This is a genomic window from Micromonospora sp. NPDC047074 (assembly GCF_040643815.1).
Taxonomy (GTDB): Bacteria; Actinomycetota; Actinomycetes; order Mycobacteriales; family Micromonosporaceae; genus Micromonospora.
The window spans coordinates 1-57,671 of record NZ_JBEYVB010000027.1 but is presented as its reverse complement, the minus strand read 5'-3'; the positions used below and the strand labels follow the sequence as shown (position 1 = coordinate 57,671).

The 57,671-nt window shown below is 72.1% G+C and carries 47 protein-coding genes and 1 tRNA gene (1 of these 48 running past the window's edge); 33 read left to right on the top strand and 15 right to left on the bottom strand.

Annotation, left to right across the window (positions count from 1 at the left end; all coding sequences use genetic code 11):
- Nucleotides 1–2,169, bottom strand: the 5' portion of a protein-coding gene (locus ABZ809_RS24880) for an amino acid adenylation domain-containing protein (protein ID WP_357564996.1). It extends 918 nt beyond the left edge of the window; only the first 2,169 of its 3,087 coding nucleotides appear in the window; the start codon lies at nucleotides 2,167–2,169; its stop codon lies off the left edge, out of view.
- Between the two features lie 1,078 nt (nucleotides 2,170–3,247).
- The gene (locus ABZ809_RS24875; protein WP_357564994.1) at nucleotides 3,248–3,814 is read right to left on the bottom strand and encodes a TetR family transcriptional regulator; all 567 of its coding nucleotides are present in this window, start codon (nucleotides 3,812–3,814) and stop codon (nucleotides 3,248–3,250) included.
- A 73-nt stretch (nucleotides 3,815–3,887) separates the two neighbouring features.
- On the opposite strand from ABZ809_RS24875, the gene ABZ809_RS24870 reads away from it, so the two are divergent.
- On the top strand, nucleotides 3,888–4,481 hold the full coding sequence (locus ABZ809_RS24870) for a dihydrofolate reductase family protein (protein ID WP_357564993.1): 594 nt from the start codon (nucleotides 3,888–3,890) through the stop codon (nucleotides 4,479–4,481).
- Nucleotides 4,482–4,740: 259 nt separating this feature from the next.
- Nucleotides 4,741–5,121: a VOC family protein gene (locus ABZ809_RS24865; protein WP_357565032.1), complete on the top strand. Its 381-nt coding sequence runs from the start codon at nucleotides 4,741–4,743 to the stop codon at nucleotides 5,119–5,121.
- Nucleotides 5,122–5,212: 91 nt separating this feature from the next.
- Here ABZ809_RS24865 and ABZ809_RS24860 read toward each other — a convergent pair whose 3' ends face one another.
- Nucleotides 5,213–5,866: an HNH endonuclease family protein gene (locus tag ABZ809_RS24860; protein WP_357564992.1), complete on the bottom strand. Its 654-nt coding sequence runs from the start codon at nucleotides 5,864–5,866 to the stop codon at nucleotides 5,213–5,215.
- Nucleotides 5,867–6,323: 457 nt separating this feature from the next.
- Nucleotides 6,324–8,012 carry a phospholipid carrier-dependent glycosyltransferase gene (locus tag ABZ809_RS24855; protein WP_357564991.1) on the bottom strand — a complete coding sequence of 563 codons (1,689 nt, stop codon included), beginning with the start codon at nucleotides 8,010–8,012 and terminating at the stop codon, nucleotides 6,324–6,326.
- A gap of 85 nt (nucleotides 8,013–8,097) precedes the next feature.
- On the opposite strand from ABZ809_RS24855, the gene rsmI reads away from it, so the two are divergent.
- A complete protein-coding gene (gene rsmI, locus ABZ809_RS24850; protein WP_357564990.1) occupies nucleotides 8,098–8,946 on the top strand; it encodes a 16S rRNA (cytidine(1402)-2'-O)-methyltransferase in 849 nt (282 codons plus the stop codon).
- A 53-nt stretch (nucleotides 8,947–8,999) separates the two neighbouring features.
- On the opposite strand, the gene ABZ809_RS24845 is transcribed toward rsmI, so the two are convergent.
- A complete protein-coding gene (locus tag ABZ809_RS24845) occupies nucleotides 9,000–9,962 on the bottom strand; it encodes a hypothetical protein (protein ID WP_357564989.1) in 963 nt (320 codons plus the stop codon).
- 159 nt (nucleotides 9,963–10,121) lie between these two features.
- Between ABZ809_RS24845 and metG the strand changes: the two genes are divergently transcribed.
- The gene (gene metG, locus ABZ809_RS24840; protein ID WP_357564988.1) at nucleotides 10,122–11,924 is read left to right on the top strand and encodes a methionine--tRNA ligase; all 1,803 of its coding nucleotides are present in this window, start codon (nucleotides 10,122–10,124) and stop codon (nucleotides 11,922–11,924) included.
- A 59-nt stretch (nucleotides 11,925–11,983) separates the two neighbouring features.
- Here metG and ABZ809_RS24835 read toward each other — a convergent pair whose 3' ends face one another.
- The 3 genes from ABZ809_RS24835 to ABZ809_RS24825 all read right to left on the bottom strand — a co-directional run bounded on the left by ABZ809_RS24835 (nucleotide 11,984) and on the right by ABZ809_RS24825 (nucleotide 17,224).
- Nucleotides 11,984–12,835, bottom strand: coding sequence for an alpha/beta hydrolase (locus tag ABZ809_RS24835; protein ID WP_357564987.1), 852 nt, complete (start codon nucleotides 12,833–12,835; stop codon nucleotides 11,984–11,986).
- 111 nt (nucleotides 12,836–12,946) lie between these two features.
- A complete protein-coding gene (locus tag ABZ809_RS24830) occupies nucleotides 12,947–15,853 on the bottom strand; it encodes a hypothetical protein (RefSeq protein WP_357564986.1) in 2,907 nt (968 codons plus the stop codon).
- A gap of 138 nt (nucleotides 15,854–15,991) precedes the next feature.
- Nucleotides 15,992–17,224, bottom strand: a complete 1,233-nt coding sequence (locus ABZ809_RS24825) for a hypothetical protein (RefSeq protein WP_357564985.1) — start codon at nucleotides 17,222–17,224, stop codon at nucleotides 15,992–15,994.
- 82 nt (nucleotides 17,225–17,306) lie between these two features.
- On the opposite strand from ABZ809_RS24825, the gene ABZ809_RS24820 reads away from it, so the two are divergent.
- From ABZ809_RS24820 to ABZ809_RS24795, 6 genes are all read left to right on the top strand, one after another.
- Entirely contained in the window at nucleotides 17,307–18,230 is a 924-nt protein-coding gene (locus ABZ809_RS24820) for a TatD family hydrolase (RefSeq protein WP_357564984.1), read from the top strand.
- An 81-nt stretch (nucleotides 18,231–18,311) separates the two neighbouring features.
- Nucleotides 18,312–19,181, top strand: a complete 870-nt coding sequence (gene rsmA / locus ABZ809_RS24815; protein WP_357564983.1) for a 16S rRNA (adenine(1518)-N(6)/adenine(1519)-N(6))-dimethyltransferase RsmA — start codon at nucleotides 18,312–18,314, stop codon at nucleotides 19,179–19,181.
- A gap of 81 nt (nucleotides 19,182–19,262) precedes the next feature.
- A complete protein-coding gene (locus ABZ809_RS24810; RefSeq protein ID WP_357564982.1) occupies nucleotides 19,263–20,219 on the top strand; it encodes a 4-(cytidine 5'-diphospho)-2-C-methyl-D-erythritol kinase in 957 nt (318 codons plus the stop codon).
- A 287-nt stretch (nucleotides 20,220–20,506) separates the two neighbouring features.
- The gene (locus tag ABZ809_RS24805) at nucleotides 20,507–22,312 is read left to right on the top strand and encodes an ABC-F family ATP-binding cassette domain-containing protein (protein ID WP_357564981.1); all 1,806 of its coding nucleotides are present in this window, start codon (nucleotides 20,507–20,509) and stop codon (nucleotides 22,310–22,312) included.
- 112 nt (nucleotides 22,313–22,424) lie between these two features.
- The gene (locus ABZ809_RS24800) at nucleotides 22,425–22,880 is read left to right on the top strand and encodes a DUF4383 domain-containing protein (protein WP_357564980.1); all 456 of its coding nucleotides are present in this window, start codon (nucleotides 22,425–22,427) and stop codon (nucleotides 22,878–22,880) included.
- Nucleotides 22,881–23,105: 225 nt separating this feature from the next.
- A complete protein-coding gene (locus ABZ809_RS24795; RefSeq protein ID WP_357564979.1) occupies nucleotides 23,106–23,582 on the top strand; it encodes a DUF4383 domain-containing protein in 477 nt (158 codons plus the stop codon).
- Between the two features lie 36 nt (nucleotides 23,583–23,618).
- Here the strand turns inward: ABZ809_RS24795 and ABZ809_RS24790 are convergent, their stop codons facing one another.
- Nucleotides 23,619–24,308, bottom strand: coding sequence for a TetR/AcrR family transcriptional regulator (locus ABZ809_RS24790; protein WP_357565031.1), 690 nt, complete (start codon nucleotides 24,306–24,308; stop codon nucleotides 23,619–23,621).
- A gap of 125 nt (nucleotides 24,309–24,433) precedes the next feature.
- On the bottom strand, nucleotides 24,434–25,384 hold the full coding sequence (locus ABZ809_RS24785) for an acyl-CoA desaturase (protein ID WP_357564978.1): 951 nt from the start codon (nucleotides 25,382–25,384) through the stop codon (nucleotides 24,434–24,436).
- 453 nt (nucleotides 25,385–25,837) lie between these two features.
- On the opposite strand from ABZ809_RS24785, the gene ABZ809_RS24780 reads away from it, so the two are divergent.
- From ABZ809_RS24780 to ABZ809_RS24745, 8 genes are all read left to right on the top strand, one after another.
- A tRNA-Gln gene (locus ABZ809_RS24780) sits at nucleotides 25,838–25,909 on the top strand.
- Between the two features lie 64 nt (nucleotides 25,910–25,973).
- Nucleotides 25,974–27,551 carry a bifunctional UDP-N-acetylglucosamine diphosphorylase/glucosamine-1-phosphate N-acetyltransferase GlmU gene (gene glmU / locus ABZ809_RS24775; protein ID WP_357564976.1) on the top strand — a complete coding sequence of 526 codons (1,578 nt, stop codon included), beginning with the start codon at nucleotides 25,974–25,976 and terminating at the stop codon, nucleotides 27,549–27,551.
- Nucleotides 27,552–27,606: 55 nt separating this feature from the next.
- Complete coding sequence (locus ABZ809_RS24770; RefSeq protein ID WP_357564975.1) at nucleotides 27,607–28,587, top strand: ribose-phosphate diphosphokinase; 981 nt, start codon at nucleotides 27,607–27,609, stop codon at nucleotides 28,585–28,587.
- A gap of 340 nt (nucleotides 28,588–28,927) precedes the next feature.
- On the top strand, nucleotides 28,928–29,617 hold the full coding sequence (locus ABZ809_RS24765) for a 50S ribosomal protein L25/general stress protein Ctc (RefSeq protein WP_357564974.1): 690 nt from the start codon (nucleotides 28,928–28,930) through the stop codon (nucleotides 29,615–29,617).
- Nucleotides 29,618–29,721: 104 nt separating this feature from the next.
- On the top strand, nucleotides 29,722–30,312 hold the full coding sequence (gene pth / locus ABZ809_RS24760) for an aminoacyl-tRNA hydrolase (RefSeq protein WP_357564973.1): 591 nt from the start codon (nucleotides 29,722–29,724) through the stop codon (nucleotides 30,310–30,312).
- Nucleotides 30,313–30,434: 122 nt separating this feature from the next.
- Nucleotides 30,435–31,265 (top strand): inositol monophosphatase family protein, encoded by an 831-nt coding sequence (locus ABZ809_RS24755; protein ID WP_357564972.1) that lies wholly within the window; start codon nucleotides 30,435–30,437, stop codon nucleotides 31,263–31,265.
- An 83-nt stretch (nucleotides 31,266–31,348) separates the two neighbouring features.
- On the top strand, nucleotides 31,349–32,260 hold the full coding sequence (gene cysD / locus ABZ809_RS24750; protein ID WP_357564971.1) for a sulfate adenylyltransferase subunit CysD: 912 nt from the start codon (nucleotides 31,349–31,351) through the stop codon (nucleotides 32,258–32,260).
- Nucleotides 32,260–33,573 (top strand): GTP-binding protein, encoded by a 1,314-nt coding sequence (locus ABZ809_RS24745; protein WP_357564970.1) that lies wholly within the window; start codon nucleotides 32,260–32,262, stop codon nucleotides 33,571–33,573. The genes cysD and ABZ809_RS24745 overlap by 1 nt, the downstream gene beginning before the upstream one ends.
- Nucleotides 33,574–33,703: 130 nt before the next feature.
- Here the strand turns inward: ABZ809_RS24745 and ABZ809_RS24740 are convergent, their stop codons facing one another.
- From ABZ809_RS24740 to galE, 3 genes are read right to left on the bottom strand one after another with little or no spacing between them, the layout of a single operon-like run.
- Nucleotides 33,704–34,852 carry a tetratricopeptide repeat protein gene (locus ABZ809_RS24740; protein WP_357564969.1) on the bottom strand — a complete coding sequence of 383 codons (1,149 nt, stop codon included), beginning with the start codon at nucleotides 34,850–34,852 and terminating at the stop codon, nucleotides 33,704–33,706.
- Nucleotides 34,849–36,054 carry a galactokinase gene (gene galK, locus ABZ809_RS24735; protein WP_357564968.1) on the bottom strand — a complete coding sequence of 402 codons (1,206 nt, stop codon included), beginning with the start codon at nucleotides 36,052–36,054 and terminating at the stop codon, nucleotides 34,849–34,851. Before galK ends, ABZ809_RS24740 begins: the two co-directional genes overlap by 4 nt.
- Nucleotides 36,051–37,034: a UDP-glucose 4-epimerase GalE gene (galE, locus tag ABZ809_RS24730; protein ID WP_357564967.1), complete on the bottom strand. Its 984-nt coding sequence runs from the start codon at nucleotides 37,032–37,034 to the stop codon at nucleotides 36,051–36,053. The genes galK and galE overlap by 4 nt, the downstream gene beginning before the upstream one ends.
- 174 nt (nucleotides 37,035–37,208) lie before the next feature.
- Here galE and ABZ809_RS24725 point away from each other — a divergent pair, with 174 nt between their 5' ends.
- The 6 genes from ABZ809_RS24725 (at nucleotide 37,209) to ABZ809_RS24700 (ending at nucleotide 41,800) form a co-directional block, all read left to right on the top strand.
- Nucleotides 37,209–38,234 (top strand): hemolysin family protein, encoded by a 1,026-nt coding sequence (locus ABZ809_RS24725; RefSeq protein WP_357564966.1) that lies wholly within the window; start codon nucleotides 37,209–37,211, stop codon nucleotides 38,232–38,234.
- Between the two features lie 33 nt (nucleotides 38,235–38,267).
- A complete protein-coding gene (trpS, locus tag ABZ809_RS24720) occupies nucleotides 38,268–39,293 on the top strand; it encodes a tryptophan--tRNA ligase (protein ID WP_357564965.1) in 1,026 nt (341 codons plus the stop codon).
- Nucleotides 39,294–39,309: 16 nt separating this feature from the next.
- Nucleotides 39,310–39,897, top strand: coding sequence for a 2'-5' RNA ligase family protein (locus tag ABZ809_RS24715; protein ID WP_357564964.1), 588 nt, complete (start codon nucleotides 39,310–39,312; stop codon nucleotides 39,895–39,897).
- Nucleotides 39,898–39,980: 83 nt separating this feature from the next.
- The gene (locus tag ABZ809_RS24710) at nucleotides 39,981–40,904 is read left to right on the top strand and encodes a YhjD/YihY/BrkB family envelope integrity protein (protein WP_357564963.1); all 924 of its coding nucleotides are present in this window, start codon (nucleotides 39,981–39,983) and stop codon (nucleotides 40,902–40,904) included.
- Nucleotides 40,905–40,918: 14 nt separating this feature from the next.
- Entirely contained in the window at nucleotides 40,919–41,287 is a 369-nt protein-coding gene (locus ABZ809_RS24705; protein WP_357564962.1) for a GntR family transcriptional regulator, read from the top strand.
- A gap of 69 nt (nucleotides 41,288–41,356) precedes the next feature.
- Nucleotides 41,357–41,800: a hypothetical protein gene (locus tag ABZ809_RS24700; protein WP_357564961.1), complete on the top strand. Its 444-nt coding sequence runs from the start codon at nucleotides 41,357–41,359 to the stop codon at nucleotides 41,798–41,800.
- Between the two features lie 154 nt (nucleotides 41,801–41,954).
- Here the strand turns inward: ABZ809_RS24700 and ABZ809_RS24695 are convergent, their stop codons facing one another.
- On the bottom strand, nucleotides 41,955–43,589 hold the full coding sequence (locus ABZ809_RS24695) for a glycoside hydrolase family 13 protein (protein ID WP_357564960.1): 1,635 nt from the start codon (nucleotides 43,587–43,589) through the stop codon (nucleotides 41,955–41,957).
- A gap of 232 nt (nucleotides 43,590–43,821) precedes the next feature.
- Nucleotides 43,822–44,901, bottom strand: coding sequence for a LacI family DNA-binding transcriptional regulator (locus ABZ809_RS24690; protein ID WP_357564958.1), 1,080 nt, complete (start codon nucleotides 44,899–44,901; stop codon nucleotides 43,822–43,824).
- Between the two features lie 199 nt (nucleotides 44,902–45,100).
- Between ABZ809_RS24690 and ABZ809_RS24685 the strand changes: the two genes are divergently transcribed.
- From ABZ809_RS24685 to ABZ809_RS24645, 9 genes are all read left to right on the top strand, one after another.
- Nucleotides 45,101–46,354 (top strand): maltose ABC transporter substrate-binding protein, encoded by a 1,254-nt coding sequence (locus tag ABZ809_RS24685; protein WP_357564957.1) that lies wholly within the window; start codon nucleotides 45,101–45,103, stop codon nucleotides 46,352–46,354.
- Nucleotides 46,354–47,994, top strand: a complete 1,641-nt coding sequence (locus tag ABZ809_RS24680) for an ABC transporter permease subunit (RefSeq protein WP_357564956.1) — start codon at nucleotides 46,354–46,356, stop codon at nucleotides 47,992–47,994. Before ABZ809_RS24685 ends, ABZ809_RS24680 begins: the two co-directional genes overlap by 1 nt.
- Before the next feature lie 113 nt (nucleotides 47,995–48,107).
- Nucleotides 48,108–48,917, top strand: a complete 810-nt coding sequence (locus ABZ809_RS24675) for an ABC transporter permease subunit (RefSeq protein WP_233600018.1) — start codon at nucleotides 48,108–48,110, stop codon at nucleotides 48,915–48,917.
- Between the two features lie 143 nt (nucleotides 48,918–49,060).
- Complete coding sequence (locus ABZ809_RS24670) at nucleotides 49,061–50,890, top strand: glycoside hydrolase family 13 protein (RefSeq protein WP_357564955.1); 1,830 nt, start codon at nucleotides 49,061–49,063, stop codon at nucleotides 50,888–50,890.
- A 438-nt stretch (nucleotides 50,891–51,328) separates the two neighbouring features.
- Entirely contained in the window at nucleotides 51,329–51,670 is a 342-nt protein-coding gene (locus ABZ809_RS24665) for a hypothetical protein (RefSeq protein ID WP_357564954.1), read from the top strand.
- A 277-nt stretch (nucleotides 51,671–51,947) separates the two neighbouring features.
- Nucleotides 51,948–53,015: a BMP family ABC transporter substrate-binding protein gene (locus tag ABZ809_RS24660; protein ID WP_357565030.1), complete on the top strand. Its 1,068-nt coding sequence runs from the start codon at nucleotides 51,948–51,950 to the stop codon at nucleotides 53,013–53,015.
- A 202-nt stretch (nucleotides 53,016–53,217) separates the two neighbouring features.
- A complete protein-coding gene (locus ABZ809_RS24655; protein WP_357565028.1) occupies nucleotides 53,218–54,768 on the top strand; it encodes an ABC transporter ATP-binding protein in 1,551 nt (516 codons plus the stop codon).
- Between the two features lie 147 nt (nucleotides 54,769–54,915).
- The gene (locus tag ABZ809_RS24650) at nucleotides 54,916–56,247 is read left to right on the top strand and encodes an ABC transporter permease (RefSeq protein ID WP_357564953.1); all 1,332 of its coding nucleotides are present in this window, start codon (nucleotides 54,916–54,918) and stop codon (nucleotides 56,245–56,247) included.
- 3 nt (nucleotides 56,248–56,250) lie between these two features.
- Nucleotides 56,251–57,531 carry an ABC transporter permease gene (locus tag ABZ809_RS24645; RefSeq protein WP_357564952.1) on the top strand — a complete coding sequence of 427 codons (1,281 nt, stop codon included), beginning with the start codon at nucleotides 56,251–56,253 and terminating at the stop codon, nucleotides 57,529–57,531.
- Nucleotides 57,532–57,671 lie beyond the last annotated feature (140 nt).

The following is a 57,671-nucleotide window of genomic DNA, read 5'->3' as shown; positions in this document are numbered from 1 at the left end:
CGTGGTCCGGCGGCCGATCCGGGCACCGAGCAGCCGCAGGTAGGCGGCCATCAGGGGAGAGCCGCTGAGGACGGGCAGCGGCCCGACCGCCAGCAGCGTGTTCAACGCCCAGAGCCGGACGTAGGTGAGCCCCCACAGGCGGTACCGACCGGGTCGGATGCCGGCGGCCAGCGGGCGGGCCAGCAGCACCGGCAGCACCCACCGCACACCGAGGTAGCTGAGCAGGATCGCGACCATCAGCTCCGCGAGGACGCGGGCCGACACGAAGCCGTCGTTGCGGGTGTAGACGAACGAGACGGGGAGTGTGACCGCCAGCAGCATCAGGTAGATCACGCCCGCCTGTCCGGACCCGGCCAGCGCGATCCGCCGGCTGCTGTGCCGCAGCGGGGCGGGGCGGGGCGGAGCGCCGCGCGTGGCGGCCCGGCCGGCAGTGCCGAGATGGGCGGCCATGCCGCGTACGGTCGGGTGGGCGTACAGGTCCCGGACCGCCGGGCTCACGCCGACCTCGCGGGCGCGCAGCAGCGACACCACCCGCGCCGCGAGCAGTGAGTGCCCTCCGAGGTCGGTGAAGAAGTCCGCCTCGACCGAGAGCGCCTCGGCGTCGATGCCGAACGCCTCCGCCCACGCCGCGCGTACCTGCTTCTCCAGCTCGCCCTCGGCGGCGACCAGCGGGCCGGTGGGAAGCGTGAGCCGGCGGTCCGGCGGGGGCAGCCGTCGCCGGTCGACCTTTCCGCTGGGCATGGTCGGCAGCGCCGTGACGACATCCAGGAAGGCGGGCACCATGTAGCCGGGCAACCGGGTCTGCAGCGTCTGGCACAGCCGGGGGAACCGCTCGTCGTCCCCGGCCTGGTCGCTGTCGGGCACGACGAGGTAGGCGGCCAACTCGTGGGGGGCGTCCGGGCCGTCGCCGACCGGGACCAGCGCGGCCACGGCCTCGGCCACGTCCGGGTCCTCCAGCAGTACGCTCTCGATCTCACCGAGGTCCACCCGATGGCCACGGATCTTGACCTCGGAGTCCGCCCGGCCCAGGTATTCGATCTCGCCTTCCCCGGTGATCCGACCGAGGTCCCCGGTGCGGTACAGCCGACCGCCCGGCGGCGCCAGCGCGTGCGCGATGAACCGGTCGGCGGTCAGGTCCGGGCGCCCCACGTACCCGCGCGCCACCCCCGGGCCGCCGATGCAGATCTCGCCGACCTCGCCGTCGGGGACCGGCTGCCGCTGCTCGTCGAGCAGGACCACCGAGTAGGTCGGCAGGGGCCGCCCGATGGTGACCGGGCGTCCGGGGAGCAGCTCGCCCCAGGTCGCGGTGACCGTGGCCTCGGTCGGCCCGTACGTGTTGAGGATCCGCCGGCCGGGCCGGCTCCACCGCTCGACCAGTTGCCCGGGGCAGGCCTCCCCGCCGACGAGCAGGTTGCGGATCCGGGGCAGGTCCCGCGGGATGGTGGCCAACAGGGTGGGTACGCAGTACAAAACGGTGACGCGTGCCTCGTCCAGGAAGTCCGCGAGTTCCGCGCCGAGGCGGCGGGAGTCGTTCGGACCGGCCACCAGCGTGGCGCCGACCGACCACGTCGGCCAGATCTCCTCGATCGCGAAGTCGAAGGCGATCGTCATCCCCTGGTAGACCCGGTCCGTCGGGCGCACGTCGTACACGCCGGGCACCACGTCGAGGAAGTTGCAGATGCTCGACTGCGCGACCTCGACGCCCTTGGGCCGACCGCTCGACCCGGAGGTGTAGATCACGTAGGCGCCGGGGTCCCGCGTGCCGTCGCCGGTGAGTTCCGGCCGGCCGTGGGGTGCCGCCGCGAGTTCGGCCGCGCACCCGTCGACGACGAGAGCGGGCCGGTCGCCCACCCGGTCGGCGAGCGCCGAGGACGTCAGCGTCAGGTCGACCGCGGAATCCTCGGCGATGTAGGCGACCCGGTCGCTCGGCGACCCGGGATCGATCGGTACGAACGCGGCACCGGCCTTTCCCACGCCCAGCAACGCCACGTACGTCTCGACGGAGCGCTGCAACAGGACGGCCACCCGCGAGCCGTCACCGACACCGAGCGCCCGCAGGTGGTGGGCCAACCGGTTGGCACGCTCGTCCAACTCGCGGTAGGTCAATCGGGCGTTGCCACATTCGACCGCGACGGCCGAGGGGGTGCGGTCGCACGCGGACTCGAACACGTGGTGCAGACGCCGCGTGCGCGTGACGTCGCCGCCGTCCCCTGGCTCTCTCCCGGGTTCGACGACCGGCGAGCGAACCACGACGTGCGCCTCCGCGCCCGTAGGACGCTCCGATCGCGGGGGTGACGTGGGCGTGCCGGTGAGACCTACCTGCTTCACGGAACCGCAAACCTCCTGCTTGATCACGAGTCGGCACCCGTGCCGATGCGTGCGGACACCTCTGCGGGCAGCTGCGATCACCGGGCCGGTGGCAGGGCTGCTCGCCAGAAGGGCGTACGCGGGGCACGAACAACGGGCAGCGAGATATGCCGCGAAGCCCCGCAGGGCATCACGGAAGTAGCAAAGTGGTGTGACTGGTGTCGCCCGAACCGCTGACTGTCGCTGCGCTCAGTCGGCTGCGCTTGGTCCTCCCGCCGTCCTTGGTCCTCCCGCCGTGTCAGTCGGTCCTGCTGGCCGTGGACGGGCGGGACTGATCGGTGGCGGGCGGGCGGGGGCGAGCTGTCGCCCGCCGAGGGCTGCGGCTCGGCAGTGCTGGTCCTGACAGGACGATGGCCGGGATGACCGGGAGGTGCGTCAGAGGGCCTGTCGTGGCGAGGAATCCTCCCCGGCGTTTCGGGCGATGTCGCCGCGAGGTGGCCTCGCCGGGGGCCGGAGCGGAGGTGGCGACGGTGCGTCCCTTGCGGACGGAAGGCGTCCCACTGTCGTGAATGTAGGCAACCACTCGCACGAGAGTAGGGAGGTGATAAGAGTTTTATGTCTGGTTATGCCACGTTGCGTCGACCAGAGATTCCACAAGGTGAAAGTACGGATGATCGTGCACGCGGGCGACGCCGATGACGAACGACGCAGGCAGTGCGATACCGGTTATTCAAAGCACAAACCGCCGGGGACGGACGGCCCAACGAACCCGCCGCCTTCGGTACCCGCGACGCCTCGACCCCGCGATCTTGCACTTCCTGCCCGGCAAGGCCGACATGCGTCGTAGATGGCGGGCAGAAAGCGCAAGATCGGCGAGGGCGAGGGCGACGGCGGGGGTGTCGCCACCAGGGAGGGGCTCTTGGCTCGTGCGAAGCACGCCTCAGGCGAGCCGCTCCACGGCGCGGGCGACGAGGTCGTCGGACTCCTGCTCGGAGTACACCTCCGGCAGCGTGAGGCGCTCGACGATCAGCCAGTTCAGCGCCATGTGCAGCAACCGCACCGAGGTCGCGTCACCGGGCAGCCCGGACGCCTGGTGGCTGGCGATGTTGGCATCGACGTCGGCGCGCACGCTCCGCGTGAGCACCGCCCGCAGTTCGGGCCGCCGTGTCGCCTCCAGCCGCAGTTCCAGCAGTGCCAGGTAGCCCGTCCGGAATCCGGCGACCCGGCGGACGGTCTCGCGCATCACCGCAGTGAGCTTCTCCCGGTCCTGCGCGCCCTCCAGGTGCCGAACGACGGTCTCCTCGTCCGGTTGGAGGCGCTCGTAGACGCGCGCACCGATGTGGGTGAACAGGTCGTCGCGGTTGGCGAAGTAGTTGGACGCCGTCCCTGTGGGGACCCGCGCAGCAGCGTCCACCGCCCGGAAGGTCAGTCCCCGCGCGCCCTGCTCGGCGAGCACCTCGATGGCGGCGTCGATGAGCGCCGCCCTCCTCTCGTCGTTCCTACGCATGGTTGACACCACTCCATCTGTAGTCCTAAGGTTCAAGCCACGACAGTCATAGTACTACGAACGGAGTGACAAGGTGCGCAAGCTCGTCTACTACATCGGCGTGTCGATCGACGGCCGCATCGCGGGCCCGGGCGGGGAAGTGGACTTCTACCCAATCGGCGAAGGAGAGGCCGCTGCCGCGTACATGGCCTGGGTCAACGGGCGCTATCCGGAAACGGTTCCCACGCAGTACCGTCCGCACGCCGGCCTCGTGGACGTCCCCAACAAGCGCTTCGATACCGTCCTGATGGGGCTGAACACCTACCGGGCCGTGCTCGACCAGGGGATCAGCAGCCCGTACGCGCACCTGCGGCAGTACGTCGTCTCCCGCTCCCTGGACCGCGTCGAAGACCCTGCGGTGGAACTGGTGCGCGACCCGGTTGCGCTCATCCGGGACCTCAAGCGCAAGGACGGGCTGGACGTCTGGCTGTGCGGTGGCGGAGGGCTGGCCGGCTCGCTGCTGCCCGAGATCGACGAACTGATCGTCAAGAGCTACCCCGTGATCGCGGGCGCGGGCGCCCTCCTCGTCGAGGGCGGCTTCCGTCCCACCGCCTTCGCCCCGACCGACCACCGGTCGTTCCCCAACGGAGCCAGCATCACCTGGTACGCGAGGCGGGCCGATGCCTAGCCAGCCGCCACCCAGCGAAGGGCCCGCAGGCATGGCGACCCGTTCCGCGCGCAGGCACTCGGCAACATCCCCGACGGCGGCGGCCACAGAAACCATGGCCGCGCCATCGGCGCCCTCTTCCGCTCCGTACACCGTGACCCCACCCGGCCGCGCAAAGCCCACGGCCGGCCCCGAGGCCGCCACGCGGCTCAAGGAAGGAACAGCAGTGACCGACACCAAGACCTCCGGCTTTGGTTATGGACCTGAGCACCACTCGGGCTTGAGCTACGGCCTGCACCACGTCCAGCTGGCCATCCCCGCAGGCAGCGAGGACGAGTGCCGGGCGTTCTACGTGGGTGTGCTCGGGCTCACCGAGGTGCGGAAGCCACCGGTGCTCGCCGCCCGGGGCGGACTGTGGGTACGCGGTGACCGCTTGGAGATCCACCTCGGGGTGGAAGCGGACTTCCAGCCGGCCCGCAAGGCACACCCGGGCATCCTGGTCGGTGACCTGGACGCCCTGGCCGCCCGGCTCGATGCGCAAGGGGTCGAGGTGACCTGGGACGACGCCTTCCCCGGACACCGCCGCTGCTACGCGTTCGACAACGTCGGCAACCGGCTGGAGTTCCTCCAGCCGGACCCGGCGAGCCCGACGAGGTGGTGAGACGAAACAGCAGGAGGGCCCCGACCCGCCGACGCGAATCAAGGCCCTGACCTGCTGTTCTGCTGTCGGGATCGCCGGTTCGGAACACGCCTCAGTACGCGTGGGTCACCGTGATCGTGATGTTCGTGCAGGAGTTCGCCCGGCTGGTCAGCGCGCTCTTCTCGGCACTGTCGACACTCAGCCGCCAGCGGGTCTTCACCGCCGCCCACTCGCCGACGTACCGGCACTTCTCGTTGGTGGGCTGCCAGGTCGCCGGGTCCTGGTCGCCCTTTGCCTGGTTGACGTTGTCGGTCACCGCGACCAGCGACCTGGCATCGCCGAGATCGTTGGCGAACGCCTGTCGCCGCGACGTGGTCCAGTTCCGGGCACCCGAGTCCCACGCCTCGGCCAGCGGGACCATGTGGTCGATGTCCAGGTCGGACGGGTTGGTCCAGTAGGCGGCGTCGTAGTAGGAACGCCACCGCCCGCCGGTCAGTTGGCAGCCGGAGCCCACCGAGGGGCGGGTGGTGGCCTCGGCGATCAGCACCTCGTACCGCGTGTTGCAGCCGTCGGAGTCGGCGTCGGTCCAGTGCGGGAACAGGTCGCGGGAGTAGCCGGTGCGGATTTCGGTGGCGACCGGCAGGTCGGCGACGAGGGTGCGCAGCGGCACCGAGACGGTGGCCGCGTGGGCCGGGGCGGACAGGCCGAGGGTGGCGGCGGTGGCCGTGGCGAGCAGGCCGCCGGCCCAGCGGAGGGTACGGGTCATCGCGGAACTCCATCCGATCGGTCTCGTGTGGCTGACAGTGCAGCCGGCCCGGGTGCCGACGGGTCGGACCCCGGATGACTAAAGAACCAAATCGATCGATACGTTACGGGAACCTGGCCTCCGATGGGAATCCCGCTGGCGCGATATGTGGCATGCGCGAGGTCTGGGCGGTGCTGTGGATTCGCGCCGTTCGGGCGGGATTACGGACCGTTAGGTGTCGGATGTAAACCATCCGTTTGGTGGCTCGTGGGTCGGAAATCTGACCGAAGTCGACCCGTTGTGCCGGTGGTAACAGGTGGTTAAGCTCTTCATGCGCGCCCCAATCGCCCGCTTCCCCCGTGGCAGGCGATCGGGGCGCGCTTTTACGTCGACGGGCCCGCACGCCACCGCGTGCGGGCCCGTTCTCCGTGCACCCGCCGCGCCGGTCTCCGGCTCGCGGCGGGTGACACGCCGTCCGTCAGATCCAGCGGCCGTCCAGCCACATCCGCGCCGACCATTCGGCGTACGGCAGCAGCTTCCCGACGAAGACCGGATAGAAGTACGCGAAGCAGAGCGCGACCAGCAGGACGTACGCCCCGGCGATCACCCCGCCCACCAGGCGCCGGTCGCGGGTCTCGATCGTCTCGACGGCGACGGCCTCCGGTGGACCGGCCGGTGTGACGATCGCGGCGAGCACGTAGGTCACCGCCAGCACCAGGAACGGCAGGACCGGCGCGGTGTAGAAGGAGAACATCGTCCGGCCGTCGAGCGCGAACCAGAACCAGGGCAGCAGGCCGGCGGCCACGACCAGCAGGATCGCCCAGGCCCGCCAGTCCCGCCGGGCCAGGCCCAGCCAGACCAGCGCCGCCAGGGCGGGCAGGAACGACCACCAGAGCAGCGGGGTGCCCAGCAGTAGGACCTCCGAGGCGCAGCTCGGCGCCCCGCAGGACCCGTCGCCGGACCAGTAGAAGGCCACCGGCCGGCCCAGCAGCAGCCACTGCCACGGCCACGACTGGTACTTGTGCGGGTCGTCCAGGCCGGTGTGGAAGCCGTACGCCGCCCTGTGGTACTCGACCAGGTTCTTCAGCGCGCCGATCACCGGCGTGTCGCTCAGCGGTGCGTGCGGGTACCGCTCCGCGAGCCGGTAGTAGCCGTCGTCGCTGAGCAGCCAGCCGGACCAGGTGCCGACATAGGTGAGCACCATCAGCACCCCGGCCAGCACCAGCCACGGCACCTCGTCGAGGAGGGTGTCCCGCCACGGCCGGCGTACCCCGGCGGAGCGGCGGACCCCGACTTCCCAGAAGACCACCAGCAGCGCGAAGACGGGCAGGAAGTAGAGCGCGCTCCACTTGACCGCGCAGGCGCAGCCGAAGAGGACCCCCGCGGCGAGGCGCCACCACGGCCAGTTCCGCCAGCCGCCCGCCGGCCGCCCGGCCCGCCCCGGCTGGCCCGGATCCAGGCCCGCCTCCAGCGCGCGCGCCCAGCGGCGGCGCCGGGCGTCCCGGTCGAGCACCAGGGCGCCGAACGTGGCCAGCACGAAGAACAGCAGGAAGATGTCGAGCAGCGCGGTGCGGGACAGCACCAGGTGGAAGCCGTCCAGGGCGAGCAGCAGGCCGGCCGCGCAGCCGAGCACGGTCGAGCGGAACATCCGCCGGCCGATGCGCACCAGCAGCAGCACCGACAGGGTGCCCACGACCGCCGCCGAGAACCGCCAGCCGAACTCCGGCGCGGTGGTCATCAGGTGCCCCGGCACGGAGATGCCGTGCTCGGCGTCGGAGTAGCCGAAGGCCCACTCGCCGAGCCCGATCAGCCACTTGCCCAGCGGCGGGTGGACCACGTACGACGGGCCGTTGTCCTTGAAGTTCCACTCGACGCCCTTGTCGACAAGCGCCCAGCCGTCGCGGGCGTAGTAGGTCTCGTCGAAGATCTTGCCGGGCGGGTGGCTCAGACCGACGAAGCGCAGGATCGCCGCGATCGCGACGATCACCCCGGTGGCCAGCCAGGAGCGCCCGGCCAGCCGGGACTCGACCGTCGCCAGCCGCTGCCGGACGACGCCGGGAACCCCGCCGGTGGCGCGCGAGGGCGGGGACGCCTCGTCCGGGGGGCTCTCCGGGGTGGGGTCCGGTCCGGCGTTGTCCGCGCTCTGTGCTGTCGACGCACTCGTCACCCGGCGATCGTAGGCTGCGAAGGTGCCCGGTGGCGCCCGTCGTCCCCGAATACCGGTACCTCCATCGATGAAGGAGTCACATCCCGTGGGTGAAATGTCCGACACCGGGCGCCTGGTCCTGCTCGGCGCGCCGCTCGGCAACCCCGCCGACGCCTCCGCCCGCTTCCGCGAGGTGCTCGCCGCCGCGGACGTGGTGGCCGCCGAGGACACCCGCCGGCTCACCCGGCTGGCCCGGGACCTCGACGTCACCGTGGGCGGCCGGATCGTCTCCTACTTCGAGGGCAACGAGGAACGACGTACCCCCGAGCTGGTCGACGTGCTGGCCGCCGGCTACCTGGTCGCCCTGGTCACCGACGGCGGGATGCCGAGCGTCTCCGACCCGGGCTACCGGTTGGTCCGGGCCGCCCTGGATGCCGGCGTGCCGGTCACCGCCGCGCCCGGCCCGAGCGCGGTCACCACCGCCCTGGCGCTGTCGGGCCTGCCCTGCGACCGGTTCTGCTTCGAGGGCTTCCTGCCGCGCACCGGCGGCGCCCGCCGGTCCCGCCTGCGGGCCCTGGCCGCCGAGGAACGGACGCTCGTCTTCTTCGAGGCGCCGCACCGGATCGCCGCCGCGCTCGCCGACCTGGCCACGGCGTTCGGCGCCGACCGGCCGGCCGCGCTCTGCCGCGAGCTGACGAAGACGTACGAGGAGATCGTCCGCCGTCCGCTCGGCGAGCTGGCCGACTGGGCGGCCGAGGGCGAGCCGCGCGGCGAGATCACCCTCGTGGTGGCCGGCGCGCCCGAGTCGACGCCGGAGCGGCCCGACGACGACACGCTGCGGGCCGCCGTCGCCGCCCGGGAGGCCGCCGGGCTGTCCCGCCGGGACGCGATCACCGAGGTCGCCACGGAGCACGGCCTGCGCCGTCGCGACGTGTACGGCGTCGTGCACTCCTGACCCGCCGAGCGCCACCGGGGCCAGCCGCCGCCGGGCCGGGCGGCGGCCGGCCGTCACCAGGCGGCGACGAGGAAACCGACCGTGATCACCAGCGGTCCGGCCAGCGCGCCGGTCACCGCCCAGCGGCGGGCGCGGGGGTCGGCGAGCCGGGTCGACCCCGTCCAGCGGGCGACCCCCGCGCTGCAGCCGAGCACCACCAGCAGGCCGATAAGCCAGCGCAGGTGCGCGGCCGGCCCGGTGTCGGCGTACGCGGTGCCGCCGTCCGGCCCGGTCATCCGGGCCGGCAGCGTCGTGCCGGGCGCGGTGCGCTCCGCGGCCACCCCGCTGACCCGTACGCCGTACGCGGTCCACGACCCGTCCGCGGGGACGAAGTTGCCCAGGCAGCGCTGGGTGAGCCCGTCCCCGGTGCAGTCGCCGATCACCACCGTGCCCCGCGTGGCATGCCCCACCGCCAACCAGAACGGCCCGGCGCTCACCCAGGCGAAGAACGCCGCGACCAGGCTCAACGCCAGCAGCGCGGCCAGCCCCGGCAGCGGATCCGGCGGATGCGGGGTGCGCCTCGCACGCCGTCGCGCGGCTCCGTCCCGGGCCGACCGCTGCCGCTCGTGCGGCGGCTCCTCCCGGATCGGGGTGCCGTCCCAGTGCACCACCTCGATCGGTGGCCAGTACACGCCGCCGTCGCCGTCGGGCGGGCGCTCCTCGCCGCCACCCGGCCGGTCCGGTTGCTCGTCGCCGTCGGCGGGGTCCCCGCCGGAGGGGCGCCAGCGGTTCGGCTGCCGGACGGGGACCCGGCGCGGCAGGGCGTCGACCGGTGCTCCGGTCGTGGGCTCCAGCTCGACGGCGGGCGGGTGGGTCGCCGCAGGCTCGGCGGGCTCCGGCGGCGGCTCCGGCGACGCGGTGGCCGGGACCGGTCGGGGATGCGGCGCGACAGCGCCACGCGGTGCCCCCGCCCGGCCGCCCTCCGGCGGGCCGGCGGGGTGGTCGTCGCGGTCCCGGGCCGCTTGTCTGCCAGTCACGACGTCAATTGCACCCCGTCGGGTGTGCGCAAATGGGCAGTTCAGGCCGCGTGTCGGCGACAAATCGGACCAAATGTCCGGGTCGGCCCGGCCGGGCAGCTCACTCGCGCGCCCTATTGGTTCGCGGTCACCGCGAGCGGGTCACTAGGCTTGCTGGTCATGAGTCACGTTCTCGCGGCGGTCGCCTGGCCGTACGCCAACGGCCCGCGCCACATCGGCCACGTCTCCGGTTTCGGCGTTCCCTCCGACGTCTTCAGCCGGTACATGCGGATGGCCGGCCACGACGTGCTCATGGTGTCGGGCACCGACGAGCACGGCACCCCCATCCAGGTGCAGGCGGACGCCGACGGGGTCACCCCGCGCGAGCTGGCCGACCGCTACAACCGGGTGATCGTCGAGGACCTGCACGGCCTCGGTCTCTCCTACGACCTGTTCACCCGCACCACCACCCGCAACCACTACGCGGTGGTGCAGGAGCTGTTCGAGGGGATGTACCGCAACGGCTACATCGTCCCGAAGACCACCATGGGGGCGATCTCCCCGTCCACCGGCCGGACGCTGCCCGACCGCTACATCGAGGGCACCTGCCCGATCTGCGGCTACGACAGCGCCCGCGGCGACCAGTGCGACAACTGCGGCAACCAGCTCGACCCGATCGACCTGATCGACCCGAAGTCGCGGATCAACGGGGAGACCCCGAAGTTCGTCGAGACCGAGCACTTCTTCCTCGACCTGCCCGCGCTGGCCGACGTGCTGCGGCAGTGGCTGGACACCCGCGAGGGCTGGCGGCCCAACGTGCTGCGCTTCTCCAGGAACCTGCTCGACGACCTCCAGCCCCGGGCCATCACCCGCGACCTGGAGTGGGGCGTACCGATCCCGCTCGACGGCTGGCGGGACCGCCCCGACAAGCGCATCTACGTCTGGTTCGACGCGGTGATCGGCTACCTCTCCGCCTCGATCGAGTGGGCCCGCCGCTCCGGCGACCCGGAGGCCTGGCGGAGGTGGTGGTCCGCCGACGGGGAGGGGAAGGACGCCCGCGCCTACTACTTCATGGGCAAGGACAACATCGTCTTCCACTCGGTGATCTGGCCGGCGCTGCTCTCCGGCTACTCGGGCGAGGGCAGCCGGGACGGCGCGCCGGGCGAACTGGGCCGGCTCAACCTGCCCACCGAGGTGGTCTCCAGCGAGTACCTGACCATGGAGGGGAAGAAGTTCTCCTCCTCCCGCCGGGTGGTCATCTACGTCCGGGACTTCCTCGAACGCTACGACGCCGACGCGCTGCGCTACTTCATCGCCGCCGCCGGCCCGGAAAGCAACGACACCGACTTCACCTGGGCCGAGTTCCTGCGCCGCAACAACGACGAACTGGTCGCCGGCTGGGGCAACCTGGTCAACCGGTCCATCTCGATGGCGGCGAAGAACTTCGGCGCGATCCCGCCGGTCGACCCGGCCGGCCTCACCGAGGCCGACGAGGCGCTGCTCGCGGTCGCCCGGGCCGGCTTCGCGACGGTCGGTGACCTGATCGCCCGGCACCGGCAGAAGCAGGCGATCGGCGAGGCGATGAAGGTGGTCGCCGAGGCCAACCGGTACCTCTCCGAGCAGGCGCCGTGGAAGCTCAAGGGCGAGGACGAGAAGCCCCGGATGGGCACCGTCCTGCACGTCGCCCTCCAGGTGGTCAGCGACGCCAACACGCTGCTCACCCCGTTCCTGCCGCACTCCGCGCAGCAGGTGCACGAGCTGCTCGGCGGCACCGGCGTGCACGCCCCGATGCCGGTCATCGAGGAGGTCGAGGACCTCGACGGCGGGCCAGGCTACCCGGTGCTGACGGGTGACTACTCGGTCGGCGCGCGCTGGGAGTCCGTGCCGCTGGAGGCCAACCGGCCGCTGGCCGCGCCGAAGCCGGTCTTCCGCAAGCTCGACCCGTCGATCGTCGACGAGGAGCTGGCCCGACTGGCCGGCTGATTTGCCGCACGCGACGGGCGCGACCCCCGCGCGGGGAGTCGCGCCCGTCGTCGTACGCGTCAGGCCCGGGCCATCGCCGGTGCCCCGATGAAGTCCATGATCGCGTTGTTGACCTCGGTCGGATGCGTCCACGGGATGCCGTGGGGCGCCCCCTTCAGCGTGATCAGCTTGGCGTTGGGCAGCATCGGCGCGAGCCGCTGACCGGTCACCGGGTACGGCAGCACGTTGTCCTTGTCGCCCTGGACGATCAGCACCGGGACGTCGATGTTCGGCAGGTCGTTGCGGAAGTCGGTCTGCCAGGCGTCCACGCAGTCGTGCGTGCCCTTCGCCGAGGCCCGCGCGCCGATCTCCCAGTGCCCCCGGAAGGCCTCCTCGCTGACCAGCTTGCCCTTGTTCTCGTCCCAGTTGAAGAAGTTGTTGCAGAACTGGGTGAGGAAGGCGAAGCGGTCGTCGATGATCGCCTTCTGGAAGCCGTCGAAGAGGCTCTTCTCGACCCCCTCCGGGTTGTCGGAGGTCTTCAGCAACATTGGTGCTAGCGGCGCCAGCAGCACCGCCCGGTCGATCCGCTGCGAGCCGTAGACGCCCAGGTAGCGGGTCACCTCGCCGGTGCCCATCGAGTGGCCGACCAGGATCGCGTTGCGCAGGTCCAGCTCCGTCATCAGCACGTCGAGATCGGCCGCGAACGTGTCGTAGTCGTAGCCGAAGCTGGGCTGCGCCGAGCTGCCGAAACCCCGCCGGTCGTACGTGATCACGCGGTAGCCCGCCGCGAGCAGCGGGGTGCTCATCTTCTCCCAGGTCGCCCCGTTGAACGGGAAGCCGTGGATGAGCACGACCGGCTGCCCCTGGCCGTGGTCCTCGTAGTACAGGTCGATCGGGGCCGAGTTCTCCGTCCCCACGGTGATGAAAGGCATGCGCGTCTCCTGGTCACGTGACGGTCGGACGCCCGCGCTTTCCCACCCCGTACGCCGTTATGCCCCCGCCGGGGGACGCACCACGCAGTCGCGGTGCGTCCCCCGGCGTCGTCAGGGCTGCACGTAGAAGCTGTACGACGTGCTGTCCGTCCAGGTTCCGTCGGCCAGCCGGCCGCGTACGGTCATCCCGTAGCCGGTCGGGTGCGGCGGCGTCCAGGTGACCGTCGCCGTGCCCCCGGTCGCCGGGACGAGGCGGGGCTCGTCCTCACCGACCTGGTACTCGAACTCGACGATGCCGGCAGTGCCCCCGCTGAAGGTGAACCGGCCCGCCTGACCGGCGCCACCGCTCCACTGGCCGGCCGGGTACTCCGTCGAGGCCACCAGCGGCGCGGTGCCCACCAGGAAGACGTACTCGGTGACCGGGGAGAGCGTCCCGTCGCGCAGCCGCTGCCGCACGTAGAGGGTGTTCGTCCCGTTCCGGTCGGGCGTGATGGTCACGTCCGTGCTGGTGCTGTCGGTCGCGGCGGCCACCGTCTGCTCGGGGCCGTCGTTGATCCGGTACAGGTACTCCGCGACGTCCGGGTGGAGCTCGGAGTGGAAGCGCAGCCAACCGGGCACGCCGATGCCACCGCGGGGGGACCACTGGCTGTAGTAGCCGTACACGTTGACCTTGTCGCTCTTGACGATGAACGTGTACATCCGGGTCTGTGACGTGGTCCCGTCGGCGCCGTGGCTGGTCACGTCGAGGGTCGTGTAGCCCGAACTGCCGGGCGTGTACGTCACGCTGGCCGTGCCGTCCGCCGCCGCGTCGACGGTCTGCTCGTCGCCCCCGTCGAATCGGTAGGTGTACCGCTGGACCCCGGGCAGGCCCGGCCGGAAGGCGAACGTGGCCTCCCTGCCGACCCGCCCGTCGCTGCTGTCGCTGTCGTACGCGGACGACGTCACCACCGGGCCGGTCCAGACCTGGAACGGCCAGACATTCGGCGGGGACAGCTCACCCGAGGCGTACCGGGAGCGGACCGTCACGGACCGCTCGCCGGCCCGGTCCGGGGTCCAGGTCACCCGGGCCGACCCGTACTCCGCCGGCACGGTGCGCTCGGCCTCTCCGTCGAACTGGTAGACGTACTCCGTCACGTCCGGCATCGCCGTGTCGAAGTGGAACCCGATCGGGAGCCCCACCCCGTCGCGGCGCGGCCAGACCACCAGGTCGCCGGAGTACACGGAGGGCTTGTTGTCGATGACCGAGAACCCGTACGACGTGGTCACGGAGACCGTGCCGTCGGCGCGCTCCGACCGGACGTTGAGCTGGTACCAGTCGGCCGCGGGTGGGGTCCAGGCCAGGGTGGCCGTGCCGTCCGCCGCCGCGGGCACCCGCATCTCGTCGTCGTAGTTGAACGAGTAGCGGTACGCCACCACCTCGGTGGTACGCGGGCGGAACGTGAATTGTCCCTCCCGGCCCGCCACGCCGTCGCGGTCCCAGGCGAAGTCGGTCGACTCGACGGTCGGCGCGTCGTCGACGTGCACCGTCTGCTGCCGGGCACCCGAGAGCACGTCGCCCACGTACGCGGAGACCGTCAGCCGGTACTGCCCGTTGGCGGGGAACGTCACCCGCACACTCGCGGCGGCGCCCTCGGCCGGCACCCGGACCTCGGCGTCCTCGTTAAGGCGGTAGCCGAAGGAGGTCACCCCGGCGACCGGCGAGCCCATGGTCAGCGTGCTCGGCAGGCCGGGGCCCGCCACACTCACCTCGACGGACGGCTCGGTGTACCGGACCCAGAATTCGTACTCGCGCGGCGGCGAGCTGTTGCCGACCGCATCCACCGACGAGACGGTCATGGTCATCGGGCCGCTGCGCCGGGGGGTCCAGGTGAGGACGGCCGCGGCACCGGGGGCCGGGGCATCGATCCAGAGGTTGGTCCCCTGGTTGGGGTCGTAGTAGCGGTAGCGGACGACGTCCGTGTCGCCGCCCGCGTCGAAGCGGAACCTGCCCGGCACGCCCGGCCCCCCGGAGGCCTGGTCGCCGCCACCGGCCGGGTACTCCGCGGAACTCACCTGCGGGGCCTGCGCCGGCGCCTGCCGGTCAACCCGTACGTAGCAGGGGGCGGCCCACTCGGAGGTGCCGTCCCCGTCTCCGGCCCGGGCGGTCCAGGCGAGCACGGTGCCATGCGGATAGCTCGACAGGTCCCAGTCCGTGCGGAACTGCTGGCCGCCGCCGTAGCCGCTGCCGCCCCGCTCGCGGCGCTGGTCCGGCTGGTCCACCGGCCAGGCGGCGAAGGTGACGTCCGCCCGGTCGTTCTGGTCCGGCTCACTGGCGTTCGCCGCGAAGGTGGCGTATCCGCCGCCGACGGTGACCGGGTTGGCGGCGTCGCCGCAACCCCGGTCAGGGTAGACCGACAGCCCGCCGACGGTGGGCAGGCCGTTGTGCTGGACGTTGAGCGTCGGCCGGTAATAGAACCAGCGGCTGAGCTGCTGTTGCCGCTCGGCCTCCCCGCTCAGTCGCATCTCCAGGTGGAGCGTCGTCTCGCCCCGGGCGAGGGTGGCCCGGACCGTGTCGGCCAGGTCCTGCACGAGGTAGCCGGGGCACTCCTGGCCGGCGCCGGCGCTCATCGTGCCCAGTTTTTCTAGCTCCGCCGGCGGGGTCTTCCAGGAGTTCCCGTCGGTGAACGCGGCGGTACGCCACAACTCGACACCGGTGCTCCTGGTGCAGTCGGTGACCTGCCTCTCGCGGGCGACGAGGTCGGCGTCGAGCAACTGCCGGCCCGTCAAGCCGCCGAGGTCGATGGAGAAGTAGAAGCGGGAGGTGTGCGCGTTCTCCTCGTCGTCCAGCCAGCGGCCGACCGGCGCGTCCGTCTGGGTGCCGACGATCGCGCCGTGGGGTCTGGTCGAGTCGGTGTACGCCCAGCTCGACGCCGGGATCTGGCTGTAGTCGTATGCCTGTGCGACGGTGGGGACGGCGAGTGCGCCGCCGGTCGCGACGGTCAACGCCGCGGTGGCGGCGAGCACCCTTCGACGAAACACAGTGGATTAACCTCCGGGAGGGCTTCAGCGTGGATCACGCTGGCAGCGGCCACGTTAGCCATCGACGGCCCCCCCTGCTGTCCCGAACCGGGGACGATCAGCCGGTGCCATTTCCCCCGTCCGGGCAGGGTTCATCGCTCAGAGCGCGTACGGCAGCTCCACCACCTGGTCGTCGGTGACCTCGCCCGCGTGCGCCCACGCCTCGTAGACGCCCCGTTCCTGGCACTGCGCACCGGTCTGGGCCACCGCGTCCGGATCGGGCCGCCGCAGGCGCAGGCGCAGCCAGCCGGACTCCTCCCGCAGCACCAGACACGGCGCGCCCCGCCAGTCGACCAGGCGCAGCCGGCGGGCCGCCCAGTGCACCGGATACCGGGCGGCCCGGGTCATCGCGAGCACCCGGAACCCGCCGGGCAGGTCGGCCACCGCCTCGTACTCGCCGTCGGCGTAGCCGCCGACCAGTTGGGTGGAGCGGGGCGTCTCGCCCGTCGGCACGTACTCCTGGTCGGGGGACAGACCCGGCACCGCCGCCAGCAGGTGCCGCCACTGCGGGCCGACCATGCGCAGCCAGCCGCGCTGCTCGGCCTGGTAGCTGTAGAGCACCACCTCCGCGCCGTCGGCCGGGTAGGCGAGCAGGGTGGCGTTCGCCGGCATCGGCAGGTCGGCGAAGTCCCGGGTGACGAACTCCGGGACGAGCTGACCGCTGCTGGGCACGAAACCGGTGCCGAGCACCGCCCCGCCGAGCCGGTCCCGGGGCGCCAGCTCGGTCAGCCCCCGGTGCGCCGCGCCGACCGGCACGTCGTAGTCGCCCGGGTCGGCGGCCCGCCACCGCAGCACGTACGTCACGTCACCGCCCTCGGCGCCGCCCGTGCCGTCGGTGCGCAGCACCCTCGTCGCCGACGGGGTACGCAGGTGCGCCACGTCGTGCTCCCGGTAGCAGAACCCGTGCGGCAGCCAGCCGCGCACGTACCCGGCGAGCTGCCGGGCGGAGAGCACCTTGACCATCCGGGTGCCCCGCCGGATCACCGCCGAGGCGCGCACCGCTGCCAGCGTCGGATCGCCGGCCGCCGCCGGCTGCTGGCTGAGCTGCTGCACGTACGACCAGCCCCGCTCCCGGTGCAGCGGCACCAGCATCGGTGCCTCCGCCTCCTCACCCGGTGCTGCCGCCGGCTGCACGGCGGTGACCTCGGTGACGTGCACGAACCTGCGCCACGGCAGCGTCGAGCCGGGCCGGGGCGCCCACTCGAAGCCCGGCGCCTCCTCGGCGCCGAACAGCTCGTACGCCGCGCCCCGGGCGATTTCCTCCGCCGGGTACACCGTGCCCCCGTACGTCACGTGAAGGCCGTTTCCGCTGGTCTGGGGGATGAGCGTCACCCCGAGGACGCTAGGCGCGACAGATGCCGTCCCGGTGAACAGCCGGTGGCGTCCCCGGAACACGGGCCACCACCGGTGTGTGATGCTGGCCCCGATGAGCGAGCCCACCGAAACCCGCAAGCAGCGCGCCGCCCGCCGGGCGGGGGAGTTCCCGCCCGCGCCCGAGCCGCTGCCGCACCCCGTGCTGGACAGCCACACCCACCTCGACATCACCGTCAGCGAGGCCGGCGTACCGCCGCTGGCCCCGCAGTCGCAGGCAGCCGGCGGCCCCGCCGACGACCCGGTCGCCGTGGCCGTGGCCGTCGCCGCCTCGGTGGGCGTCGACCGGCTGGTGCAGGTCGGAGTGGACGTCGCCTCGTCCCGCTGGGGCGCGGACGTCGCCGACACCCACCCGGCCGTGCTGGCCACCGTGGCGCTGCACCCGAACGAGGCCCCCCGCCTGGCCGACCTGGACGAGGCGCTGCGTGAGATCGAGGCGCTCGCCGCCCGGGACCGGGTACGCGGGATCGGCGAGACCGGAATGGACTTCTTCCGCACCGGCGACGAGGGCCGCGCCGCCCAGGAGGAGAGCTTCCGGGCGCACATCGCGATCGCCAAGCGGTACGGCAAGGCACTTGTCATCCACGATCGGGAGGCGCACGCCGACGTGCTGCGGATCCTCGACGACGAGGGCGCGCCGGACACCGTGGTGCTGCACTGCTTCTCGGGCGACGCCGGCTTCGCCGCCGAGTGCGTCCGCCGGGGCTACCTGCTCAGCTTCGCGGGGACGGTCACCTTCGGCAGCGCCCGGGAGCTGCGCGAGGCCGCCGCGCTGACCCCGGTCGAGCAGCTCCTGGTGGAGACCGACGCGCCCTACCTGACCCCGATGCCGCACCGGGGCCGGCCGAACGCCTCGTACCTGATTCCGCTGACCGTACGGTCGCTCGCCGAGACGACCGGCGCGGACCTGGACCACCTCTGCGCCACCATCTCCGCCACCGGCGACCGCACCTTCGGCCCCTGGTGAAAGGAAGGGCCCCTTCCTAACGCATAGCGTTAGGAAGGGGCCCTTCCTTTCACCTACAGCGGCCCGCATAGGCTACGGGGTGTGACCGGTCTCCTCGGCCCGGCGGAGATCCGGGAACTGGCCGCCCGGCTGGGCGTCACCCCCACCAAGAGGCTCGGCCAGAACTTCGTCCACGACCCGAACACCGTCCGGCGCATCGTCACCGCCGCCGGACTGGCCCCGGACGACGTGGCGCTGGAGGTCGGCCCCGGCCTCGGCTCGCTCACCCTCGCCCTGCTCCCGGCCGCCGCGCACGTGCACGCCGTGGAACTCGACCCGACGCTGGCCGCCGCGCTGCCGGAGACAGCCGCCCGGCACGCGGGCGACGACGCCGCGCGGCTCACCGTGCACCACGCCGACGCGCTACGCGTACGCGCCGCCGAGCTGGCCGAGCCCGCGCCGACCGCGCTGGTGGCCAACCTGCCCTACAACGTGGCCGTACCCGTGGTGCTGCACCTGCTCGCCGAGCTGCCCAGCCTGCGGCACGGGCTGGTGATGGTGCAGAAGGAGGTCGCCGACCGGCTCGTCGCCGGCCCCGGCTCCAAGGTGTACGGCATCCCCTCGGTCAAACTCGCCTGGTACGCCTCCGCCCGTGCCGCCGGAAAAGTTCCGCCGAACGTCTTTTGGCCGGTGCCGAACGTCGACTCCGGACTGGTCGCCTTCGCCCGCCGCGAGCCGCCGCGCGCCGACGTACCCCGGGAACGGGTCTTCGCCGTGGTGGACGCGGCGTTCGCGCAGCGCCGCAAGACCCTGCGCGCCGCGCTGGCCGGCTGGGCCGGTGGTGCGGACCGGGCGGCCGCCGCCCTCACCGCCGCCGGCGTCGACCCCGGCGCGCGGGGGGAGTCGCTCTCCGTGGAGCAGTTCGCCGCCATCGCCGCGTCGGCTCCGGCCGCCCCGTCCGCAGCCCAGTAGGCTGACGCCGGTGCCCGCCGAGGAGGAGCTGATCGTGGAGAAGCCGTTCGACGTCCGCCTGCGCCCCCGGGACAGCGCCCGGTGACCGAGGCCTGGGGACCGGACGGCGAGGACGACCAGCCGCGACGCGGCGCCAGCGGGCCGGTCCGGGTGCGGGTGCCCGCGAAGGTCAACCTGCATCTCGGGGTGGGCCCGTTGCGCGACGACGGCTACCACGAGCTGAACACCGTCTACCACGCCATCTCCATCTACGACGAGCTGACCGCCCGCCGGGGCGACACGCTCACCCTCACCATGGAGGGCGAGGGCGCCGGCGAGCTGGCCCTGGACGACACCAACCTGGCCATCCGGGCGGCCCGCGCCCTCGCCGGCCACGCCGGGGTGCCACCGCACGCCAGGCTGCACCTGCGCAAGCAGATCCCGCTGGCGGGCGGGCTGGCCGGGGGCAGCGCCGACGCGGCCGCCGCGCTGGTCGCCTGCGACGCGCTCTGGGGGACCGGGCTGTCCCGCGACGAGCTGGCCCGGATCGCCGCCGACCTCGGCTCCGACGTGCCGTTCCTGATCCATGGCGGCACGGCCCTCGGCACCGGCCGGGGGGAGACGGTCAGCCCCGTGCTCGCCCGGCCCACCACCTGGCACTGGGTGGTGGCCGTCGCCGACGGTGGCCTCTCCACCCCGGCCGCCTACCGCGAGCTGGACCAGCTGCGTGCCGCCGGCACCGCCGGCGAGCCGCTGGGCAGCACCGACGCGCTCTTCGCCGCGCTGCGGCAACGGGACCCGCGGGTGCTCGCCGCGACCCTCGGCAACGACCTCCAGGACGCCGCCCTGGCCATGCGCCCGTCGCTGGCGGCGACTCTGAAGGCGGGCGAGGCGGCCGGCGCACTGGCCGGCATCGTCTCCGGCTCGGGGCCGACCTGCGTCTTCCTCGCCACGGACGCGGCCGACGCCGACCGGATCGCCGCCGAGCTGACCGCCGCCGAGGTGTGCCGCGAGGCCCGCACCGCCCACGGCCCGGTCCCCGGCGCCCGCCCCACCTGACCCCTCCGCCCCCCTCCCCCCGCCCGCCGTCTCTTCTCCGCGATCTTGCACTTTTGGCCCTCAGTATGGGTGGAATGTCTCCATTGTCGGGGCATCAAGTGCAAGATCGCGGGGGCTGCGCTGAGGGCAGCGCGGGGGGTGCGCGGGGGCAGCGCGGAGGGTGTCGCGGGGGACTGCGGCGGAGGGCCCGCGTGGGGTGGGGGGTGGGGTGGTCCGCGTAGGGTGGGGGGCTCGGGCGTCCCGGTGCCGATGGGCACAGGGGCGCTTTGATCATGGGAGGTGAGGTCGTGGCCAACATCGTCAACCTGGACCGGGTGTCCAAGGGCTACGGCGCCGCCGGGCCGCTGCTCACCGACGTCTCGCTCGGCCTGGACGACGCCGACCGGATCGGCGTGGTCGGCCTCAACGGCGCCGGCAAGTCCACCCTGCTGCGGCTGCTCACCCGCATCGAGGAACCGGACGACGGGCGCGTCACCCACCGCCGCGACCTGCGGGTCTCCTGGCTGCCGCAGAGCCTCCAACTCGCCCCCGACGCCACCGTGCGGGACGTGGTGCTCGGCACCGCCTGGCTCGACGAGAGCATGGGCGCCGAGCACGAGTGGGCCGGCGACGCCGGTGTCCGGGCCATCCTCGACGGCCTCGGCATGCCCCACCTCGGCCTCGACCAGCCGGTCGGCCCGATGTCCGGCGGCGAGCGGCGGCGGGTGGCGCTGGCCGCGCTGCTGGTCCGCGAGTCCGACCTGCTGATCCTCGACGAGCCCACCAACCACCTCGACGTCGGCGGGGTCGACTGGCTGGCGAAGTACCTTGTCGGCCGCAAGGGCGCGCTGGTCGTGGTCACCCACGACCGGTGGTTCCTCGACGCCGTCTGCACCACCACCTGGGAGGTCGCTGACCAGACCGTCCGGGCGTACGAGGGCGGCTTCGCCGCCTGGACGCTGGCCCGCGCCGAACGCGAACGGGTCGCCGCGGCCACCGAGGCCCGCCGGCAGAACCTGCTCCGCAAGGAGATCGCCTGGCTGCGCCGGGGGCCGCCCGCCCGCACCTCCAAGCCGCGCTTCCGGATCGAGGCGGCCAACGCCCTCATCGCCGACGTCCCGCCGGCGCGCGACACCATGTCGCTGCAACGGCTCGCCACCGCCCGGCTCGGCAAGCAGGTGTACGACCTGGAGCAGGTCACCCTGCACGCCGGTCCCAAGGAGATCCTGCGCGACGTCACGTGGCAGGTCGGCCCCGGCGACCGGATCGCCATCCTCGGCCGGAACGGGGCGGGCAAGACCACCCTGCTGCGGCTGCTGGCCGGGATCACCCGCCCCGACGGTGGGCGCTTCGCCACCGGCTCGACGGTGCGGCCGGCCTTCCTCTCCCAGGAGTTGGCCGAACTCCCCGGGCACCTGCGGGTGCTCGAAGCGGTCGAGGAGGTGGCCCGCCGGGTGCAACTCGGCGACCGGGAGGTCTCCGCCGCCCAGCTCGCCGAGGTCTTCGGCTTCGACGACCGGCGGCTGTGGACGCCGGTCAGCGACCTCTCCGGCGGCGAGCGCCGCCGGTTGCAGATGCTCCGGCTGCTCGCCGGGGAGCCGAACGTGCTCCTCTTCGACGAGCCCACCAACGACCTGGACACCGACACCCTCGCCGCGCTGGAGGACCTGCTCGACTCCTGGCCCGGCACCGTCATCGTGGCCAGTCACGACCGGTACCTCATCGAACGGGTCACCGACGTCGCGTACGGCATGTTCGGCGACGGGCGGCTGGTGCACCTGCCCGGCGGCGTCGACGAGTACCTCGCGCGGGCCGCCGGCCAGCCCGGGCCGGTGGCGTCGGAGGCGAGCCCCACGATCGACTCCGGGGCTCCCGCCGCGACCGGCATGTCCGCCGCCGAGGCGCGGCAGGCCCGCAAGGAGCTGGCCCGGCTGGAACGGCAGGTCGCCAAGCTGGAGCAGAAGGAGGCGGCGTTGCTCGACCAGCTCGCCGCGCACGCCACGAACTACGCCAAGGTGGCCGAACTCGACGCGCAGCTCAAGGAGCTGCGGGCCGAGCGGGAGCGGACCGAGGAGTCCTGGCTGGCCCTGGCGGACGAGATCCCGGCGATCTGAGCCTCCCGTGGCCGCGACGCCGCCACGGGAGGCCCCCGTGTGCGGCGTCACACCTCGACGTGCGGGACAATCGTCGGCGACCCCTCACCCGAACGGCGTTGGAGACTCAGACATGGCCCACACCCCCGTCAACCACCCCGCGCGGCCGGTCTACCGGGCGATCGGCGGGCTGACCGGTCTGTACCTCGTGGCCTTCGGCGCGGTCGGCGCCATCGCGAGCGCCGGCAACGAGCTCTTCGCCCAGGACGACACCCAGGTCCTCGGGCAGGGCACCAACCTCGGTTTCTCGCTGCTCAGCGCGCTGCTCGGGGTCGTGGTACTGGCCGGCACCGCGATCGGCCGCAACATCGACGTCGCGATCAACCAGTGGCTGGCGTACGCCCTTATGGTGATCAGCCTCGGCGGTCTCGCCTTCATCCAGACCGAGGCCAACATCTTCAACTTCAGCGTCTTCACCGTCATCGTGCTGATGGTGGCCAGCCTGATCCTGTTGATGGTCGGCATGTACGGCAAGGTCGGCACGGACGAGGAGCAGGAGGCCTGGCAGAAGGCCCGCCTCGTCCTCTGAGTGGTTGTGGGGTTTTCGCCGGAGCCCGACCTGCGCAGGGATCGAGCCTGACGCCCGGAGCAGGTCGGGCTCCGGCGAAAACCTGTCGTGGTCCCGCTCCGTCCGGCCTGTCGCTGCCCGGTGGAGTGGGATCCTTGTGGTTGTGCCTGTTGTCCGGCGGTTTGGCGGACGGCCGACCTCCTCCGGGGGACAATCAGGGTGAATGTCCTGATTGGTGGAGGGGTCATGCCGCACTTTCCCGTGAACCACCCGGCGCGACCGGTCTACCGGGTCCTCGCCGGTCTGGTGGGGCTCTACATCCTGGTCTTCGGCGTCTGGGGCGTCGCCCTGACGTGGGGCGACCCGCTCTTCGACCGGGGCAGCAACTGGGCGCTCGGCCTCCGCACCAACCTGGCCTTCTCGCTGGCCTCCGTCGTCTTCGGGGTCGTGCTGATCATCGGGGCGTCCCGGCGCAACAACCTCGGCCACTACATGAACCTGACCGCCGGGGTCGTCTTCCTGGTGACCAGCATCCTGATGATGTCCGTGCTCCAGACCGACGCCAACTTCCTCAACTTCTCGATGTCCACGGTCGTCGTGTCGATGTTCTTCGGCCTCCTGCTGCTCGGCACCGGCCTGTACGACAAGGTCGGCACCCACGAGCACGCCGAGGAGGAGCGGCGGCACCGCCACCACCCGGTCTCCGAGGCGCACGGCCGCTGACGCCCCGGATGCCGGAGCGGCCGGCCCGGGAGCGGTTCAGCGCCCCCGTACCGTGATCAGGCCCGGCTTCGCCTCCAGGTGCGACAGGCCGTTCCAGGCCAGGTTGACCAGGTGCGCCGCCACCGTCTCCTTGCGCGGCTTGCGCACCTCCAGCCACCACCGACCGGTCAGTGCCACCATCCCCACCAGCGCCTGGGAGTAGAGCTCAGCCAGCTTCGGGTCGTAGCCCCGGCTGGAGAACTCGGCGCCCAGGATGTGCTCCACCTGGTGTGCCACGTCGTTCATCACGCTGCTGAAGTTGCCCGTCGCCGACAGCACCGGCGACTCCCGCACCAGCACCCGGAAGCCGCTGGTCTCCTCCTCGATGTAGGTCAGCAGGGCCAACGCCGCCTGCTCCAGCAGCTCACGCGGATGGCCGGCGGTCAGGGCCGTGGTGATCCGGTCCAGCAGGGCGCGGACCTCCCGGTCCACCACCACCGCGTAGAGCCCCTCCTTGCCGCCGAAGTGCTCGTAGACCACCGGCTTGGAGACCTTCGCGCGGGCCGCCACCTCCTCGATGGAGGTGGCGTCGAAGCCGCGCTCGGCGAAGATCTCCCGGGCGATCGAGATCAGCTGCTCCCGGCGTTGGGCCGCCGACATGCGTACCCGGGAGGAGGGCTTGGAGACCGCGGCGGGAACCGCCCGCCGCCGGCGGGTCGTGCCGTCGCTGCCTGGGGCATCCGCCATGTCGTCGTCACTCCGCCGGCGCCCGTTGACGCCCTGTCGTGGGATGCTGCCGCCGCTGCTCCCGTTTCCCTCGGTCACCCGGCCATACTGTCAGGCACCCCCGGGCGGCACCGCCCGGTTTCCCGCTAGCTGACCGGCTTGACGAGCTTCGCGGCGACGCGCTCGGGCTTCGGCCAGCGCACGTCCCAGGCCGCGCCGGCCTTCTCGAACAGCCAGATCACCCGGGCCGAGATGTCCACCTGGCCGCGCAGGACACCGTGCCGGGCGCTGGTCGGATCGGCGTGGTGCAGGTTGTGCCAGCTCTCGCCGAGCGACAGGACCGCCAGCGGCCAGAAGTTCGACGCCCGGTCGCCCTGACGCAGCGCGAACGGCCGCTCGCCGTAGACGTGGCAGACCGAGTTGATCGACCAGGTCACGTGGTGCAGCAGCGCGATGCGGACCAGCCCGGCCCAGAAGAGCGCGGACAGCGCGCCCTGCCACGACCAGGTGAGCAGGCCGCCCATCAGCGCGGGGCCGAGCACCGAGACCACCACCAGCAGCGGGAAGAGCCGGTCCACCCGGTTGATGTCCCGGTCGGCGATCAGATCCGGGGCGAACCGCGTCCGGTTGGACAACTCCCGGCCGAAGAGCCAGCCGACGTGCGCGTGGAACAGGCCCTTGGTGAGACCCCGGACGCTCTCCCCGAACCGCCACGGCGAGTGCGGGTCGCCGTCCAGGTCGGAGAAGGCGTGGTGGCGCCGGTGGTCGGCCACCCACTGGATGATCTCGCCCTGGACGGCCAGTGAGCCGGAGACCGCCAGCGCGACCCGCAGCCACCGCTTCGCCTTGAACGAGCCGTGGGTGAAGTACCGGTGGTAGCCCACCGTGATGCCGAGCCCGGAGATCACGTACCAGAAGCCGGCGACGGCGACGTCGGTCCAGCTCAGCCAGCCGCCCCAGGCGACCGGCACGGCGGCGACGAGGGCCAGGAAGGGGATCACCACGAACGCCCAGAGGGCGACGAGGATGCCACGGGACTGCGTGCCCTGGGTGAGTGGCTTCGGTCCGGCGGCCGGCTCGAGGGATGTGGTGGACATGGCACCTCGCAGAGGGACGGAAGATCACGAAGTTACGCCTACGTCACCGTAACTTAGCTGCGCTCACGGCGCATCGGACAGCGGCGGTGATGAATGTGGCGGTACGGCGGCGAGCGGCGCACCCGGGCCGGCTGGCCGTGAGCCACTGTCGAGCTGCCCGCATAGACGGGGCACCGACCGCCTCTCCGCCCCACCGGCCACCGCGGCGGCGTTCGCACCGCGCATCCCGCTGGCGGTCCTGTTTGCGGGGCAGCTCGACAGCGCCCGCGACACACCCCTCGCCCCTGAGGGGAGCGCGGTGGCGTCAGCCGGGACAGCTGTCGTGGCTGTCCGGTGATCACGTGCCGCGTAGCCGCGAGCCCTACCGGCGGATCGAAGGTATGATCTCCGGGCTCTGCCAAATCGTCGGGCAGCGTGGGCCGGAACTTCCGGTTCGCGAAGTTTGACAGTTTTTGGGGTGTGGGGTAACGGCAACCCGCAGGCCTTTGGAGCCTTGAGCTCCTGGTTCGAATCCAGGCACCCCAGCTCGCCGCCGCGTCTGCCGGCATTCGTGCGGCCATGCCAGCCGGCGGCTCACCGTCTGGTTAGCATGGCCGCGAGAGTGTCCGCCATCCCGACGGGAGCCCGCGTCGTGTCCCAGCCCCACCTCCGCACCGTTGTCGTGCTCGCCGCCGGTGAGGGCAAGCGGATGAAGTCGGCGCTGCCCAAGGTGCTGCACCCGCTGCTCGGCCGTACCCTCGTGGGCCACGTGCTCGCCGCCGCCGCGCCCCTGGCCGCGGACCGCACCGTGGTCGTGGTGGGCCACGGCGCCGACCAGGTCCGCGCGCACCTCGCGGAGATCGCCCCGGAGGCCACGCCGGTGCTCCAGGCCGAGCAGCTCGGGACCGGGCACGCCGTCCGGATCGCGCTGGACGCGGCGCCGGACGCCACCGGCACCGTGGTCGTCATCAACGGTGACGTGCCGCTGCTCCGACCGGAGACGGTGGCCGCGCTGGTGGAGGCGCACGAGGGCGCGGGTGCGGCGGCGACCGTGCTCGCCGCCGAGGTGCCCGACCCGACCGGCCTGGGTCGGATCGTGCGGAGCGCCGACGGGCGGCTCGAACAGATCGTCGAGGAGCGCGACGCCACCGACGCCCAGCGCGCGATCCGGGAGATCAACGCCGGCATCTACGCGTTCGACGCGGCCCGGCTCCGCGACGCGCTGGGCAAGCTGTCGACCGACAACGACCAGGGCGAGGAGTACCTGACCGACGTCTTCGCCCTGCTGGGCTCGGCCGGCGAGCCGGTGGCGGTGCACGTCGCCGCCGATCATGTCGAGACGCTGGGCTGCAACGACCGGGTCGAGTTGGCCGCGCTGCGCCGGCTGCTGCGCGACCGGGTCAACGAGGCGTGGATGCGTACCGGGGTCAGCCTGCTCGACCCGGACACCACCTGGATCGACGTGACGGTCGCCCTCGACCGGGACGCGGTGGTCGACCAGAACACCCAGCTGCGCGGCGGCACGGTGGTCGGCACCGGCGCGGTGGTCGGCCCGGACGTGACGCTGATCGACACCGTCGTCGGCCCGGGCGCCACGGTGTTGCGCAGCCACGCCGTGGGCGCGGAGGTCGGCCCGGGCGCCACCGTCGGCCCGTACGCGTACCTGCGGCCGGACGCCCGGCTGGCCGAGAAGGCCAAGGTCGGCACGTTCGTCGAGGTGAAGAACTCCGAGGTGGGCCCGGGCGCGAAGGTGCCGCACCTGTCGTACGTGGGTGACGCGACGATCGGCGCGAAGGCCAACATCGGGGCGGCGACGATCTTCGTGAACTACGACGGCGTGAAGAAGCACCGCACCACGGTCGGCGAGGCCGCGTTCATCGGCTGCGACACCAGCCTCATCGCGCCCGTCGAGGTGGGTGCCGGGGCGTACGTGGCGGCGGGCAGCGCCATCGCGCAGGACGTGCCGCCGGGGGCGCTCGGGGTGACCCGGGCGCCGCAGCGCAACATCGACGGCTGGGTGGCCCGCAAGCGGGCGGGCACGGTCTCCGCCGAGGCGGCCACGCGGGCCGGGACGGCTGGTCAGGGTGCGTCGGCGCCGGCCTCCGGGGCAAGTGAAGGTGAGGCAATCCACGGGGATGCCGAGGCGGTCAGGTCGGCGTCCGGCCCGGGGGATACTGCAACCGAATAGTCCCCGGCCCACCACCACCGCCGGGAACCACCGAGCAACGGGAGCAGACGGGCCCATGGGCAGCATCGTCGCCGAAAACCGCAAGAGCCTGATGCTTTTCTCCGGACGTGGCTTTCCGGAGTTGGCCAAGGAGATCGGTGAGGTGCTCGGCGTCGCGCCGACGCCGGCCGACGCGTACGACTTCGCCAACGGTGAGATCTTCGTACGGTTCAAGGACTCGGTGCGCGGTTCGGACGCCTTCGTGGTCCAGTCCGTGACGCACGGGGTCAACACCTGGGTCATGGAGACCCTGATCATGATCGACGCGTTGAAGCGCGGGTCGGCCAAGCGGATCACCGTCGTCCTGCCGTTCTACCCGTACGCCCGGCAGGACAAGAAGCACCGCGGCCGGGAGCCGATCTCGGCCCGGCTGGTGGCGGACCTGCTGAAGACGGCCGGGGCGAACCGGATCCTCACCGTCGACCTGCACACCGCACAGATCCAGGGTTTCTTCGACGGCCCCGTCGACCACCTCTTCGCGATGGACATCCTCGCCGAGTACGTCCAGCACAAGTACGCCGGCCGCCCGATGACGGTGGTCGCGCCGGACTCCGGCCGGGTGCGGGTGGCCGAGCGGTGGACCGACCGGCTGGGCGGCTGCCCGCTGGCCTTCATCCACAAGACCCGGGACCCGTTGAAGCCGAACCAGGTGGTGGCGAACCGGGTGGTCGGTGAGGTCGAGGGCCGGGTCTGCCTGATCGTCGACGACATGATCGACACGGGCGGCACGATCTGCGGGGCGGCGGACATCCTCCGGGAGTCCGGCGCGGCCGACGTGATCGTCGCCTCCACCCACGCCCTGCTCTCCGACCCGGCGACCGAGCGGCTGAAGAACGCCCCGATCAGCGAGGTCCTGGTGACCAACACGCTGCCGCTGCCGCCCGAGAAGCAGCTCGACAAGATCACCGTGCTGTCGATCGCGCCGCTGCTGGCGCGGGCGATCCGCGAGGTCTTCGACGACGGCTCGGTGACCACCCTCTTCGGCGGCCTGAGCTGAGCGTCCGGCACCGGGTCGGCCGGGTGGCGCCACCGCCGCCGGCCCGGTGCCGCCGGGACACGACCGGGCACCGCCCGGATCCGCACGGGTGCCGCATCGGCCTGCGGGCCGTCGGTGACGGTGATAAGGGGACTGCCGGCAAGCTCGGAAACAGCTCGGGTAGACTGGTGCGGTTGCCACGGCGAGGGTGCCCGGCGGGCCGCTGAGAAGCGCCGCACGGAGGCACCGTCATCGACGCGGTGCTCCGGGCAGTCGTTCTCGACGCTTGAGCCCCAGCGAGCCCCTCGCCCAGCACCGCCAGTCGACAAGCCGCCGCAGCGAAAGCATCAGGAGTTTCCCCGTGTCCGAGGTAAAGATCAGCGCCGAGCCCCGTACCGAGTTCGGCAAGGGTGGTGCCCGTCGTACCCGCCGGGCCGGCAAGGTGCCCGCCGTGCTGTACGGCCACGGCGAGAAGCCCAAGCACATCGCGCTGCCGGCCCGTGAGTTCGCGGCCGCGATCCGCAAGGGCGGCGCCAACCAGCTCTTCGCGATCGAGGTCAGCGACGGCACCCAGGTGCTGGCCCTGCCGAAGGCGATCCAGCGTGACCCGATCAAGGACAGCTTCGAGCACGTCGACCTGCTGCTCGTCCGCCGGGGCGAGAAGGTCACCGTCGAGGTCCCGGTCCAGCTGACCGGCGAGGCCGCGAAGGACACCCTGATCGTGCACGACCACGACACCCTCTCGGTGACCGCCGACGCCACCAAGGTGCCGGACCACCTGGAGGCGTCGATCGAGGGCCTGGAGGCGGGCACCCAGGTCACCGCCGGCGACGTGGAGCTGCCGGCCGGCGTCGAGCTGGTGGCCGACCCGGAGCTGCCGGTCGCCGCGGTGACCGCCGCGCCGACCGCCGAGCAGCTCGAGGCCACGCTCCCCGAGGTCGAGGTGGCCACCGAGGAGGCCGAGGCCGAGGTCGGCGAGGAGACCGCCGAGGCCGCCGAGGCGCCGGCCGCCGAGGGCGAGGAGACCACCGAGGCGAAGACCGAGGCCTGACCGGTCCGCATCGTTGCGACAGGCGTCCCCGCGCGGTCGGGGGCGCCTGTCGGCGTATCGGTCTCCGGACGGGCGGGTGACGGCGAGCAGCGGAAGGGCTGGGCATGACGGACGAGACGGGGCCGTGGCTGGTGGTCGGCCTGGGGAACCCCGGTCGGGAGTACGCCGGTAACCGGCACAACGTCGGCTTCATGGTGGCGGACCTGCTGGCGGGCCGGCTCGGCGCGAGGTTCGGCCGGCACAAGCGGGCGGTGGCGGAGGTCGCCGAGGGGCGTCTCGGGTTCGGCGGGCCGAAGCTGGTGCTGGTCAAGCCGCTGACCTACATGAACCTCTCGGGCGGGCCGGTGGCCGGCCTGGCCCAGTTCCACAAGGTGCCGCCGGGCCAGGTGATCGCGGTGCACGACGAGCTGGACATCGGCTACGGCCAGCTGCGGGTGAAGTGCGGCGGCGGCGAGGGCGGGCACAACGGCCTGCGGTCGATGACGAAGTCGCTGGGCACCAAGGAGTACGTCCGGGTGCGGTTCGGCATCGGCAGGCCGCCGGGGCGGCAGGATCCGGCGGACTACGTACTGTCGGATTTCGGCGCGGCCGAGCGCAAGGAGCTGGAGTTCTTGGTGGACCGGGCCGCGGACGTGGTGGAGTCGGTGGTCACCAGGGGTGTGGAGCCGACGCAGAACCTCTATCACGGAGTTTGAGCACCCGGCCGGGTGCCGGCGGCCGGTAGTCTTCGCCTTTCGGGTGCGGCGGTCCGGCGACGCGGGTTGTCGGCGGCGGGGCGTTCCCGGCACGGGCTCGGCGAGCGACGGGAGCAGGAGTCATGGGCAGTCCTCCGATGATCGACGGCGAGTTCGCCCGGTGGCTCGCGGCCCGGGCCGGCCAGGCGCTGCTCAACCTGCGCGCCGAGGTGGGCTTCGCCGACGCGGGGGCGTTGAAGTCGGCGGGTGACAAGGTCTCGCACGACCTGATCCGCACCGAGTTGGCCAGGTGGCGGCCGGGTGACGCGGTCCTCTCCGAGGAGGACGAGGGCTCGCGGCTGGCCTGGGCGGCGGAGGTGAACGCCGGGGCGGTGTCCCGGCTGACCGCCGACCGGGTGTGGATCATCGATCCGCTGGACGGCACCCGGGAGTTCTCCGAGGAGGGCCGCGCGGACTGGGCGGTGCACGTGGCGCTCTGGGCCCGTACCGCGCCGACGTCGCACGGCCTGGTCGCGGGGGCGGTCGGGCTGCCGGCGCAGCACCGGGTGCTGGGCACCGACCACCCGCCGGCGTACCCGCCGATGACGGTGGAGGCGGCGGCGGGTGGCGGGCGGACGATCCGCCTGGCGGCGAGCCGGAGCCGGCCGCCGGTGTTCCTGACCGACCTGGCCGAGGACGTCGGGGCGCACCTGGTGCCGATGGGATCGGCCGGTGCCAAGATCGCCGCGGTGGTCACCGGTGAGGTGGACGCCTACATCCACGCGGGCGGGCAGTACGAGTGGGACTCGGCGGCGCCGGTGGCTGTGGCGACGGCCACCGGCCTGCACGCTTCCCGGATCGACGGTTCTGCGCTGAAATACAACGAGGCGGATCCGCGTCTACCGGACCTGCTGGTCTGTCGCAAAGATCTCGCCAGTCGGTTGCTTGCAGCGTTGCAGCGTCATTCCGGGTAGCCTGAGCGGCACTTCTTGACATGCCCGACCGGAAAGGTCTGGAATCACAGGATGAGCGGATTCGAGCGAAGCGAGCCCGTGTCATGACCACTCCCGCCGCCTACCAGGTGTCGCACCTCGACGCGCTGGAGGCCGAGAGCGTCTTCGTGATGCGCGAGGTGGTCGCCGAGATGGAGCGGCCGGTGCTGCTCTTCTCCGGCGGCAAGGACTCGATCGTGATGCTCCGGCTGGCGCAGAAGGCGTTCGCCCCGGCCAACATTCCCTTTCCGGTCATGCACGTCGACACCGGGCACAACTTCCCCGAGGTGCTCGAATACCGGGACCAGCGGGTCGCCGAGCTGGGCCTGCAACTGGTCGTGGCCAGCGTGCCGGAAGCCCTGACCAGCGGGCTGGTGCGCGAGTCGGCCGACGGGATGCGTAACCGGATCCAGACGCCGGTGCTGCTGGACGCCGTGGAGAAGCACCGGTTCGACGCCCTCTTCGGCGGCGCCCGCCGCGACGAGGAGAAGGCCCGGGCCAAGGAGCGCGTCTTCAGCTTCCGCGACGAGTTCGGCCAGTGGGACCCGAAGAACCAGCGGCCGGAGCTGTGGGCGCTCTACAACGGCCGGCACCACCCGGGCGAGTCGATCCGGGTCTTCCCGCTGTCCAACTGGACCGAGCTGGACGTCTGGCACTACATCGCCCGCGAGCGGATCGCCCTGCCGTCCATCTACTACGCGCACGAGCGCGAGGTGATCGAGCGCGACGGCATGCTCTACGCGGTCAACGAGTTCTTCCGCCCCCGGGCGGGCGAGGAACGTGTCAAGTTGCGGGTGCGCTACCGGACGGTGGGTGACGCGTCCTGCACCGCGGCCGTCCTCTCCGACGCCGACACGGTCGAGAAGGTCATCGAGGAGGTCGCCGCCACCCGGATCACCGAGCGGGGCGCGACCCGGGGCGACGACCGGGTCAGCGAGGCCGCCATGGAGGACCGCAAGCGGGAGGGCTACTTCTGATGACCACCGAGACCGTCGCGGACACGGCGGACACCCGGGCCGTGCCGGAGGGCCGCTCGATGGACCTGCTGCGCTTCGCGACCGCCGGCAGCGTCGACGACGGCAAGTCGACGCTGATCGGCCGGCTGCTCTACGACACGAAGTCGCTCTTCACCGACCAACTCGCCGCCGTCGAGGCGGTCAGCGCCGCCCGGGGCGACGAGTACACCAACCTGGCGCTGCTCACCGACGGCCTGCGGGCGGAGCGCGAGCAGGGCATCACGATCGACGTGGCGTACCGCTACTTCGCCACCCCCCGGCGGAAGTTCATCATCGCGGACACGCCGGGGCACATCCAGTACACCCGCAACATGGTCACCGGGGCGTCGACGGCCGACCTGGCGCTGATCCTGGTGGACGCCCGCAAGGGCCTGGTCGAGCAGTCCCGCCGGCACGCGTTCCTCTGCTCTCTGCTGCGGGTGCCGCACCTGGTCCTCTGCGTCAACAAGATGGACCTGGTCGACTGGTCGCAGGAGGTCTTCGAGCGGATCGCCGACGAGTTCACCGCGTTCGCCGCGAAGCTCGACGTGCCCGACCTGACGGTGGTGCCGATCTCCGCGCTGCGCGGCGACAACATCGTCACCCGGTCGGAGAACATGCCCTGGTACGAGGGCCCGTCGCTGCTGCACCACCTGGAGCGGGTGCACATCGCCAGCGACCGCAACCTGGTCGACGTCCGGTTCCCGGTGCAGTACGTGATCCGTCCGCAGTCCACCACGGTCACGGACTACCGGGGCTACGCCGGCCAGGTCGCCTCGGGCGTGCTCAAGCTGGGCGACGAGGTGATGGTGCTGCCGTCCGGCTTCACCAGCCGGATCGCCGCCGTGGAGACCGCCGACGGGCCGGTCGCGGAGGCGTTCCCACCGATGTCGGTGACCGTACGCCTCGAAGACGAGATCGACATCTCCCGGGGCGACATGATCTGCCGTCCGAACAACTCCCCGGCGGTGTCGCAGGACATCGAGGCGATGGTGTGCTGGATGGACGAGACGCGCCCGCTCCAGGTCGGCGGCAAGTACGCGATCAAGCACACCACCCGCACGGTGCGGGCGATCGTACGCGGGCTGCACTACCGGCTGGACATCAACTCGCTGCACCGCGACGAGTCGGCGGGCGGGCTGAAGCTGAACGAGATCGGCCGGGTGCGGCTGCGTACGACCGCGCCGCTGCTCGCGGACGAGTACCGCCGCAACCGCACCACCGGCGGCTTCGTGATCATCGACGAGACCACCAACCGTACGGTGGGCGCGGGGATGATCGTCGAGGCGCAGTGACCCTGCGGGCCCGCCCGTTGACCCGTCTGCCCGTCGACGCGTCTGTCCGTCGGGCTGCATGATCACGCTCGATCCAGGAAGTAGTGGCCTCATCCATCGATGAGGCCACTACTTCCTGGATCGAGCGTGATCATGTCGGGTCGGCCCGGGGCGTGCCGGTGTTGGCCAGGGCCGGCTGACTCGCGCGGGCCACGAGGCGGGTCCAGACCCGGTAGCCGGCCCAGCGGATCGCCGGGAGGGCGCGGCGCTTGAGCTGACGCCAGGCACGGAAGGCGAGAACCGCGCCGGTCGGGAGCAGCAGCAACGCGGCGATCCCGCCGGCAGGGCTCTCGGCCTCCGGCGCGAGACCGCTGACCACGAGAGCACCGAACGCCGCGGTGGTCAGCAGCAGGCAGAGCACGACCGACGTCGAGCGGAGCTGGCGGCGCAACTGTGAGCGCACCGCCGGCAGTTGCCGCCGCCAGGCCCACAGGGCCCACCCGGCGACGACCGCCAGGGCGGCCACGGCCGCGCCGAGCCGGGCCGGGGGGCCGGCTCCGACCGCCGCGAAGAGCGCCCAGTGGCAGACGCCGGCCAGCGTCACCGCGTCGAACAGCCGCCAGCACACGGCTGCCGCGACCGCCTCGTACGCCAGGGCGGCCCCCCGGTCGTGCGGGTCGGCGGCCAGCGCGTCGCTGAACCCCCGCGCCGCCCGGCCCACCCGGTCCTGGGACGCATCCATCCTGGCCAGCAGGGCCAGCGCCGGCTCGTACGTCGGGTCCAGGGCGAGGGCCTGCCGGCAGGCGTCCCGGGCGGCCCTGAGCCGGCCCATCCGGAGGTGGATCCGGGCGTCCAGCAGGTGGATGTCGGGAAGGTCGTGGCGGATCTCCCGGGCGATGTCGGCGTGCCGGCGGGCGGCCACGACGCGGGTGGGGTTGCCCAGGGCCAGCAGCGCCTCCGCCAGGAGCCCGTGGGCCTCCCAGGAGCGCGGCGTGAGCTCCAGGGAACGCTGGGCGGTGGCCGCCGCGTAGCCGGGATGCCCGGCCGCCAGGAAGATCCGCGCCTTCTCGGCCAGCAGGTGATCCTGGACGCGGGCGACGCCGAGGGCCTGGTCGATCACGCGCATGGCCTCCGCCAGCTGGCCCATCGACCGGTGGCAGCGGGCCAGGTGCAGCAGCAGCCCGGCGTGGTGGGGCTGGGCGGCCAGCGCGTCGCGCAGCAGTCGCGCCGCCTCCTCGTGCCGGCCGACGCGGCTCAGCGCCTGCGCCCGTTCCTGGGCGTTGGTGCCGGCGTCGCTCACGATTCCTCCTCCGTCGGGATCCGGCCGGCGCCGGGGCCGGGCAGGACGGTGACGTGGCCGGGTGCGGTGAAGCCGCGGGCGGCGTACGCGGCCGTGACGGCGGTGGCGACCGGGGTGGCCCGCTCCGCGTCGACCAGGGCGAGGACGCAGCCACCGAAGCCGCCGCCGGTCATCCGGGCACCGAGCGCCCCGGCCGCCAGGGCCGCCTCGACGGCCGTGTCGACCTCCGGGACGGTGATCTCGAAGTCGTCCCGCATGGAGGCGTGCGAGGCGGTCAGCAGCGGGCCGATCTCGCGTACCCGGCCAGAACGCAGCAGCGCGACCGTGTCGAGCACCCGCTGGTTCTCGGTGACGACGTGCCGCACCCGGCGCCGGGTCTCTTCCTCGTCGAGCCGGGCCAGCGCGCCGGCCAGCCCGTCGGCGGGCACGTCCCGCAGCGCCGTGACGCCGAGCAGCCCGGCCGCGCGCTCGCAGGAGGTGCGGCGGGCGGCGTACTCGCCGTCGGCGTGCCGGTGCGGGGCCCGGCTGTCGACGACCAGCACGGCGAGGCCGGCGGCGTCCAGGTCGAACGGGACGTGCTCGACGGACTCGTCGCGGCAGTCCAGGAAGAGCGCGTGCCCGTCCCAGCAGCGGACCACCGCCGACTGGTCCATGATCCCGGTCGGCGCGCCCACGTAGCGGTTCTCCGCCCGCTGGGCCAGCCGGGGCCACCGCTCGGTGGGCAGGTCCAGCCCGCCGAGGTCGACCAGGGCGGCCAGCACGGCGGCCTCCAGCGCGGCCGAGGAGGACAGCCCCGCGCCCAGCGGCACGTCCGAGGCGATGGCCAGCCGCGCGCCGGGCACCCGGTGCCCGGCCTCCCGCAGCGCCCAGACCACCCCGGCCACGTACGCGCCCCAGCCGGTGACCCGGCCGGACCCGGTGACCTGGTCGGCGCCGAAGCTGATCGTCTCGCCGGACAGCTCGGACCAGACCGTCCAGGCCTCGCCGGGTTGCGGGGCGGCGGCGGCCACCGTCCGCAGCGGCAGGGCGAAGGGGAGCACGAAACCGTCGTTGTAGTCCGTGTGCTCGCCGATCAGGTTCGCCCGCCCGGGAGCCGCCCAGCGGCCGGCGGGCGGCTCGCCGTACGCCTCGGTGAAGCCGGTGGCGGCACGGTCGGCGACGTCGGCGGTCGCCGGTCGGCGCGCGGCGGCGGGGCCGCTCACGGCCGGTCGAGGACGTGGGCCTGGTAGAAGGCCCAGGCGTCGGTGACGATGCCGGACAGGGCCGGCTGCCGCGGCTCCCAGCCCAGCTCCTCGCGGGCCAGCGCGGACGACGCGACCAGCTCGGCGGGGTCGCCCTCGCGGCGCGGCGCGACCTCGACCGGCACGGGGTGCCCGGTGACCTCGCGGACCACGTCGACCACCTGGCGGTTGCTGAAGCCGTTGCCGTTGCCGAGGTTGTAGATCCGGTGCTGGCCGGCGGTCGCGGCGTCGAGCGCCAGCAGGTGCGCGCGGGCCAGGTCGGCGACGTGGATGTAGTCGCGTACGCAGGTGCCGTCGACGGTCGGGTAGTCGTCGCCGAAGAGCTGGAGCTTCTCCCGCCGGCCGGCGGCCACCTCCAGGGCGATCGGGATCAGGTGGGTCTCCGGGTCGTGCCGCTCGCCCAGCGCGACGTCCCCGTCGAGGTACGCGCCGGCCACGTTGAAGTAGCGCAGCGAGACGGCGGCGAGGCCGTGCCCGATCGCCTCCGAGGTGAGGGCCATGTCGACGGCGAGCTTGGTGGCGCCGTACGTGTTGGTGGGGGCCTTGACGGCGGTCTCCGGGATCGGCAGCTCGGCGGGGTTGCCGTAGACGGCGGCGGTGGAGGAGAAGACGAGGCGGGGCACGCCGGCGGCCCGGACCGCGTCGATCAGGGCGATCGAACCGACCGTGTTGACGTGCCAGTAGAGCTCGGGCCTGACCATCGACTCGCCGGCGGCGATCAGGGCGGCGAAGTGCAGCACCCCGTCGAAGCCCGCGCCCGGGGTGAGCACCCGCGCGGCGTCGTGGAGGGGCGCGTCGACGTACGTCGCCTCGGGGGCGAGTGCCTCCCGGTGGCCGGTGCGCAGGTCGTCGAGCACCACCACCTCGTGGCCGGCGTCGAGCAGCATCCGGGTCACCACGCTGCCGATGAAGCCGGCGCCACCGGTGACGAGCAGTTTCACGTCGGTCTCCTCCCACCTGACCGCCCGGTCGCGGCCATGTCGTGATCACCCTACGGCCGGTGGTACCGTGCCCGCCCTCCCTCGGCAACTCCGCCATTCCACTACGAACTCCCATCATCGAACAGAGGCGAACACGGGCAGCCTGGCGGCGTGGCGCTGTCTACCATCACTGTCATGCGGGAAGCGGGTGGTCCCGGGACGCGGCGACGCGCCCTGAACCGGCCGCGCCGCGAGCCGGGGCCGGTGGCCCGGGCCGTCGCCCGGATCGTGGTCCGCGCCGCCGACGGCGCCACCCGGGCGGTGACCGCACTGCTCGGCGCCAGCCCGTCGGCCGGGCGGGAGCGGATCAGCGAGGCGGAGCTGCGCGACCTCGTCGCCGCCAACACCCGGCTGGATCCGGTCGAGCGCCGGATCATCGACGAGGTGCTGGTCGCGGGCGCGAGCCTGATCCGTGAGGTGATGATGCCGCGCACCGAGGTGGTCTTCCTCTCCGCCCGGCTGACCATCGCCGAGGCGGAGCGGCTGGTCCGGGCCGAGACGCACACCCGCTACCCGGTGGTCGACGGCACCCACGACGACGTGGTCGGCTTCGTGCACCTGCGGGACGTGCTGCTCCGCCCCGACCTCGATCCGTGCACCACGGTCGGCGAGCTGACCCGGGAGGTGAAGCGGCTGCCCGGCAGCAAGCGCGTGCTCGCCGCGCTCAGCGAGATGCGCCGGGAGCGCCAGCACCTCGCCGTGGTGGTCGACGAGTACGGCGGCACGGCCGGCATCGTCACGCTGGAGGACCTGATCTCCGAGCTGATCGGGGAGATCCACGACGAGTACGACACGGCTCCCGACCCGGTGCACGCGGGGCTTCCCGCCGTGGTGGACGGCCGGCTCAACCTCGCCCACTTCGCCGAGCGCACCGGGGTGCGCCTGCCCTCCGGCCCGTACGAGACGGTCGGCGGCTTCGTGATGGCGGCGCTGGGCCGGCTTCCGCTGCCCGGTGACGAGGTGCCGGTGGCCCCCGGCCCGGCCGGCGACGGCGGCGCGGAGCCCGACGACCCGGCCGGCGGGTGGCTGCTGCGCGTGCTCACGCTGGAGGGGCGGAGAGTTGCCCGACTCACGGTCTCCGCCGTGCGCCTGCCGGAACCGAGGCGTGAGGTCGCCACCCCGACACCGGCGGGCCGGAGCCGACCCGCCGGCCCGTCATGACGCCCGCCGGGTGTTGCTGACAGAATTGTCGGCATGCCCGACGTACCCGCCCGCCCCCGCGTCTTCTCCGGCATCCAGCCGACCGCCGGTTCGTTCCACCTCGGCAACTACCTGGGCGCCGTGCGGCACTGGGTGGCGTTGCAGGACACCCACGACGCCTTCTACTGCGTGGTCGACCTGCACGCGATCACCGCCGGGCACGACCCGCAGGAGCTGACGCGCCGGTCCCGGGCGGCGGCGGCGCAGCTCTTCGCCGTGGGCATCGACCCGGAGCGCAGCACGCTCTTCGTGCAGTCGCAGGTGCCGGAGCACCCGCAGCTCGCCTGGGTGCTCGGCTGCATCACCGGGTTCGGCGAGGCGAGCCGGATGACCCAGTTCAAGGACAAGTCGCAGAAGCAGGGCGGCGACCGGGCGAGCGTCGGGCTCTTCACCTACCCGATCCTCCAGGCCGCCGACATCCTGCTCTACCAGGCGAACGCGGTGCCGGTGGGCGAGGACCAGCGCCAGCACCTGGAGCTTTCGCGCGACCTGGCCCAGCGGTTCAACTCGCTGTTCGGGCAGACCCTGACGGTGCCCGCGCCGCACATCGTCAAGGACACCGCGAAGATCACCGATCTCCAGGACCCGACGGCCAAGATGTCGAAGTCGTCGTCCTCGCCGGCTGGCATCGTCGACCTGCTGGAAGACCCGGCCCGCTCGGCCAAGAAGATCCGTTCCGCGGTCACCGACACCGGGCGGGAGATCGTCTTCGACGCCGAGACCAAGCCCGGCATCTCCAACCTGCTCACCATCTACTCCGCGCTCAGCGGCCGGAGCATCGACGACCTGGTCGCCGCGTACGCCGGCAAGGGCTACGGCGACCTGAAGAAGGACCTCGGCGAGGTGGTGCGGGAGTTCGTCGGCCCGATCCAGGAGCGCACCCGGACCTACCTCGACGACCCGGCCCAGCTGGACAAGCTGCTCGCCGCCGGTGCCGAGAAGGCCCGGGCGGTCGCCGGGGCGACGCTGCGCACCGTGTACGAGCGGGTGGGCTTCTTCCCACCGGTGCGCGGCGAGTAGCGCCGCGTCGCGACGGGTGAGGGCGGACGGGTCGGTGGCCGGAGGGGTGGCGCGCAGCGTGGATCGCAGGGACGGGGCGCCCGGGGCCGGTGACACCATCCAGATCGGCATCGCGGTGGACATCCCGGAGCCGTGGGGCGGCATGCTGACCCGGCGCCGGGTCGAGGCCGGCGACCCGCAGGTGGTACCCGCGCACGTGACCCTGCTCGGGCCGACCGAGATCCCGGTGTCGACGCTGCCGGCGGTGGAACGGCACCTCGGCGCCGTCGCCGCCGCCCACCTGCCGTTCACCCTGCACCTGCGGGGCACCGGCACGTTCCGGCCGGTGACCCAGGTGGTCTTCGTGGCGGTGGCCGCCGGGATCAGCGAGTGCGAGCTGCTCGCCGCCGCGATCAACGCAGCCCCGGAGCTGCACCGGGAGGCGCGCTTCCCCTACCACCCGCACGTCACCGTCGCGCAGGACGTCGCGCCGGAGGCGCTGGACCGGGCGTACGAGGATCTGGCCGACTTCTCCGCCATGTTCGAGGTCGAGGCGTTCACCCTCTTCTCGCACAGCGGGCAGACCCGGTGGCAGCCGCGCCGGGACTTCCGGCTGGGCGGCTGAGCGGTCGGCCGGGTGCGCCAGGCACGGCGCGGGATGCCGGCCGGTCGCCCGCACGGCGGCGGGGGATCGGCGAGGATGAGCGCGTGAACCTGCTGGGCCGCCTGGAGGCGGGCATCGACCGCCGGATCAGCGCCGCGCGCCGCCGGTGGGGTACCGCCGACCACCTGTGGCGGGCCGGCGTGCTCTACACCGACGTGCTGGGCGGGCGGCTGGCCGCCGCGATCGCCTACTACGGCTTCTTCGCGGTCTTCGCGCTCGCGCTCGTCGCGTACTCCATCTTCGGGGCCATCCTGGAGGACAACGACGAGGTCAGCGCCGCCGCCGCGGACTTCCTGCGGGAGAACCTGCCGTTCCTCGACCCCGTGCAGATCGCCGACAGCAGCGGCACGGTCGGGGTGGTCGGCCTGATCATCCTGGCGTTCACCGGGATCGGCTGGGTCGAGGCCATCCGCTCCTCGCAGCGGCTCATGTACGGGCTCAACCAGCAGCCCGGCAACCTGGTGGTCCGCCGCCTGGTCGACCTCGGCGTGCTGGTGGTCGTCTTCGTGCTGCTCGGCGTCTCGGTGGCGGCGGTGGACGCCCTGGAGTCGCTGCTGCGCTTCCTGCTGCGCAGCACCGGCTCGATCGGCCTGACCACGATCAGCGCGGTGCTCAGCGTCCTGGTCAACGCGGTGCTGGCCACCCTGCTGCTGGTGGCGGTGCCGAGGCTGCGGATGAGCCGGTCCCGGCTGCGCCCGGTCGTGCTGGTGGTCGCGGTCGGCATCACGTTGCTGAACACGGTCGGGCGCTACTACGTGGTGCGCACCGAGCGGAATCCGGCGTACACGGTGGTGGCCGGCGCGGTGGGGCTGCTGCTCTACCTCTACCTGCTCAACCAGCTGGTGCTCTTCGGCGCGGCGCTCGCCGCGACCAGCCCGCGCGGTCGGGTGGTGGACCTGGCGGCGGCTCCGGCGCCGGCCGACCTCGACGTGGACACGGATCCCGGCGCCCCGGGCGGGGCCGGATGAGCGGGGGAGCGGGCGTGCGGATCTCGGTCGACCAGGCCTCGGCGGTGCCGCCGTACGAGCAGGTGCGCGGGCAACTCGCGGAGCTGATCGGGACCGGCCGGCTGGCGGTGGGCACCCGGCTGCCCACCGTCCGGCAGTTCGCGGCGGACCTGGGGCTGGCGGCCAACACCGTCGCCCGTGCCTACCGGGAGCTGGAGTCGGCCGGCCTGCTGGAGACCCGGGGGCGGCACGGCACGTTCGTCGCGCCCGGGCGCGACGACGCGACGGACCGGTTGCAGCGGGCGGCGGCCGACTACGCGGCCGAGGCCGCCCGGTTGGGCGTGCCGCCCGCGACGGCGCTCGCCCTGGTCCGCGCGGCGCTGGACGCGGCGCGCCCGGGCTGACGGCCACGGCGGCGGTGAAATGGGGCGAATGCCGCCCGAGTCTCCGGCGTGGCGGACCATGATGGGCGCGTGGGCGCACTCGTGACGCTGGACCTGCCGGACGACTCGCCGATGCTCGGCCTGCCGTGGATCATCACCTTCGGCCCGCTCGGCGACGTCGACGAGTGGGAACCGGTGGTCTGCGGCCCCTACGAACGGCCGCACGCGCTCGCGCTCGCGGAGGCGGTGGTGGCCGACGAGCAGCTCATGGCGGTCGTCGAGCCGCTGCTGCCCGCCGTCTCGGCCGACGAGATCTTCGGCGAGATCGCCGCCGCGCAGATCGCGGCCGAGGACGAGGCGGCACGGACGGAGGGGGTCGACCTCTACGGCGACTTCGAGGACACCGTCGACGAGGAACTGGAGGCCGCCGCCGACCTGGACGAGCGCACGGAACCGCTCGCCCCGCCCACCGAGGCCGAACTGCGGGCCGGCTTCGTGCGTATCGCCGCGAAGCTCACCGGCGGGGAAGGCTGAGCCGGGCACCGTCGGCTGAACGGACGCCGGCGCCGCGGGAGCGGACTCCACGCGGCGCCGGCGCCACCTCACCCCCCACCACAAGGGGTCGACGGCCCGGCCGCCCGTCGGCGCGGGGCACAACGGACGACCAGGTCGATGACGGGTTACCCGCTCAGCGCCGTTCGAACCACGCGGCCGCGTCGACTCCGAGCAGATGGCCGGAGCCCTGCCCGGTGAGCGCCTCGCTGGCGGCGATCGGCGTGCCGTACCCGTCGATCAGGGCCGGCGCACCGCTGATGTTGACCACGCAGGTCAGCACGGTGTCGCCGGCGGCCCGGCTGAAGGCGAGCACTCCCGGCCCGGCCGTCAACCAGGTGACCCCGCCCGCGTCGGCGGCCAGCGCCGGGTGTTCCCGGCGGATCCGCAGGGCGGTGCGGTAGAGCTCCAGCGTCGAGCCGGCCACGCCGGTCTGGGCGGCGACCGAGAGGCCGTGCCAGGTCGCCGGGGCCGGCAGCCAGCTCAGCTCGCTGCCGGCCGGCCCGAAGCCGTACGGGGCCAGCTCGCCGCTCCACGGGATCGGCACCCGGCAACCGTCCCGGCTCTCGCCGGTGCGCAGGAACGCCGGATCCTGGCGCAGCTCGTCCGGCAGGTCGAGCACCTCCGGCAGGCCCAGTTCCTCGCCCTGGTAGATGTAGGCGCAGCCGGGCAGGGCGAGCATCAGCAGGGTGGCGGCCCGCGCCCGGCGCAGCCCTTCGGCGCCGTCACCGTAGCGGGTGACGTGCCGCTGCTTGTCGTGGTTGGACAGCACCCAGGTGGTGGGCGCGCCGACGATCGTCGACTCGGCGAGCGCGGTGTCGATGACCTTACGGAACGAGTCGGCCGACCAGGTCGCGTCGAGGAAGTCGAAGCTGAACGCCTGGTGCAGCTCGTCGGGGCCGATGTAGCGGGCGAGGCGCTGCGGGGTCTCGGCCCACGCCTCGGCGACCGCCATCCGGCCGCCCGGGTAGCTGTCCAGGATCGGCCGCCAGGCGCGGTAGATGTCGTGCACTTCGTCCTGGTCGAAGTAGGGGAGCCGGCCCTTGCCGAGCAGTTCCGCCTGGCGCTGGCCGGTGGTCATGGAGTTGAACCCGACGTCCGGCAGCCCCTCGGCCTTGATCATGCCGTGGGCCACGTCGATCCGGAAGCCGTCCACGCCTCGGTCGAGCCAGAAGCGCAGGACGCCCTCGAACTCGGCCCGGACCTCCGGGTGACGCCAGTTCAGGTCCGGCTGGGCCGGGTCGAACAGGTGCAGGTACCACTGGCCGTCGTCGATCCGAGTCCAGGCGGGGCCGCCGAAGATGCTCTCCCAGTCGTTCGGGGGCAGCTCGCCCTGCTCGCCCCGCCCCTCGGCGAAGAGGTAGCGCTCGCGCTCGGCGGAGCCCGGCCCGGCGGCCAGCGCGGCCTGGAACCACGGGTGCGCGCTGGAGGTGTGGTTGGGCACCAGGTCGACGATGATCCGCAGGCCCAGGGCGTGTGCGTCGGTGATCATCGCGTCGAAGTCGGTGAGGGTGCCGAACATCGGGTCGACGTCGCGGTAGTCGGCGACGTCGTACCCGCCGTCGATCATCGGCGAGGTGTAGAAGGGGGTCAGCCAGAGCGCGTCCACCCCGAGGTCGCGCAGGTACGGCAGGCGCTCGCGGATGCCCTGGAGGTCGCCGACGCCGTCACCGTTGGAGTCGGCGAAGCTGCGTACGTAGACCTGGTAGACGACCGCGGAGCGCCACCAGTCGTCGTCGGAGGTCAGCGGCGTGGGGTTGCTGACGGTCATGTGTGGCGTTCCCCGTTCTGTGGCGCGGGACGGTGGCACCCGGCACGGTGCGGGTGCGGGTGCGGCTGCGGTGTGTGAGCAGAATGCCGTCCGAACGCTGCAAGAGTCAAGCATTCCTTGCGCAAGAACTGACGCCGCCTGCCCTTCGCGCACGATCTTGCATCTGTGGCCCCGGCAAAGGGTGCGTATGCCGCGAGTCGCGGGCCGGAAGTGCAAGATCGGCGAGGAGACGTCAGGCCGTGACGGCGAGCGCGGGCGGCGCCGGCCGCTGCCGCGTCGGCCCGCCCGTGGCCGGGTGTGCGGGGGCGACCGCGGTGGAGCCCCGCACCACCAGCTCCGGCCGGAACACGTACTCCGAGTGCGGGGCGGCGTGCCCGTTGATCTCGTCGACCAGGGCCCGGACGGCGGCGACCGCCATCGCCGCCACCGGCTGGCGCATGGTGGTCAGCGGCGGGTCGGTGAAGGCCATCAGCGGGGAGTCGTCGTAACCGACCACCGAGAGTTCGCCCGGGACCGACATACCGCGCTGCCGGGCGGCCCGGATCGCGCCGAGCGCCATCAGGTCGGAGCCGCAGACGATGCCGGTGACGCCGCGGTCCAGCAGCCGCGCAGCGGCGGCCTCGCCACCCTCCACGCCGAACAGGGACAGCTCGGCCAGCTCGTCGAGGTCGGCCTCCGTGGCCCCGGTGAGCCGGCTCGTCGCGGCCCGGAAGCCGGCCACCCGGCGCTGCACCGGCACGAAGCGGTCCGGGCCGGTGATGAGGCCGATGCGGCGGTGCCCGAGCGCCACCAGGTGGGCCACGGCCAGCTCGGTGGCCTCGCCGTCGTCGCAGGAGACGAAGGGCGCGGGGATGCCGGGCGCGTAACCGTTGATCATCACGACGGGCAGCGGGCGGGCGATCAGGGCCCGGTAGCGGTCGTGGTTGGCGGAGGTGTCGGCGTGCAGGCCGGAGACGAACACGATCCCGGAGACCTGCCGGTCCAGCAGCATCTCGACGTACTCGTCCTCGGTGACGCCGCCGGCGGTCTGGGTGCACAGCACGGGGGTGAACCCGCTCTGCGCCAGGGTGGACTCGATCACCTGGGCGAAGGCGGGGAAGATGGGGTTGTCGAGTTCCGGAACCACCAGGCCCACCAGACCGGCGCTGCGCTTGCGCAGCCGGGCCGGCCGCTCGTAGCCGAGCACGTCGAGGGCGGTCAGTACGGCCTGCCGGGTCTCGGGGGCCACTCCCGGGCGGTCGTTGAGCACCCGCGACACCGTGGCCTCGCTGACTTCGGCCTGTTGGGCGATGTCGGACAGTCGAGCGCGCATCTGCGCACTTTAGCTCACGGGCAAGTTCTTGCGTACGCCTCTGCAAGCCCTTCCATTATCTGCAACCTCTTGCTAACGTCCCCGCAACATGCGAGAGCAGCGGCGCAGCACACCGGGCGCCGGTTGGCAAGAAATTTCCAGAGCTTCCACTGGCGGGTCGCCCTTCCCCCGACGGGCCGCCATGACGACAGGAGTACCGATGCGCATCCGTACCGCGGGTGTGGTCGCCGTCCTCGGCCTGGCGCTCGCCGCCTCGGGCTGTGGCAGCGACAGCAGCGACGAGCCGGCCGCGAAGGAGTCCACCAAGGCCGCCACCGGCGGCAAGCTGGTGATCTGGGCCGACGACAAGCGCACCGCCGCCCTCAAGCCGTTCGCCGAGAAGTTCGGCCAGGAGAACGGTGTCACCGTCGAGGTGCAGGCCGTCTCCAAGGACCTGCAGACCAACTTCGTCACCGCCTCGCAGCAGGGCAGCGGCCCGGACGTGGTGGTCGGCGCGCACGACTGGATCGGCAACCTCGTCCAGAACGGCGCCATCGACCCGGTGCAGCTCGCCGCCGAGCAGAAGAGCGGCTTCAACGAGACCGCCGTCAAGGCCGTCACGTTCAACGGCCAGCTCTACGGCGTGCCGTACGCCATGGAGAACCTGGCGCTGATCCGCAACACCGAGCTGGCCCCCGAGGCGCCGAAGACCATCGAGGACCTGGTCGCCGCCGGCAAGAAGCTCAAGGCCGAGAAGAAGGCCAGCGAGATCCTCTGCCTCCAGTCCGGCCAGAACGGCGACGCCTACCACATCTACCCGCTCTACACCTCCGGCGGCGGGTACCTCTTCGGCACCGGCGCCAACGGCGACTACGACCCGAAGGACCTGGGCGTGGGCAAGCCGGAGTCGATCGAGGCGTTCAAGAAGATCGCCAAGCTCGGTGAGAAGGGCGACGGCGCGCTCAAGCGCTCGATCACCGGCGAGAACTCGATCGCCACGTTCACCGGCAAGAAGTGCGCCTTCCTGGTCTCCGGACCGTGGGCCATCGCGGACGCCAAGAAGGCCAGCATCTCCTACGACATCTCCCCGGTCCCCGGCTTCGCCGGTGGCAAGGAGGCCCAGCCGTTCGTGGGCGTGCAGGCGTTCTACGTGGCCGCCAAGGGCAAGAACAAGGCCCTGGCCCAGGAGTTCGTGGCCAACCACGTCACCACCCCCGAGCTGGCCGTGGCGCTCTACACCGCCGAGCCCCGCCCGCCGGCGCTGACCGCCGCCCTCGACCAGGTCAAGGGCACCGACCCGGACCTGGCCAAGTTCCAGGAGGCCGGCAAGAACGGCCAGGTGCTCCCGGCGATCCCGGCCATGGCCACCATCTGGGACCCGTTCGGCAAGGCCGAGGCCGCCATCATCGGCGGCGCCGACCCGGCCAAGACGATCACCGCGGCCGGCAAGACCATCTCCGGCCAGATCAAGTAATGACCACGTCGCTGTCCGGCCCGGGGGCTGCCACCCAGCCCCCGGGCCGGGAGCCCGTCGGCCCCGGGCTCCCGGGCAAGTCCCGCACCGCGCGGCACCACGCGCCGATCACCGCGACCGGTCTGCTCGTCAAGGTGATCCTGCTCGGCCTGACCGCCGGGATCGCGATCTGGGCGGCCTTCCCGCTCGTCGAGGCGGAGAAGTGGGTCGGGCTGGCCCTGCTGGCCGCCACCACCGCCGGGCTCTTCTACCTCTATCTGACCCGGCGGCACATCCCGGCCAAGTACCTGGTCCCCGGCACGCTGTTCCTGATCGCGTTCCAGGTCGTCCCCGTGCTCTACACGGCGAGCACCGCCTTCACGAACTTCGGCGACGGCCACCGCGGCACCAAAGAGGACGCGATCGTCGCCATCCAGACCGCCTCGGTCAAGCAGGTGCCGGGCTCCGCCGAGTACGCCCTCTCCGTCGCCACCCAGGGCGACCCGGCGACCGGCCCGCTCGTCTTCCTGGTCAGCGACCCGGGCACCGGCACCGTCTCGGCCGGCGACGCGGGCGGCCTGCGGCGGCTCGACCCGGCCGACGTCACCGTGGCCCCGGGCGGCAAGGTCACCGCCGCCGAGGGCTACACCGTGCTCAACTTCGGCCAGGCCAGCGCCCGCAGCCAGGAGATCACCGACCTGGTGGTGCCGACGTCCGGGGGCGCGCTGCGCTCCGCCGGCCTGTCCCGCGCCTACGAGGGCAAGGCGATCCGGGCGTACGACGCCGGCTGCGACTGCGTCAAGGACAACGAGACCGGCAAGACCTGGACGGCGGACGAGGACACCGGTGCCTTCGTCGCCGCCGACGGCGAGCGGCTGGCCCAGGGCTGGAAGGTCACCGTCGGGCTCAAGAACTTCTCCCGGGTGCTCACCGACCCGGCCATCTCCGGGCCGTTCTTCGGCACGCTGCTGTGGAACTTCGCCTTCGCCATCGGCTCCACCGGCGGCACGTTCATCCTCGGCATGTTCATCGCCCTGGCGCTGCACTCGCCCCGGATGCGGGGCACCAACTTCTACCGGATCCTGCTGATCCTGCCGTACGCCATGCCGTCCTTCGCGATGCTGCTGGTCTGGCGGGACATGTTCAACACCGACTTCGGCCTGGTCAACAACCTGTTCGGGCTCGGTGTGGACTGGTTCGGCCAGGAGTGGTCGGCCCGGATCGCGGTGATCCTGGTGCAGCTCTGGCTCGGCTACCCGTACATGTTCCTGGTCGCCACGGGCGCGCTCCAGGCCATCCCGAAGGAGCTGACCGAGGCGACCTCGGTCGACGGGGCGTCGCCCTGGCAGTCGTTCCGGGCGGTCACCCTGCCGCTGCTGCTGGTCGCGTTGTCGCCACTGCTGATCGCGTCGTTCGCGTACAACTTCAACAACTTCAACGCGATCTACCTGACCACCGAGGGCGGACCGTTCCCGGCGGACAACCCGACGGCGGGGGCGACGGACCTGCTGATCACCTACACGTACCGGCTGGCCTTCGGCGCGCAGGGCGCACAGTTCGGCCTGGCGGCAGCGGTGTCGATCTTCATCTTCACGATCGTCGCGGTGGTGTCGGCGGTGAGCTTCCGGCGCACCCGCAAGCAGGAGGAGGTGTACTCGTGACCGCGCTGCACGGCACTCCGGCCACGGGTGGCGCGACCGGCGCCGCCCCGGCCGGCAACCGCACCGCGGGCCGGCGCCGCAACCGGTGGTTCGCGCAGGTCGGCTGGCGTCACCTGGTCGGCGTACTGGCGGTCGCGTTCAGCCTCTTCCCGATCCTGTTCGTGCTCTCGGCCGCGCTCAACCCGCTCGGCACGCTCTCCTCGACGGAGCTGCTGCCGACCGGGGCGTCGGTGGAGAACTTCACGAACCTGTTCGACCGCACGGCGTTCGGCTGGTGGTTCCTCAACTCGCTGCTCATCGCCGGGGTGGCCTCGTTCGCGTCGGTCTTCCTGTCGGCGCTGGCGGCGTACGCCTTCTCCCGGATGCGGTTCGCCGGCCGGCGGGTCGGGCTGCTCTCGCTCCTGCTGATCCAGATGTTCCCGCAGTTCCTGGCGATCGTGGCTATCTTCCTGATCTTCACGACGATCACCGACCTGTGGCCGGCCATCGGGTTCAACACCCCGTGGGGCCTGCTGCTGCTCTACCTGGGCGGCGCGCTGGGCGTGAACACCTGGCTGATGAAGGGCTTCTTCGACACCCTTCCCAGGGAACTGGACGAGTCGGCCACCATGGACGGCGCCACGCACGCCCAGGTCTTCTTCCGGATCATGCTGCCGCTGGTGGCGCCGATCCTGGCGGTGACCGGCCTGCTCGCCTTCATCGGCACCATCAACGAGTTCCTGATGGCGAACGTCTTCCTGACCAACAGCGAGTCGAAGACGCTGGCGGTCGGCATGTTCGGCCTGGTGGCCGGCGAACGCAACAACAACTTCGGGATCTTCGCGGCGGGCACCCTGCTCACCGCGATCCCCACGGTGCTGGTCTTCCAGATGGTCCAGCGCTACATCGTCTCCGGCCTCACGGCTGGAGCTGTCAAGGGCTGAGCCTCCTCGGCTCACCGCTGCGGCAAGGGCGTCGGCGTCCGACGTACACCGGAGCAGTCACGGATCGACCGCCGCGGTCGGGAAACCGGCCGCGGCGGGAGACCCCTTTCTCTCCCCGTCCGTCCGACGCGAAAGGCGCCACCATGTCCCTGTCACCACACCAGTCCCTGTCACCGCACCACGACGGCTCCGCCCTGTACGTCCCCGAGCAGGAGCCCGCGCTCGGCGACACCGTCGACGTCTTCGTCCGGGTGCCGGCCGACGCCGACGTCCGGCAGGTGCACGTGCGCACCACCGGCGACGGCGAGCCCCGGTTCACCGAGGCGGTCGTCGACCGCACCGAAGACGGCGACGTCTGGTGGCGGGTCCCCGTCGAGGCCCGCAACCCGGTCAGCAACTACCGGTTCATGCTCACCGGCAGCCGTGGCTACCGCTGGCTGAACGCCGCCGGCGTGGTGCGCCACGACGTGCCCGACCACGGCGACTTCAAGCTGGTCACCCACGCCCCGCCGCCGGCCTGGGCCCGGGACGCGGTGATCTACCAGATCTTCCCGGACCGGTTCGCCCGCTCCGCCGCCGCCGACGGGCGGCAGGCGCCCGACTGGGCCATCCCGTGCGACTGGGACACCCCGGTGATCGGGCGCGGCCCGGAGACCCCCCGCCAGTTCTACGGCGGCGACCTGGACGGCGTGACCGAGCGGCTGGACCACCTGGACCGCCTCGGCGTGAACACGGTCTACCTGACCCCCGTCTTCCCGGCCCGCTCCAACCACCGCTACGACGCGGCGAGCTTCGACGTGGTCGATCCGCTGCTCGGCGGGGACGCCGCACTGGCCCGCCTCGCCGACGCCGTACGCGCCCGGGGCTGGCGGCTGCTCGGCGACATCACCAGCAACCACACCGGCGACGCGCACGAGTGGTTCACCCGGGCCGCCGCCGACGCGTCCGTGCCCGAGCGGGGGCTGTACTACTTCGACGAGGCGACCGGTGACTACGAGTCGTGGAACGGGGTCCGGTCGCTGCCGAAGCTGAACTGGGGCAGCGCCGAGCTGCGCCGGCGCTTCGCCACCGCCGACGACTCGCTGCTGCGCCGCTGGCTGCGCCCGCCGTACGCGCTGGACGGCTGGCGGGTCGACGTGGCCAACATGACGGGGCGGCGGGGCGCCGACGCGTACACCCACGAGGTGGCGGCGCTGCTGCGCGAGGTGGTCGTCAGGACCCGGGCCGACGCGCTGCTGATGGCCGAGCACGGCCACGACCACACCGGCGACCTGGACCGCGACGGTTGGCACGGCACGATGAACTACGTCGGCTTCACCGACCCGGTCTGGTCCTGGCTGCGGCACGGCGACCAGCCGGTGCCGAACTTCCTCGGCACGCCCGGCGGGGCACGCCGACGGGACGCCGACGAGGCGCTGGCCACGATGAACGCGTTCCGTTCGTTGATCTCCTGGCGGGCGTACACCCACTCGTGGCAGCTGCTCGGCTCGCACGACTCCGCCCGGATCCGCACCGTCGTCGGCGACGCCGCCCGGCAGGAGGTCGCGGCCGGCCTGCTCGCCACCATGCCCGGTACGCCGATGATCTTCGCCGGCGACGAGCTGGGCCTGACGGGCACCAACGGCGAGGGCTCGCGTACCCCGATGCCGTGGCACCGGCCGGAGAGCTGGGACGCCTCGACGTTCGCCAGCTACCGGGCGCTGGTCGCGCTGCGCCGGGCCGAGCCGGCGCTGCGCCACGGCGGCCTACGCTGGCTGCACGTCGACGCGGACACCCTGGTCTTCCTGCGGGAGGCCCCGACGGGTGCGGTACTCGTACTGGCCCGTCGGGCCGCCGGTGAGCCGATCCGCCTGACCGGGCTACGGGCGGCCGAGAACGTCTACGGCGGTGCCCCGGCCCTGCGCCCCGACGCGGACGGCACGATCACCCTCCCGGCGGACGGCCCCACCTTCCAAGCCTGGCACCACCCCTGACCCACCCCACCCCTCCCACCCCTCCCACCCCACCCCCCACCCCGCCCCACCCGCCCCGCCTGCCCTCTCGCCTCGACGATCTTGCAGTTTGTGCCCCGGCATATGGGACTTATCTCTCAAGTAGGGGGCACAAAGTGCAAGATCCGCCGCGCGGGGCGGGGTGGTGCGGGGTTGGCGCGGGGTGGCGCGACGCGGGGCTCCCCGTCGCTCGCGATCTTGCAGTTGCTGCCCCGGTATATGGGGCCTACGGGGCTAATCGTGGGCGGAAAGTGCAAGATCGACGGCGCGGGGCGGCGGGGCGGCGGGGCGGCGGCGCCGTGACGCCACGGGCGGGGGCGGGGGGGTGAGGGGGGCAAGGCGGCGGGGTGGGGTGGGGCGTCGAGGCGTGCTCGTTCGGGTCGCTACTACGAAACGTCGTTGATAGGGCAGGATGTGCCCGTGGAAGCTCTGAGACTGATACTGCGATACGTCCATCTGGTCGGTTTCGCCCTGCTGCTCGGCGGCGCGATCGTCCAGTACATCAGCGGAAAGCTGCGGATCAACCCGGCCATGCTCTGGGGCTCCGTGATCATGCTGCTGACCGGAATCGGCCTCTCCGCGCCGCTGCGCGACGGTAACGAACCGGATCCCGCCAAGCTTGTTACCAAGTTGGTGCTCGCCATACTGATCTTCGTCATGGTCTTCTTTTCCCGGAAGCGTGACGTGGTCAACCGCGGGCACTTCCTCGCAATCATCGGGTTGACCCTGGTCAACGCGGCGGTGGCGGTCTTCTGGCGGTAGCGTCCCTGGCGGGGGGCGACACGCAGAACCGGACTTTTCGCGATACCCCGCCGCGCACCTACCAGTACTGAGAGTGATCTGTCCCACCCAAGGGTTACGTAGGGGTAACAGGCGCTCAACAGTCGTGCACGATTGTCGGCCGGTGGGTGGGCGCGGGCGTACGCTCCCGTCCGTAACGTGGGACGCCGGCGGCGTAGCGCAGGCCGGCTCATAGGGCTGCCACCGTGCGGAACGCGGTGTGCAATGGGAAGGAGACGTCTTGCGCTCGGTGCGTGGGATGCGGATCGCCTCGGTCTTCGCGGTGGGTGGGCTCGTGCTGAGCGCCGCCGCGTGTGGTGAGGCCCCCGAGGACGACAACAACGCCGGCAGCGGCGACAGCAAGAAGTACAGCGCCTGCATGGTGACCGACGTCGGCGGCATCGACGACAAGTCGTTCAACACCTCGGCCTGGAAGGGCCTGGAGGAGGCCAAGAAGGCCAACTCCAACATCGACATCAAGTACACGGCGTCCAAGGCCGAGGCGGACTACGAGGTCAACCTGACCCAGTACGTCAACCAGAAGTGCGACTTCATCCTGGCCGTCGGCGGCCTGATGGGTGACGCCACCGCGAAGATCGCCAAGGCGAACCCGAACCAGCAGTTCGGCATCGTCGACGCGAAGCTGCCGGAGACCAACGTCTACCCGATGCAGTTCGACACCGCCCAGGCCGGTTTCCTCGCCGGTTACCTGGCCGCCGGCATGAGCAAGAGCGGCACGGTGGGCACCTACGGTGGCCTGCCGATCCCGCCGGTCACCATCTTCATGGACGGCTACGTCGACGGCGTCGCGCACTTCAACAAGACGAAGAGCAAGGCCGTGAAGGTCGTCGGCTGGGACAAGGCCACCCAGAAGGGCTCCTTCACCAACGACTTCGTCAAGCAGGACGAGGGCAAGAAGATCAGCGACACGCTGGTCGCCCAGGGCGCCGACATCGTGATGCCGGTCGCCGGCGGCGCGGGCCTCGGCACCACCGGCGCGGCCAAGGCGTCGGGCGGCAAGTACAACACCATCTGGGTGGACGTCGACGGCTGCGAGAGCACCCAGGACTGCGCCGCGATCATCACCACCGTCGAGAAGAACATCCCGGACGCCGTCAAGGAGGCCGTCGTCAAGGCCGCCGGCGGCGAGAAGCTGTCGGCCACCCCGGGCTACCTCGGCAACCTGTCCAACAACGGCGTCGGGCTCGCCCCGTACCACGAGTTCGACAGCAAGGTCCCGGCCGAGCTGAAGGCCGAGATCGACAAGCTGAAGGCGGACATCGCCGCGGGCACCGTCACCGTCACCTCCGCGGCCCAGCCGAAGTGAGGCACCGCCGGCCGACCACGGTGAGACGATCACCGGGATAGGCCGGCGGCATACAGCACGACGACCCGGCCGTCCCGGCGTCGCGGGGGAAAACCCCACGGCGCCGGGGCGGCCGATCCCGCTCCACCCGACGACGGCCCCGCGCCGCGAGCGGTCCCCCGGCAGCTACGCTGCACATCGCTTCGCACTCCAGGAGGTTGCGCTGAGACTCGAACTGCGCGGCATCACCAAGCGGTTCGGTGATCTGGTCGCCAACGACCACATCGATCTGACAGTGGAGCCTGGAGAGATCCACGCCTTGCTCGGCGAGAACGGCGCGGGCAAGTCGACCCTGATGAACGTCCTCTACGGGCTCTACCAGCCCGACGAGGGCGAGATCCTGGTCGACGGCGAGCCGCTGAAGCTGAGAGGGCCGTCCGACGCGATCGGAGCCGGGATCGGCATGGTGCACCAGCACTTCATGCTGGTGCCGGTCTTCACCGTGGCCGAGAACATCATGCTCGGCGCCGAGCAGGTCCGGGGCGGCATCGCCGGGTTCCTGGACCGGCGGCGGGCCCGGCGCGAGGTCGCCGAGGTCTCCGAGCGGTACAACCTCCGGGTCGACCCGGACGCGGTGATCGAGGACCTGCCGGTCGGCATCCAGCAGCGGGTGGAGATCGTCAAGGCGCTCACCCGCGACGTCGACCTGCTCATCCTCGACGAGCCGACGGCGGTGCTCACCCCGCAGGAGACCGAGGAACTGCTCACCGTGATGCGGTCGCTCAAGGCCGCCGGGAAGTCGATCGTCTTCATCACCCACAAGCTGGGCGAGGTCAAGGCGATCGCCGACCGGATCACCGTGATCCGGCGCGGGAAGACCGTCGGCACCGCCTCGCCCGAGGCGAGCCGGGACGAGCTGGCGGCGCTCATGGTCGGCCGCAGCGTCCGGCTCACCGTGGAGAAGGAGCCTGCCGCCCCCGGGAAGCCGGTCCTGGAGGTCTCCGGCCTGGTCGTCGACGACGACCGGCAGATCCGGGCGGTCGACGGGGTCGACCTGACCGTGCGCGCGGGCGAGGTGCTCGGGGTAGCGGGCGTACAGGGCAACGGCCAGACCGAGCTGATCGAGGCCATCATGGGGCTGCGCCCGGTGCTTGCCGGCACGGTGACGCTCGACGGCCAGCAGGTCAACGGCTGGCCGACCAAGAAGGTGCTCCGCGCCGGTGTCGGCTACGTGCCGGAGGACCGCAGCGTCGACGGCGTGGTCAAGGAGTTCTCCGTCGCGGAGAACCTGGTGCTCGACATCTACGACCGGCCGCCCTTCGGCAAGGGCCTGGCGCTGAAGCCGGACGCCATCGCGAAGTCGGCGAAGGAGCGGATCGCGCAGTTCGACGTCCGCACCTCCTCGGCCGAGGCACCGGTGGGCACCCTCTCCGGAGGCAACCAGCAGAAGGTCATCGTGGCCCGGGAGCTGTCCCGGCCCCTGAAGCTCCTCATCGCCGCCCAGCCGACCCGCGGCGTCGACGTCGGGTCGATCGAGTTCATCCACAGCCAGGTCATCCGGGAGCGGGACATCGGCACCGCCGTCCTGGTCGTCTCCAGCGAACTCGACGAGGTGATCGGCCTGGCCGACCGGATCGCGGTCATGTACCGCGGCCGGATCATCGGCATCGTCGGCCCGGACACCCCGCGTGAGGAGATCGGCCTGCTGATGGCCGGCATCACCCCCGACGTGACCCCCACCGCCGAGGGCCCTGGTAACGAGGACGAGGCATGAGCGAGCGAAGCGAGCGAATCATCAGGCTCAGTGCGTTGGTGCCTCATGTCGGCACGCAGCGGAGCGGAGTGCCGGCATGAGCGAGCGAATCATCAGGCTCAGTGCGTTGGTGCCTCATGTCGGCACGCAGCGGAGCGGAGTGCCGGCATGAGCAACCCGAACCCCCCGTCGGGCTCCCCGGACAAGGAGCCGGCGACCGAGGTGCAGGCCGAGCGGACCGCGATCGGCAACACCGAGCGCGCCGAGCCCGCCACGTCCCCGAAGAGCCCGGCCCCGGAGGCCAGGCCCTCGCTGGGCCGGCTCTTCCTGGACAACCTCTGGGCCGCCAACACCTTCACGGTGACCCTGCTGTCGCTGGTCCTGGCGATGGTCGTCGGCGCGGTGCTGATGATCGTCTCCGACCCGGAGGTGCTGGCCACCTACAGCTACATCACCGCCCGCCCGTCCGACGCGTTGAACGCGAGCTGGACGCTGGTGAGCGAGGCGTACGGCAACCTGTTCAAGGGCGCCGTCTTCGACCCCGAGGCGGTGGGTTTCCAGGCGGCCATGAGCCCGATCTCGGAGACGCTCACCTACACGGCGCCGCTGGTCTTCACCGGCCTGTCGGTGGCGCTGGCGTTCCGGGGCGGCCTGTTCAACATCGGCGCCCAGGGCCAGGCCACGATGGGCGTGATCATGGCCGCGCTGGCCGGCTTCCTGCTGCCGCTGCCGCCCGGCCTGCACCTGCTCGTCGCGGTGCTGGCCGGCGCGCTCGGCGGGGCGATCTGGGGCTTCATCCCGGGCATCCTCAAGGCGCGTGCCGGCGCCCACGAGGTGATCAACACGATCATGCTCAACTACGTCAGCATGTACTTCCTGACCTGGCTGATCGTGCAGAAGGGCATCCAGGACCCGAACCGCACCGACGCGATCAGCAAGCCGGTCGACGGCTCGGCCCAGCTGCCCCGGCTGCTCGGCGACGGGCTGCGGGTGCACGCCGGCATCATCCTCGCGGTGCTGGCCACCTGGGCGGTCTGGTGGCTGCTGAACCGGTCCACGCTCGGCTTCGAGCTGCGCGCGGTCGGCGCCAACCCGGACGCCGCGCGGACCGCCGGCATCAGCGTCACCCGGACGTACGTCCTGATCATGGTCTTCGCCGGGATCCTGGCCGGCCTCGGCGGCTCCAACATGGTGCTCGGCACCACGGCGAGCGCGCTGACGCCGCTGGTGGTCGCGCAGATCGGCTTCGACGGCATCCTGGTGGCGCTGCTCGGCCGGGTGAAGCCGTGGGGCGTCGCGCTGGCCGCGCTGCTCTTCGGCGCGCTCCAGGCCGGCGGCAACCGGATGCAGTCGTACTCGGGGATCTCGCTGGAGCTGGTCACCGTGCTCCAGGCGCTGATCGTCATCTTCATCGCCGCACCGGCCCTGGTGAAGGCGATCTTCCAGCTCCGGGCCGCCCGTGCCGCCCGGTTGCAGACGAGCCTGGCGAAGGGCTGGTGACCCATGTCCACCATGGCTGTCGAAGACGTCGCGGTCGCCCCCGTCGACCAGGGGTTCTGGACCCGTACCCGCAAGGTCGGCGCCCTGCTGCTCGGGCTCGGCCTGCTGGCGACGGTGCTGTTCGGGTCGTTCGCCACCCGTGAGCAGGCCCGGTTCACCCTCAGCGAGGACGCCGCCGGCGCCGCGCTGAAGATCGACGGCACGCTCGGCGCGATCCTCTTCGGCCTCGTCGCGGTCGCCGCCGGCGTCGCGATGCTCGCCGGGCTGCCGAAGCGCTGGTTCACCCTCGTGCTCGGCGTGGGCCTGGTCGGCTTCGTGCTGTCGTTCCTCTGCTGGCAGGTCTCCGACGCGCCGGCCGGGCAGAACTTCATGCCGCTGGTCAACATTGTCCGGGGCACGTTCATCCTGGCCCTGCCGTTGATCTTCGGCGCGCTGGCCGGCGTGCTCTGCGAGCGCTCCGGCGTGGTCAACGTGGCCATCGAGGGACAGCTGCTGATGGGCGCCTTCAGCGGCGCACTCTTCGGCAGCCTCTCCGGCAGCGTCTGGGTCGGCCTGGTCGCGGCGGCCGTCGGCGGCGCGTTCATCTCGCTGCTGCTGGCCGTCTTCTCGATCCGCTACCTGGTCGACCAGGTGGTCATGGGCATCGTGCTCAACCTGCTCGCGGTCGGCATCACCGGCTTCCTCTACGAGCGGCTGATGCAGCCCAACGCGCAGAAATACAACAGCGCCCCCCGGTTCAGCAACTGGGAGATCCCGCTGCTGTCGGACATCCCGCTGCTCGGCCCGGCGCTGTTCCGGGGCAACATCTTCCTCTACGTCGGCCTGCTGCTGGTGCTGGTCATCCACATCGCGCTGTTCCGCACCCGGTGGGGCCTGCGCACCCGCTCGGTCGGCGAGCACCCCACCGCCGCCGACACCCTCGGCGTCAAGGTGCTCGGGCTGCGCTACCGCAACGTGCTGCTCGCCGGGGTGGTCGCCGGCATCGGCGGCGCGTCCTACACGCTGGCGCTCTACTCGTTCACCAAGAACATGATCGGCGGCAAGGGCTTCATCGCCCTGGCCGCGCTGATCTTCGGCCGGTGGAGCCCGACGGGGGCGCTGCTCGCGGCGCTCTTCTTCGGCTTCGCCGACCAGCTCGCCACCTACCTGGGCGCGATCAACAGTGTGATCCCGAACCAGTTCCTGGCCATGCTGCCCTACCTGGCGACGATCCTGGCGGTGGCCGGGCTGGTCGGCCGGGTCCGGGCGCCGGCCGCCGACGGCAAGCCGTACATCAAGGGCTGACCCGCTGAGTCCTGGTTGAAGTCGTGCCCGGCGGGAGAGAACCCCGCCGGGCACCGCAGAAAAAGCCGCCCGAGTGGGGGGGTGGCGGCGGGTACGGTGGGAGGTCGGCTAGGTTATACAGGGCAAATAAAAAAATAGTT

Excerpts from the sequence above, each read along its gene's own strand:
- trpS (WP_357564965.1), top strand. The coding sequence starts at position 38,268 with ATGCCCGACGTACCCGCCCGCCCCCGCGTCTTCTCCGGCATCCAGCCG.
- ABZ809_RS24820 (WP_357564984.1), top strand. The coding sequence starts at position 17,307 with ATGCTGGCCCCGATGAGCGAGCCCACCGAAACCCGCAAGCAGCGCGCC.
- glmU (WP_357564976.1), top strand. The coding sequence starts at position 25,974 with ATGGCCGCGAGAGTGTCCGCCATCCCGACGGGAGCCCGCGTCGTGTCC.
- pth (WP_357564973.1), top strand. The coding sequence starts at position 29,722 with ATGACGGACGAGACGGGGCCGTGGCTGGTGGTCGGCCTGGGGAACCCC.
- ABZ809_RS24695 (WP_357564960.1), bottom strand. The coding sequence starts at position 43,589 with ATGACCGTCAGCAACCCCACGCCGCTGACCTCCGACGACGACTGGTGG.
- ABZ809_RS24685 (WP_357564957.1), top strand. The coding sequence starts at position 45,101 with ATGCGCATCCGTACCGCGGGTGTGGTCGCCGTCCTCGGCCTGGCGCTC.
- ABZ809_RS24835 (WP_357564987.1), bottom strand. The coding sequence starts at position 12,835 with ATGCCTTTCATCACCGTGGGGACGGAGAACTCGGCCCCGATCGACCTG.
- ABZ809_RS24795 (WP_357564979.1), top strand. The coding sequence starts at position 23,106 with ATGCCGCACTTTCCCGTGAACCACCCGGCGCGACCGGTCTACCGGGTC.
- ABZ809_RS24875 (WP_357564994.1), bottom strand. The coding sequence starts at position 3,814 with ATGCGTAGGAACGACGAGAGGAGGGCGGCGCTCATCGACGCCGCCATC.
- ABZ809_RS24650 (WP_357564953.1), top strand. The coding sequence starts at position 54,916 with ATGAGCAACCCGAACCCCCCGTCGGGCTCCCCGGACAAGGAGCCGGCG.
- ABZ809_RS24770 (WP_357564975.1), top strand. The coding sequence starts at position 27,607 with ATGGGCAGCATCGTCGCCGAAAACCGCAAGAGCCTGATGCTTTTCTCC.
- ABZ809_RS24680 (WP_357564956.1), top strand. The coding sequence starts at position 46,354 with ATGACCACGTCGCTGTCCGGCCCGGGGGCTGCCACCCAGCCCCCGGGC.
- ABZ809_RS24745 (WP_357564970.1), top strand. The coding sequence starts at position 32,260 with ATGACCACCGAGACCGTCGCGGACACGGCGGACACCCGGGCCGTGCCG.
- ABZ809_RS24860 (WP_357564992.1), bottom strand. The coding sequence starts at position 5,866 with ATGACCCGTACCCTCCGCTGGGCCGGCGGCCTGCTCGCCACGGCCACC.
- ABZ809_RS24670 (WP_357564955.1), top strand. The coding sequence starts at position 49,061 with ATGTCCCTGTCACCACACCAGTCCCTGTCACCGCACCACGACGGCTCC.
- ABZ809_RS24800 (WP_357564980.1), top strand. The coding sequence starts at position 22,425 with ATGGCCCACACCCCCGTCAACCACCCCGCGCGGCCGGTCTACCGGGCG.
- cysD (WP_357564971.1), top strand. The coding sequence starts at position 31,349 with ATGACCACTCCCGCCGCCTACCAGGTGTCGCACCTCGACGCGCTGGAG.
- metG (WP_357564988.1), top strand. The coding sequence starts at position 10,122 with ATGAGTCACGTTCTCGCGGCGGTCGCCTGGCCGTACGCCAACGGCCCG.
- ABZ809_RS24725 (WP_357564966.1), top strand. The coding sequence starts at position 37,209 with ATGCGGGAAGCGGGTGGTCCCGGGACGCGGCGACGCGCCCTGAACCGG.
- ABZ809_RS24645 (WP_357564952.1), top strand. The coding sequence starts at position 56,251 with ATGTCCACCATGGCTGTCGAAGACGTCGCGGTCGCCCCCGTCGACCAG.
- ABZ809_RS24755 (WP_357564972.1), top strand. The coding sequence starts at position 30,435 with ATGGGCAGTCCTCCGATGATCGACGGCGAGTTCGCCCGGTGGCTCGCG.
- ABZ809_RS24690 (WP_357564958.1), bottom strand. The coding sequence starts at position 44,901 with ATGCGCGCTCGACTGTCCGACATCGCCCAACAGGCCGAAGTCAGCGAG.
- ABZ809_RS24785 (WP_357564978.1), bottom strand. The coding sequence starts at position 25,384 with ATGTCCACCACATCCCTCGAGCCGGCCGCCGGACCGAAGCCACTCACC.
- ABZ809_RS24790 (WP_357565031.1), bottom strand. The coding sequence starts at position 24,308 with ATGGCGGATGCCCCAGGCAGCGACGGCACGACCCGCCGGCGGCGGGCG.
- ABZ809_RS24660 (WP_357565030.1), top strand. The coding sequence starts at position 51,948 with ATGCGGATCGCCTCGGTCTTCGCGGTGGGTGGGCTCGTGCTGAGCGCC.